Source organism: Angustibacter aerolatus (genome assembly GCF_054776675.1).
On sequence record NZ_BAAHBM010000004.1, the window covers coordinates 1 to 57,505 of the forward strand.

Annotated in this window: 49 protein-coding genes and 3 tRNA genes (1 of these 52 cut by a window edge); 33 read left to right on the forward strand and 19 right to left on the reverse strand. The window is 73.2% G+C overall.

Going from position 1 to position 57,505, the window contains the following annotated elements:
- From ACYVI6_RS01805 to ACYVI6_RS01840, 8 genes are all read left to right on the forward strand, one after another.
- On the forward strand, window positions 1-426 hold a 426-nt coding region (locus tag ACYVI6_RS01805), incomplete at its 5' end, for a DciA family protein (RefSeq protein ID WP_460444729.1).
- 250 nt (window positions 427-676) lie between these two features.
- Window positions 677-2,794, forward strand: coding sequence for a DNA topoisomerase (ATP-hydrolyzing) subunit B (gene gyrB / locus ACYVI6_RS01810; RefSeq protein ID WP_460444730.1), 2,118 nt, complete (start codon window positions 677-679; stop codon window positions 2,792-2,794).
- 52 nt (window positions 2,795-2,846) lie between these two features.
- Window positions 2,847-5,546 (forward strand): DNA gyrase subunit A, encoded by a 2,700-nt coding sequence (gene gyrA, locus ACYVI6_RS01815; protein WP_460444731.1) that lies wholly within the window; start codon window positions 2,847-2,849, stop codon window positions 5,544-5,546.
- The gene (locus ACYVI6_RS01820) at window positions 5,543-6,061 is read left to right on the forward strand and encodes a DUF3566 domain-containing protein (RefSeq protein WP_460444732.1); all 519 of its coding nucleotides are present in this window, start codon (window positions 5,543-5,545) and stop codon (window positions 6,059-6,061) included. The genes gyrA and ACYVI6_RS01820 overlap by 4 nt, the downstream gene beginning before the upstream one ends.
- A 69-nt stretch (window positions 6,062-6,130) precedes the next feature.
- Window positions 6,131-6,204 (forward strand) — tRNA-Ile (locus tag ACYVI6_RS01825).
- 98 nt (window positions 6,205-6,302) lie between these two features.
- Window positions 6,303-7,751 (forward strand): sialidase family protein, encoded by a 1,449-nt coding sequence (locus tag ACYVI6_RS01830; protein WP_460444733.1) that lies wholly within the window; start codon window positions 6,303-6,305, stop codon window positions 7,749-7,751.
- A gap of 57 nt (window positions 7,752-7,808) precedes the next feature.
- The gene (locus ACYVI6_RS01835) at window positions 7,809-7,925 is read left to right on the forward strand and encodes a DLW-39 family protein (RefSeq protein ID WP_460444734.1); all 117 of its coding nucleotides are present in this window, start codon (window positions 7,809-7,811) and stop codon (window positions 7,923-7,925) included.
- Window positions 7,926-7,932: 7 nt separating this feature from the next.
- Window positions 7,933-8,005 (forward strand) — tRNA-Ala (locus tag ACYVI6_RS01840).
- Window positions 8,006-8,018: 13 nt separating this feature from the next.
- Here the strand turns inward: ACYVI6_RS01840 and ACYVI6_RS01845 are convergent.
- From ACYVI6_RS01845 to ACYVI6_RS01855, 3 genes are all read right to left on the reverse strand, one after another.
- Window positions 8,019-8,906: a hypothetical protein gene (locus tag ACYVI6_RS01845; RefSeq protein ID WP_460444735.1), complete on the reverse strand. Its 888-nt coding sequence runs from the start codon at window positions 8,904-8,906 to the stop codon at window positions 8,019-8,021.
- Between the two features lies 1 nt (window position 8,907).
- Window positions 8,908-9,363, reverse strand: a complete 456-nt coding sequence (locus tag ACYVI6_RS01850) for a FecR family protein (protein WP_284288933.1) — start codon at window positions 9,361-9,363, stop codon at window positions 8,908-8,910.
- Between the two features lie 125 nt (window positions 9,364-9,488).
- Window positions 9,489-10,406: a hypothetical protein gene (locus ACYVI6_RS01855; RefSeq protein WP_460444736.1), complete on the reverse strand. Its 918-nt coding sequence runs from the start codon at window positions 10,404-10,406 to the stop codon at window positions 9,489-9,491.
- Between the two features lie 91 nt (window positions 10,407-10,497).
- On the opposite strand from ACYVI6_RS01855, the gene ACYVI6_RS01860 reads away from it, so the two are divergent.
- On the forward strand, window positions 10,498-11,019 hold the full coding sequence (locus tag ACYVI6_RS01860) for a peptidylprolyl isomerase (RefSeq protein WP_460444737.1): 522 nt from the start codon (window positions 10,498-10,500) through the stop codon (window positions 11,017-11,019).
- Between the two features lie 22 nt (window positions 11,020-11,041).
- A complete protein-coding gene (locus ACYVI6_RS01865) occupies window positions 11,042-11,911 on the forward strand; it encodes a rhomboid family intramembrane serine protease (RefSeq protein ID WP_460444738.1) in 870 nt (289 codons plus the stop codon).
- A 67-nt stretch (window positions 11,912-11,978) separates the two neighbouring features.
- On the opposite strand, the gene ACYVI6_RS01870 is transcribed toward ACYVI6_RS01865, so the two are convergent.
- Complete coding sequence (locus tag ACYVI6_RS01870; protein ID WP_284288929.1) at window positions 11,979-12,227, reverse strand: cell division protein CrgA; 249 nt, start codon at window positions 12,225-12,227, stop codon at window positions 11,979-11,981.
- A gap of 39 nt (window positions 12,228-12,266) precedes the next feature.
- Here ACYVI6_RS01870 and ACYVI6_RS01875 point away from each other — a divergent pair, with 39 nt between their 5' ends.
- The 4 genes from ACYVI6_RS01875 to ACYVI6_RS01890 are packed head-to-tail and all read left to right on the forward strand — an operon-like array spanning window position 12,267 to window position 14,538.
- The gene (locus ACYVI6_RS01875) at window positions 12,267-13,073 is read left to right on the forward strand and encodes a DUF881 domain-containing protein (protein ID WP_460444739.1); all 807 of its coding nucleotides are present in this window, start codon (window positions 12,267-12,269) and stop codon (window positions 13,071-13,073) included.
- Window positions 13,070-13,747: a class E sortase gene (locus tag ACYVI6_RS01880; RefSeq protein WP_460444740.1), complete on the forward strand. Its 678-nt coding sequence runs from the start codon at window positions 13,070-13,072 to the stop codon at window positions 13,745-13,747. Before ACYVI6_RS01875 ends, ACYVI6_RS01880 begins: the two co-directional genes overlap by 4 nt.
- 9 nt (window positions 13,748-13,756) lie before the next feature.
- On the forward strand, window positions 13,757-13,915 hold the full coding sequence (locus tag ACYVI6_RS01885; RefSeq protein WP_460444741.1) for a hypothetical protein: 159 nt from the start codon (window positions 13,757-13,759) through the stop codon (window positions 13,913-13,915).
- Window positions 13,912-14,538 (forward strand): aminodeoxychorismate/anthranilate synthase component II, encoded by a 627-nt coding sequence (locus ACYVI6_RS01890; RefSeq protein ID WP_460444742.1) that lies wholly within the window; start codon window positions 13,912-13,914, stop codon window positions 14,536-14,538. The genes ACYVI6_RS01885 and ACYVI6_RS01890 overlap by 4 nt, the downstream gene beginning before the upstream one ends.
- Window positions 14,539-14,562: 24 nt before the next feature.
- Here ACYVI6_RS01890 and pknB read toward each other — a convergent pair whose 3' ends face one another.
- The 7 genes from pknB to ACYVI6_RS01925 are packed head-to-tail and all read right to left on the reverse strand — an operon-like array spanning window position 14,563 to window position 23,392.
- Window positions 14,563-16,365, reverse strand: a complete 1,803-nt coding sequence (gene pknB, locus ACYVI6_RS01895) for a Stk1 family PASTA domain-containing Ser/Thr kinase (RefSeq protein WP_460444743.1) — start codon at window positions 16,363-16,365, stop codon at window positions 14,563-14,565.
- Window positions 16,362-17,957 (reverse strand): serine/threonine-protein kinase, encoded by a 1,596-nt coding sequence (locus ACYVI6_RS01900; protein WP_460444744.1) that lies wholly within the window; start codon window positions 17,955-17,957, stop codon window positions 16,362-16,364. The genes pknB and ACYVI6_RS01900 overlap by 4 nt, the downstream gene beginning before the upstream one ends.
- Complete coding sequence (locus ACYVI6_RS01905; protein WP_460444745.1) at window positions 17,954-19,414, reverse strand: peptidoglycan D,D-transpeptidase FtsI family protein; 1,461 nt, start codon at window positions 19,412-19,414, stop codon at window positions 17,954-17,956. Before ACYVI6_RS01905 ends, ACYVI6_RS01900 begins: the two co-directional genes overlap by 4 nt.
- Entirely contained in the window at window positions 19,411-20,796 is a 1,386-nt protein-coding gene (locus ACYVI6_RS01910) for an FtsW/RodA/SpoVE family cell cycle protein (RefSeq protein ID WP_460444746.1), read from the reverse strand. Before ACYVI6_RS01910 ends, ACYVI6_RS01905 begins: the two co-directional genes overlap by 4 nt.
- A complete protein-coding gene (locus tag ACYVI6_RS01915) occupies window positions 20,796-22,127 on the reverse strand; it encodes a protein phosphatase 2C domain-containing protein (protein ID WP_460444747.1) in 1,332 nt (443 codons plus the stop codon). The genes ACYVI6_RS01910 and ACYVI6_RS01915 overlap by 1 nt, the downstream gene beginning before the upstream one ends.
- A gap of 3 nt (window positions 22,128-22,130) precedes the next feature.
- Window positions 22,131-22,619 carry an FHA domain-containing protein FhaB/FipA gene (locus ACYVI6_RS01920; protein WP_460444748.1) on the reverse strand — a complete coding sequence of 163 codons (489 nt, stop codon included), beginning with the start codon at window positions 22,617-22,619 and terminating at the stop codon, window positions 22,131-22,133.
- The gene (locus ACYVI6_RS01925) at window positions 22,616-23,392 is read right to left on the reverse strand and encodes an FhaA domain-containing protein (protein WP_460444749.1); all 777 of its coding nucleotides are present in this window, start codon (window positions 23,390-23,392) and stop codon (window positions 22,616-22,618) included. The genes ACYVI6_RS01920 and ACYVI6_RS01925 overlap by 4 nt, the downstream gene beginning before the upstream one ends.
- 177 nt (window positions 23,393-23,569) lie before the next feature.
- Between ACYVI6_RS01925 and ACYVI6_RS01930 the strand changes: the two genes are divergently transcribed.
- Window positions 23,570-23,652, forward strand: a tRNA-Leu gene (locus ACYVI6_RS01930).
- A 56-nt stretch (window positions 23,653-23,708) separates the two neighbouring features.
- On the opposite strand, the gene ACYVI6_RS01935 is transcribed toward ACYVI6_RS01930, so the two are convergent.
- Window positions 23,709-24,605: an alpha/beta hydrolase family protein gene (locus ACYVI6_RS01935; RefSeq protein ID WP_460444750.1), complete on the reverse strand. Its 897-nt coding sequence runs from the start codon at window positions 24,603-24,605 to the stop codon at window positions 23,709-23,711.
- A 134-nt stretch (window positions 24,606-24,739) separates the two neighbouring features.
- Here ACYVI6_RS01935 and ACYVI6_RS01940 point away from each other — a divergent pair, with 134 nt between their 5' ends.
- Window positions 24,740-27,607, forward strand: coding sequence for an AfsR/SARP family transcriptional regulator (locus ACYVI6_RS01940; protein ID WP_460444751.1), 2,868 nt, complete (start codon window positions 24,740-24,742; stop codon window positions 27,605-27,607).
- Between the two features lie 112 nt (window positions 27,608-27,719).
- Entirely contained in the window at window positions 27,720-29,240 is a 1,521-nt protein-coding gene (locus ACYVI6_RS01945) for an aldehyde dehydrogenase family protein (protein WP_460444752.1), read from the forward strand.
- Here the strand turns inward: ACYVI6_RS01945 and ACYVI6_RS01950 are convergent.
- From ACYVI6_RS01950 to ACYVI6_RS01960, 3 genes are read right to left on the reverse strand one after another with little or no spacing between them, the layout of a single operon-like run.
- Complete coding sequence (locus ACYVI6_RS01950; protein ID WP_460444753.1) at window positions 29,208-30,260, reverse strand: LacI family DNA-binding transcriptional regulator; 1,053 nt, start codon at window positions 30,258-30,260, stop codon at window positions 29,208-29,210. The genes ACYVI6_RS01945 and ACYVI6_RS01950 overlap by 33 nt on opposite strands.
- 10 nt (window positions 30,261-30,270) lie before the next feature.
- Complete coding sequence (locus ACYVI6_RS01955; RefSeq protein ID WP_460444754.1) at window positions 30,271-31,443, reverse strand: MFS transporter; 1,173 nt, start codon at window positions 31,441-31,443, stop codon at window positions 30,271-30,273.
- 4 nt (window positions 31,444-31,447) lie between these two features.
- On the reverse strand, window positions 31,448-32,353 hold the full coding sequence (locus ACYVI6_RS01960) for an ABC transporter substrate-binding protein (protein WP_460444755.1): 906 nt from the start codon (window positions 32,351-32,353) through the stop codon (window positions 31,448-31,450).
- A gap of 222 nt (window positions 32,354-32,575) precedes the next feature.
- Between ACYVI6_RS01960 and ACYVI6_RS01965 the strand changes: the two genes are divergently transcribed.
- Genes ACYVI6_RS01965 through ACYVI6_RS01980 form a run of 4 tightly spaced genes read left to right on the forward strand, consistent with a single transcriptional unit; the run spans window position 32,576 to window position 37,347 of the window.
- Window positions 32,576-33,823, forward strand: a complete 1,248-nt coding sequence (locus ACYVI6_RS01965; protein ID WP_460444756.1) for an amino acid ABC transporter substrate-binding protein — start codon at window positions 32,576-32,578, stop codon at window positions 33,821-33,823.
- A gap of 4 nt (window positions 33,824-33,827) precedes the next feature.
- Window positions 33,828-34,706, forward strand: coding sequence for a branched-chain amino acid ABC transporter permease (locus ACYVI6_RS01970; RefSeq protein ID WP_460444757.1), 879 nt, complete (start codon window positions 33,828-33,830; stop codon window positions 34,704-34,706).
- Window positions 34,703-36,580 (forward strand): branched-chain amino acid ABC transporter ATP-binding protein/permease, encoded by a 1,878-nt coding sequence (locus ACYVI6_RS01975; RefSeq protein WP_460444758.1) that lies wholly within the window; start codon window positions 34,703-34,705, stop codon window positions 36,578-36,580. The genes ACYVI6_RS01970 and ACYVI6_RS01975 overlap by 4 nt, the downstream gene beginning before the upstream one ends.
- On the forward strand, window positions 36,580-37,347 hold the full coding sequence (locus ACYVI6_RS01980) for an ABC transporter ATP-binding protein (RefSeq protein WP_460444759.1): 768 nt from the start codon (window positions 36,580-36,582) through the stop codon (window positions 37,345-37,347). The genes ACYVI6_RS01975 and ACYVI6_RS01980 overlap by 1 nt, the downstream gene beginning before the upstream one ends.
- 102 nt (window positions 37,348-37,449) lie before the next feature.
- On the opposite strand, the gene ACYVI6_RS01985 is transcribed toward ACYVI6_RS01980, so the two are convergent.
- Window positions 37,450-39,009: a phytoene desaturase family protein gene (locus ACYVI6_RS01985; protein WP_460444760.1), complete on the reverse strand. Its 1,560-nt coding sequence runs from the start codon at window positions 39,007-39,009 to the stop codon at window positions 37,450-37,452.
- Between the two features lie 137 nt (window positions 39,010-39,146).
- Here ACYVI6_RS01985 and ACYVI6_RS01990 point away from each other — a divergent pair, with 137 nt between their 5' ends.
- The 8 genes from ACYVI6_RS01990 to ACYVI6_RS02025 all read left to right on the forward strand — a co-directional run bounded on the left by ACYVI6_RS01990 (window position 39,147) and on the right by ACYVI6_RS02025 (window position 49,872).
- Complete coding sequence (locus ACYVI6_RS01990; protein WP_460444761.1) at window positions 39,147-40,265, forward strand: alpha/beta hydrolase family protein; 1,119 nt, start codon at window positions 39,147-39,149, stop codon at window positions 40,263-40,265.
- A 68-nt stretch (window positions 40,266-40,333) separates the two neighbouring features.
- On the forward strand, window positions 40,334-41,287 hold the full coding sequence (locus ACYVI6_RS01995; protein ID WP_460444762.1) for an NAD(P)-dependent oxidoreductase: 954 nt from the start codon (window positions 40,334-40,336) through the stop codon (window positions 41,285-41,287).
- Between the two features lie 11 nt (window positions 41,288-41,298).
- Window positions 41,299-42,537 (forward strand): M24 family metallopeptidase, encoded by a 1,239-nt coding sequence (locus ACYVI6_RS02000; protein ID WP_460444801.1) that lies wholly within the window; start codon window positions 41,299-41,301, stop codon window positions 42,535-42,537.
- Window positions 42,538-42,550: 13 nt separating this feature from the next.
- Window positions 42,551-44,005, forward strand: coding sequence for an NAD-dependent succinate-semialdehyde dehydrogenase (locus ACYVI6_RS02005; RefSeq protein WP_460444763.1), 1,455 nt, complete (start codon window positions 42,551-42,553; stop codon window positions 44,003-44,005).
- Window positions 44,002-44,535 (forward strand): VOC family protein, encoded by a 534-nt coding sequence (locus ACYVI6_RS02010; RefSeq protein WP_460444764.1) that lies wholly within the window; start codon window positions 44,002-44,004, stop codon window positions 44,533-44,535. Before ACYVI6_RS02005 ends, ACYVI6_RS02010 begins: the two co-directional genes overlap by 4 nt.
- Window positions 44,532-46,709, forward strand: coding sequence for an alpha-ketoacid dehydrogenase subunit alpha/beta (locus ACYVI6_RS02015; RefSeq protein ID WP_460444765.1), 2,178 nt, complete (start codon window positions 44,532-44,534; stop codon window positions 46,707-46,709). Before ACYVI6_RS02010 ends, ACYVI6_RS02015 begins: the two co-directional genes overlap by 4 nt.
- A 1-nt stretch (window position 46,710) precedes the next feature.
- The gene (locus ACYVI6_RS02020) at window positions 46,711-48,036 is read left to right on the forward strand and encodes a dihydrolipoamide acetyltransferase family protein (RefSeq protein ID WP_460444766.1); all 1,326 of its coding nucleotides are present in this window, start codon (window positions 46,711-46,713) and stop codon (window positions 48,034-48,036) included.
- A 294-nt stretch (window positions 48,037-48,330) separates the two neighbouring features.
- On the forward strand, window positions 48,331-49,872 hold the full coding sequence (locus tag ACYVI6_RS02025; protein ID WP_460444767.1) for a glycosyl hydrolase family 18 protein: 1,542 nt from the start codon (window positions 48,331-48,333) through the stop codon (window positions 49,870-49,872).
- 74 nt (window positions 49,873-49,946) lie between these two features.
- Here ACYVI6_RS02025 and ACYVI6_RS02030 read toward each other — a convergent pair whose 3' ends face one another.
- Both ACYVI6_RS02030 and ACYVI6_RS02035 read right to left on the reverse strand, forming a co-directional pair.
- Entirely contained in the window at window positions 49,947-50,504 is a 558-nt protein-coding gene (locus tag ACYVI6_RS02030; RefSeq protein ID WP_460444768.1) for a carboxymuconolactone decarboxylase family protein, read from the reverse strand.
- A 13-nt stretch (window positions 50,505-50,517) separates the two neighbouring features.
- Window positions 50,518-51,930 (reverse strand): amidohydrolase family protein, encoded by a 1,413-nt coding sequence (locus ACYVI6_RS02035; RefSeq protein WP_460444769.1) that lies wholly within the window; start codon window positions 51,928-51,930, stop codon window positions 50,518-50,520.
- Window positions 51,931-52,131: 201 nt separating this feature from the next.
- Between ACYVI6_RS02035 and ACYVI6_RS02040 the strand changes: the two genes are divergently transcribed.
- Entirely contained in the window at window positions 52,132-53,235 is a 1,104-nt protein-coding gene (locus tag ACYVI6_RS02040; RefSeq protein WP_460444770.1) for an endo-1,4-beta-xylanase, read from the forward strand.
- Between the two features lie 29 nt (window positions 53,236-53,264).
- Here ACYVI6_RS02040 and ACYVI6_RS02045 read toward each other — a convergent pair whose 3' ends face one another.
- The gene (locus ACYVI6_RS02045) at window positions 53,265-54,317 is read right to left on the reverse strand and encodes a LacI family DNA-binding transcriptional regulator (protein ID WP_460444771.1); all 1,053 of its coding nucleotides are present in this window, start codon (window positions 54,315-54,317) and stop codon (window positions 53,265-53,267) included.
- 116 nt (window positions 54,318-54,433) lie between these two features.
- Here ACYVI6_RS02045 and ACYVI6_RS02050 point away from each other — a divergent pair, with 116 nt between their 5' ends.
- The 3 genes in view from ACYVI6_RS02050 to ACYVI6_RS02060 are tightly spaced (each overlapping or abutting the next) and all read left to right on the forward strand, a layout consistent with a single transcriptional unit that may run on beyond the window.
- Window positions 54,434-55,747, forward strand: a complete 1,314-nt coding sequence (locus ACYVI6_RS02050) for an ABC transporter substrate-binding protein (RefSeq protein ID WP_460444772.1) — start codon at window positions 54,434-54,436, stop codon at window positions 55,745-55,747.
- Entirely contained in the window at window positions 55,744-56,700 is a 957-nt protein-coding gene (locus ACYVI6_RS02055; RefSeq protein ID WP_460444773.1) for a carbohydrate ABC transporter permease, read from the forward strand. Before ACYVI6_RS02050 ends, ACYVI6_RS02055 begins: the two co-directional genes overlap by 4 nt.
- Window positions 56,697-57,505 carry the 5' portion of a carbohydrate ABC transporter permease gene (locus ACYVI6_RS02060; protein WP_460444774.1) on the forward strand. 10 nt of this gene lie beyond the right edge of the window, so only the first 809 of its 819 coding nucleotides appear in the window; the start codon lies at window positions 56,697-56,699; its stop codon lies off the right edge, out of view. Before ACYVI6_RS02055 ends, ACYVI6_RS02060 begins: the two co-directional genes overlap by 4 nt.

Consider the following 57,505-nt stretch of genomic DNA (forward strand, 5'->3'; position numbering starts at 1 on the left):
CCGGTGCGGCGCCGGCGCATCGCCGGGGAGCGCGCGGGCGGGGCGAGCGGCGCAGCGGCCCGGGACGACGACCGCGAGCCGGCGGCGTTCGGCGCCGGGCTCGACCGGCTGGTCGCCGAACGTGGCTGGGGGGTCGACCTGGCCGTGGGCGGCGTGATCGGGCGCTGGGCGCAGGTGGTCGGCATCGAGGTCGCCGCGCACAGCACGCCCGAGTCGTTCGAGGAGGGCGTGCTCGTGGTGCGGGCGGACTCGACGGCGTGGGCGACCCAGCTGCGGCTGCTCGCGCCGACCCTGCTGCGCCGGCTGGCGGAGGAGCTCGGCGAGGGCGTGGTCGACCGGTTGCAGGTGCTCGGGCCGTCGGCGCCGTCCTGGCGGCGGGGTGCCCGGACCGTGCGCGGGCGGGGTCCGCGCGACACGTACGGGTAGCCGACGCATCCCGTCCGGCGGTTTCGCGTCAGGGGTTGTCCACCTGGTTGTCCCCAGCCTGTGGACAGAGACCGGGTGCTCGTGCGATGCCGTCCTGGCCGTCTGGCGACCCGTGCGACGTGTGGGGACACGTCCGGCACCCCGGCAGCGCGTGTGGCCCACCGTCCCGGGCCGTCTACGGGTAGACTGGACGCATCTCGCGGCCGTCGACGGACGGCCGCGCTTCGTGCCCAGCGAGGAGCCTGACCACGTGCCCGACCTGAACCCGGACGACACCACCGCGCCGACGCCCGACGAGACCCCGACGGGCCCGGTCGTCGACCGCGACGAGCTGGTGCCGCTCGACCCGGAGCGCGAGGCGCCGAGCCTCGCGTCCAACGACGTGACGTACGACGCGAGCGCCATCACGGTGCTCGAGGGGCTCGAGGCGGTGCGCAAGCGCCCCGGCATGTACATCGGCTCGACCGGGCCGCGCGGCCTGCACCACCTGGTCTACGAGGTGGTTGACAACTCGATCGACGAGGCGATGGCCGGGCACGCGACCCGGGTCGACGTCACGCTGCAGGCCGACGGCGGCGTGCGCGTCGTCGACGACGGTCGCGGCATCCCCACCGACCTCATGCCGGGCGAGAACCGCCCCGCCGTCGAGGTGGTGCTCACGGTGCTGCACGCTGGCGGCAAGTTCGGCGGCGGCGGCTACGCGGTGTCGGGCGGTCTGCACGGCGTGGGCATCTCCGTGGTCAACGCGCTGTCGCACCGGCTCGACGTCGCGGTGGCGCAGCGCGGTCACGTCTTCCGCCAGTCCTACGCCGACGGCGTGCCCCAGGCGCCGCTCGAGCAGGGCGAGGAGACCGACCGCACCGGCACCACGGTGACGTTCTGGGCCAACCCCGAGATCTTCGAGACCGTCGAGTACGACTTCGAGACGCTGCGGGCGCGCTTCCAGCAGATGGCGTTCCTCAACAAGGGCCTGACCATCACGTTCACCGACGAGCGCCTCGGGCACGGCGAGGACGAGGACGGCGACCCGACCGAGGTCGGTGACGCCGGCGAGGCGGGTGGTCCGCACCGCATCGAGTACCGGTACGAGAACGGCCTGGTCGACTACGTGCACTACCTGAACTCGGCGAAGCGCACCGAGCTGGTGCACCCCGAGGTCATCGCGTTCGAGAGCGAGGACCGCAACCGGATGCTGTCGCTCGAGATCGCGATGCAGTGGACCGGCGCGTACTCCGACTCGGTGCACACCTACGCGAACGCGATCAACACCCACGAGGGCGGCACCCACGAGGAGGGTTTCCGTGCGGCGCTGACCGGGCTGATCAACCGCTACGCGCGGGAGAAGGGCCACCTCAAGGAGCGGGACGACAACCTCAGCGGCGAGGACATCCGCGAGGGCCTCACCGCTGTCGTCTCGATCAAGCTCGGCGAGCCGCAGTTCGAGGGCCAGACGAAGACGAAGCTCGGCAACACCGAGGCCAAGGGCTTCGTGCAGCGCGTGGTCACCGACGGGCTCGGCGACTGGCTCGAGCGGCACCCGAACGAGGCGCGCGAGATCATCCGCAAGTCGGTGCAGGCGGCGGCCGCCCGCGTGGCCGCCCGCAAGGCGCGCGACGCGACCCGCCGCAAGGGCCTGCTCGAGTCGTCGTCGCTGCCCGGCAAGCTCAGCGACTGCCAGTCGAACGACCCGGCGCGGTGCGAGATCTTCATCGTCGAGGGCGACAGCGCCGGCGGGTCGGCCAAGGGCGGCCGCGACCCGATGACCCAGGCGATCCTGCCCATCCGCGGCAAGATCCTGAACGTCGAGAAGGCCCGCATCGACCGGGTGATGGCCAACACCGAGGTGCAGGCGCTGATCTCGGCGTTCGGCAGCGGCATCGGCGAGGACTTCGACGAGAACAAGCTCAGGTACCACAAGATCGTGCTGATGGCCGACGCCGACGTCGACGGCCAGCACATCCGCACGCTGCTGCTGACGCTGCTGTTCCGGTTCATGCGGCCGCTCATCGACGGCGGGTTCGTCTACCTCGCGCAGCCGCCGCTGTACCGGCTGAAGTGGAGCCAGGGCGAGCACGACTTCGTGTACTCCGACCGCGAGCGCGACGCCGTCATGGCCGCCGGTCTCGCCGCCGGGCGCAAGCTGCCCAAGGACAACGGCGTGCAGCGCTACAAGGGCCTCGGCGAGATGAACGCCAAGGAGCTGTGGGAGACCACGATGGACCCCGACCAGCGGGTGCTGCTCCAGGTGACGATGGAGAACGCGGTCGAGGCCGAGCGCACCTTCTCCGAGCTGATGGGCGAGGACGTCGAGCCGCGCCGCGCGTTCATCCAGCGCAACGCCAAGGACGTCCGCTTCCTCGACATCTGACCGCGCCAGGCGCGGTCCCGGTCACCCCGACGGTTCGATCAGAAGGACACCAGTGAGCGAGCAGCCCCCCACCCCCACGGTCGGCCCGGACCACGAGATCGACCTGCGGGTCGAGATGCAGCGCTCGTACCTCGACTACGCGATGAGCGTCATCGTGAGCCGGGCGCTGCCCGACGTCCGCGACGGCCTGAAGCCGGTGCACCGCCGGGTGCTCTACGCGATGTACGACGGTGGCTACCGGCCCGACCGCGGCTACAACAAGTGCAGCCGCGTCGTCGGCGACGTGATGGGGCAGTACCACCCGCACGGTGACAGCTCGATCTACGACACCCTCGTGCGGCTCGCGCAGCCGTGGTCGCTGCGGTACCCGCTGGTCGACGGCCAGGGCAACTTCGGCTCGCCGGGCAACGACCCCGCCGCCGCCATGCGCTACACCGAGTGCCGGATGGCGCCGCTGGCCATGGAGATGGTGCGCGACATCGACGAGGAGACCGTCGACTTCGCGCCGAACTACGACGGCAAGACGCAGGAGCCGGCGCTGCTGCCGTCGCGCTTCCCGAACCTGCTGGTCAACGGCAGCAACGGCATCGCGGTCGGCATGGCCACGAACATCCCGCCGCACAACCTGCGCGAGGTCGCCGACGGCGTCCAGTGGTACCTGCAGCACCCCGAGGCCGATCGCGAGCAGCTGCTCGACGCGCTGCTGGCCCGGGTGCACGGGCCCGACTTCCCCACCGGCGCCTACATCATGGGACGCCGCGGCATCGAGGACGCCTACCGCACCGGCCGCGGGTCGGTCACGATGCGGGCGATCGTCGAGGTCGAGGAGATCCAGAACCGGCAGTGCCTGGTGGTCACCGACCTGCCGTACCAGGTGAACCCCGACAACCTGGCGCTGAAGATCGCCGAGCTGGTCAAGGACGGCAAGATCGGCGGCATCGCCGACGTCCGCGACGAGTCGAGCTCGCGCACCGGCCAGCGGCTGGTCATCGTGCTGAAGCGCGACGCCGTCGCGAAGGTCGTGCTGAACAACCTCTACAAGCACACCCAGCTGCAGGACAACTTCAGCGCGAACATGCTCGCGCTGGTCGACGGCGTGCCCCGCACCCTGTCGCTCGACGGGTTCGTGCACCACTGGGTCGAGCACCAGATCGAGGTCATCCAGCGGCGCACCCGCTACCGCCTCCGCAAGGCCGAGGAGGAGGCGCACATCCTGCGCGGCCTGCTGAAGGCGCTCGACGCGCTCGACGAGGTCATCGCGCTCATCCGCGCGTCCGCCACGGTCGAGGACGCGCGCGAGGGCCTGATGGGGCTGCTCGACATCGACGAGCTGCAGGCCCGCGCGATCCTCGACATGCAGCTCCGCCGCCTCGCCGCCCTCGAGCGGCAGCGGCTCACCGACCGGTTCGACGAGCTGCAGCGGCTCATCACCGAGTACCAGGCGATCCTCGACTCGCCGGCCCGCCAGCGCGAGATCATCGGCGAGGAGCTCGCCGGGATCGTCGACAAGTACGGCGACGCGCGACGCACGGAGATCCGGCCCTTCGACGGCGACATGTCGATGGAGGATCTGATCCCGGAGGAGGACGTCGTCGTCACCATCACCCGCGGCGGCTACGCCAAGCGCACCCGGGTGAACGAGTACCGCTCGCAGCGGCGCGGCGGCAAGGGCGTGCGCGGGGCGCAGCTGCGCGGCGACGACCTGGTCGAGCACTTCTTCACCACGACGACCCACCACTGGCTGCTGTTCTTCACCAACCTCGGGCGGGTCTACCGGGCGAAGGCGTACGAGCTGCCGGAGGGCGGCCGCGACGCCAAGGGCCAGCACGTGGCCAACCTGCTCGCGTTCCAGCCCGGCGAGCAGATCGCCCAGGTGCTCGACCTGCGCGACTACGAGCAGGAGCCGTTCCTCGTGCTGGCCACGAAGGCCGGCCTGGTGAAGAAGACCCGGCTCACCGAGTACGACTCGAACCGCAGCGGCGGGCTCATCGCGATCAACCTGCGCGCCGACGGCGAGGGCCTGAGCGACGAGCTGGTCTCGGCTCGCCTCGCCTCGGGCGACGACGACCTGCTGCTCGTCTCGCGCAAGGGCCAGTCGGTGCGGTTCACCGCGAACGACGACGCGCTGCGCCCGATGGGCCGGGCGACGTCCGGCGTCACCGGCATGAAGTTCCGCGGCGGCGACCACCTGCTGGCGCTCGACGTGGTGCACGACGACGAGACCCCCGACGTGTTCGTGGTGTTCGAGAACGGCCTCGCCAAGCGGACGCCGGTCGAGCAGTACCGCGTGCAGGGTCGCGGCGGGCTCGGCATCAAGGTCGCGAAGCTCAGCGACAAGGGCGGCGACCTGGTCGGCGCGCTGCTGGTGGGCGACGAGGACGAGGTGCTCGTCGTCATGGAGAAGGGCAAGATCGTCCGCTCGCGCGTCGACGAGGTGCGCCGCACCGGCCGCGACACCTCCGGTGTGAGCTTCGCCCGGGTCGACCGCGGCGACGCCATCATCGGCATCGCCCGCAGCACCGAGCGGCTGGTCGAGGAGGCCGCCGACGAGATCGCCGAGGAGCAGGCCCGCGAGGAGGTCGCCGAGGTGGGCGCTCGCGTCGAGGGCGCGGTCGACACGGTGGCCGACCAGCCGGTCGACGACACGGTGGCAGACGACCCGATGCGCGATGGCGTACCGTCGTCGGTTGACGACCTGCCCGCCGGCACGGCGGACGAGGGCGACGTCGAGCCCGGAGGTGAGGAAGGGTGAGCACACCCGACCAGGCGTACGGAGGCGGTGCCCGGCAGTACGCGACGGGCGGCCAGACCACGACGGCGCCGTCCGCCGGGTACGCGCAGGCCGGTCAGCAGGCCGGCGTGCAGCAGGCCGAGACCACGGCCCGTGCCGTCCGCGGCGGTCCCCGCAAGGTGCGCCTCACGCTGTCGCGGGTCGACCCCTGGTCGGTCGCCAAGATCGGCTTCCTGCTCTCGGTGGCCATCGGCATCGCGTTCGTGATCATGATCGGCGTGCTGTGGACCATCCTCGACGGGATGGGCGTCTTCGCCGACATCGACCGCACGGTGCGCACGGTGCTCGGCGAGAACGGTGGCAGCACCTTCGACCTCATGCAGTACGTCGGGTTCGGCCGGGTGCTGTCGCTGGCGACGGTGATCGGCGTCATCGACGTCTTCCTGCTCACCGCCCTGACCACGCTCGGGGCCTTCCTCTACAACATCTGCTCCGCGCTGGTCGGCGGCGTGCAGCTCACCCTCACCGACGACTGATCCGGTTCGCGTGGCGTCCGGCCGCTGGGGTAGTCTCGTGCGTCGGACCGAGCGCCACGGCGGTCCTCCGGGCCTATAGCTCAGTCGGTTAGAGCGCTTCCCTGATAAGGAAGAGGTCACAGGTTCGAGTCCTGTTAGGCCCACCGCACCCGAGAGCCCCGACCGATGACGGTCGGGGCTCTCCGCATCTGTTCATCTTCGTCGGGCTCATCCCGCCGGCCAGGTGGCCGATGCTCAGTGAGTGCCGCGTCTGCCTCGTCTCCTGACCGCCGCCCTCGCCGGGGCGCTCACCGCCGCCGGCCTGGTCGCCGTGGCGCCGTCGCCTGCGCAGGCGGCGACGTCCTGCACGTGGACGCCGTTCCGCAGCAGCCCGGCCGCGAAGCGCTGGTACCGCATCCCCTCGGTGGTGCGCACCGGCAGCGGGGCCCTCGTCGCGTTCGCCGAGCGCCGCGACCGGGTGCTCGGCGACGACGGCGACTTCGACGTCGTCACCGCGCGCTCGACCGACGGCGGCTGCACCTGGAGCGGCGCGCGCGCCATCGGCGACGACGGCCCGAACCGGGTGTCGAACCCGGTGCCCGTGGTCGACGCCGCCACCGGCCGGGTGCTCGTGCTGTCGGTCGTGACGCCGCGCGCCGGCGGGCGGGCCGCGCACAAGGGCCTGCACGTGCAGACCAGCCGCGACGACGGGCGGACCTTCTCGGCGCTCGGCGCCCCGGTGCGGCCCAGCGGCACCTACCGCGGCGGGCTGACCGGCCCCGGGCACGCCGTCCAGCTCACTCGCTCGCACGTCGGGCGCATCGTCGTCCCGCTCGGGTACCGCACGTCGGCCGGTCGGTACGGCGCGTACGGCATCTACTCCGACGATCACGGTGCGACGTGGCGCACCGGGTACGACCAGCAGGACACCACCGGCCGGGCGCGCTTCATGGAGGGCACCGTCGCCGAGCAGTCCGACGGGTCGCTGTTCATCAGCTACCGGTTGCAGGGCGACGGCGCGGCGGCCGGGACGGCACGCCAGCACGCGCTGTCGACGGACGGCGGCCAGACGCTGCGCCGGCGCTTCACCCGCTCATCGCTGCCGATCGTGACGGTGCAGGGCAGCGCGCTCGCCCTGCCGTCCGGGCAGCTGCTCTTCTCCGCACCCGCCGACCGGACGCCGACGCTGCGGCGGGACATGACCGTCTTCAGCAGCAGCACCCGGGGTTCCACGTGGAACCGGGGCTACCAGGTCGAGCTCGAGAGCACGCCCGGCTCGTACTCGGACCTCGTCCTGCTCGACGCGCGCACCGTCGGCATCCTCTACGAGACCGGGACGAGCACCTGGAAGGAGCGCATCCGCTTCCGCCGCCTCGCGATCGCGCAGCTCACGAAGCCGACGAAGGTCCCGTCCACCACCAGGGTCAGCCGCTCCACCCGGCCGACCCGGGCGACGTCGCGTGCCCGCGTGAAGGTGACCGTCACCGTCCGCGGCATCCACTCCCCGCCCGGCCGCGTCACGGTGACGGCGAAGCGCGGCTCCGTCACCCGGACGACGTCGGTGCGACTGACGTACAGCAACCGCGGCCTGCGGGTGCTCACCCTGCCCCGGCTGCAGGCCGGGAGCTGGAGGCTGTCGGTGCGGTACGGCGGCACCGGTCGCATCGCCGCCTCGACCCGGGCGGCAGGCACCCTGAAGGTCGTGCGCTGACCGGCGACCGGCTGGCGGTACGATCAGCTGTCCGTCCACGACCTGCGGAGGTACCCCGTGAAGAAGCTGCTGCTCGCGGCCGCCGCCGGCGTGAGCGCCTTCGCCGTGTGGCGCCGGCTCGAGGCCGACAAGGCCGAGCAGGCCCTGTGGGCGGAGGCCACCGACTCGATCTGAGTCACCCGGGGGCGTGGCGCAATTGGTAGCGCACCTGCTTTGCAAGCAGGGGGTTAGGGGTTCGAGTCCCCTCGCCTCCACCCGGAGCGTCGGTCAGTCCCGGCGGATGGTCACCGGCTGACCGTCGTCGTAGCGGTTGTCGTCGGCCACGAGCGGCGTCGACGTCGGCACGGTGGCGGCACAACCCGGCACCGACGAGCGGCGGCCGAACAGGTTGTCGCTCACCACGAGACCCTCGATCGGCCCGCGGCCCTTCTCCGCGACGTTCACCGTGCAGGCGCCGCCGTCGAGCCAGTTGCCCGTGAGCTCGAGGTCGCTGGTCACCCCGACGTCCTGCGTCACCTGCAGCGCGGAGTTCGCCCCGCCGTCGATGACGTTGCCGATCAGCCGGATGCCGGTCCCCGCCTGCACCTGCACGCCGTCGTCGTGGCTCGGCCCGCCGCCCTGCCCGGGGTCGACGGCGTAGTGCCGCAGGTCGTGCAGCCAGCTGGCCGTCACCGTGGTGCCCGGCCCGTGCACCACGACGGCGTCGACCACGCCGTGCACGTCGAGGCGCGTGGCGGTGAAGCCGTACCCCTTCAACCCGTCCACGTGCACCGACGGGTGGTCGGGTACCAGGTCGAGGTCGGTCAGCTGCACGCCCGGCGCGGTCGACGACACCAGCGCCCGGTTGGCCCCGAGGTCGTCCGTCAGCCCGCCGCGGACGCGGGAGCGCTGCAGCGTCACGCCGGCGGCGTCGATCCGCACGAAGCCGTGCACGTCGAGGCCGTCGACGACCTGGCCCGGCGTGCTCAGGTTCAGGTCGCCCTCGTGCACGCGCAGCGGGGTCCCCGCCGGTACGCCCGTGGTCCCCGGGCCGGGCCGCCCGCTCGTGACGGGCGGGGGCGCGGCTGAGCGGACCGGTGCCGGGTCGACCGCGGTGCAGGCGCTGAGGGCGAGCAGCACCAGGCCGAGCGCGACGACCCCGCGGGGCAGGCGCACCTCAGCCCATCCCCTGGTCGACGACCTGCCACGCGCCGTCCGGCCCGACGGGCTGCAGCGTGTAGCCCCACGAGGTGTCGCCCGGGGCCATCGACCCGTCGTCGTGCAGCCGCCGCCAGGTCAGGTCGAACGACACCCCGACGCCGACGCGCGTCCCCTCGAAGCTCGTGCCCAGCACCCTCGGGTGCCGCGCACTGGCGACGTCCCGGCACCAGCGCCGCGTCCACGAGCGCTCCTCGGGCACGGTGAGTCGGCGCACGGTGTCGCAGTCGTGGGCGTCGAGCGCGTCGAGATAGGCGAGCACCACCTGCTCCGGCGTGGCGCCCGCGGGCGGGACGGCGACCGTCCTGGTGCGGGGGGACGGCGCGAGGTACCAGACGAGCGCGCCGCCCAGCGCGATGACGACCGAGGCCAGCAGGCAGCGCGGCACCCACCAGCCGAGTCGACGTCGCCGCACCGCGCGAACGTATCCCGCGGCGGCGACGGGCGTCCGGCGCTCGACCGGGCCTGCGCAGGTTCATCACACACGGGCCGGCACGACGAAGGCCCCCACCGGATCGGCGGGGGCCCTCGTCGAGGCGCTCAGCTGCGGTCGGAGCGCTCGACCTCGTCGATCGGGTCGGTCAGCGGGTCGGGCTTGGTCTCGGTGATCGATCCGGCCGCGGCCGAGTCGACGGTCAGGCCCGGGACGTCGGGGTCGGCGGTGCTGTTGCCCGCGCCGCCGAGCGCGTCGCTGGCGTCGCCGTCGGTGAGCTCGACGGGTGCCGCCGCCGTCTCGGGGCCGGTCTCGATCGTGTCCACGGCGGCACCGGCCGCCGTGGTGTCGGTCGGGATGCCGACCGGGCTGCCCACGGGGGCCGAGGTGTCGTACGCCGGGGGCACCGCCCACGGGTCGTCCTGCGGGCCGCGGCGGCGCAGCACCGCGAAGCCGGCGGCACCGGCGGCCGTGATGGCGGTGAGCACCAGCAGGGTGCGGCGGGCACGCCCCTTCTTCTTCGCGACCTTCTCGCCCTTGAGCACGGCCACGGCGTCGCCGCCGCGGCTCTTCGCGGCACCACCGGCGGCGGCAGCCGCACCGGCACCGGCGACACCGGCGGTCGCGGCGGCGTTGACCGCCTCGACCAGGCGGGGCAGGAGGTCCTCGACGAGCTTGTCGCGCGCGGTGTCGACGACCGGGGCGACCCGCTCGACGGCGGCCTCGACCTTCGGCGCGGCGGCCTCGAGGGCGTGGTCGACCTTGGGCGCCGCCCAGTCACGCGCGTCCTTGGCCTTCGGCGCGGCCCAGGCGGCGGCGGTCGTCGCGGCGGCGGTTGCGGCCGGCACGGCCCACTCGCGCGCGGTGCTGGCAGCGTCGCGGGCCGACGAGGCGGCCGTGGTGGCGGCGTCGGTCACGGCGGGCGCGACCTTCGTCCGCAGCTGCTGCGAGACGGCGCTCGTGGCCCCGGCCGCCTGGGCCTTCGCGCGGTCGGCTCGGCTGGTCTTGAACACGTGCCCTCCCATGGGTCGCTCGGATGGCCTCTGGCCACGGCAAGCACCCATCCTGCCCCCATCCGCCTCGGCGTGCCCACCCGGGCCGTGGGAGGATGTGGGGATGGACGCGACGCTGCACACCAACCACGGCGACATCGCCATCGAGCTCTTCCCGAACCAGGCCCCGAAGACGGTGGCCAACTTCACCGGTCTCGCCGACGGGTCCAAGGAGTGGAAGGACGAGCGCACGGGTGAGCAGAAGTCCGAGCCGTTCTACGACGGCAAGACCTTCCACCGCATCATCCCCGGCTTCATGATCCAAGGCGGCTGCCCGCTGGGCACCGGCACCGGCGGCCCGGGCTACACCTTCGACGACGAGATCCACCCCGACCTGTCCTTCGACCGCCCGTACCTGCTCGCCATGGCCAACGCCGGCAAGCGCATGGGCAAGGGCACCAACGGCTCGCAGTTCTTCGTCACCGTCGCCCCGACCGCCTGGCTGACCGGCAAGCACACCATCTTCGGCGAGGTCACCGACCCGGCCAGCCGCGCCGTCGTCGACGAGATCGTCGCCGTGCGCACCGGTGCCGGCGACCGTCCGACCGAGCCCGTGGTGATCGAGTCCGTCACGATCAACCAGTAGTCCCCGGCACCGACGGCGCACCGTGACGCAGCCCGCGGCGCAGCAGACCGAGCCGGTCTGCCCGCGTCACCCCGACCGGGTCACCTACGTCCGCTGTCAGCGGTGCGAGCGGCCGGCCTGCCCCGAGTGCCAGCGGCAGGCGGCCGTCGGCGTCCAGTGCGTCGACTGCGTGCGCGAGCAGGCGCGGGCCAGCCAGCAGGTGCGGACGGTGCTGGGCGGACGCGCGGTGCGGGGGCGACCGGTCGTCACGCTGACGATCATCGGCCTGTGCGCCGCCGCCTTCCTGGCGCAGCTCGGGCTCGGCGTCACCGACCGGTTCGACCTGTGGATCGTCGCCGTGCGGTCGGAGCCGTACCGGCTGCTGACCTCGGCGTTCCTGCACAGCACGAGCTTCGTGCCGCACATCCTCTTCAACATGTGGGCGCTGTACCAGGTCGGGCCGGCGCTCGAGCAGGTGCTCGGTCGCGCCCGCTTCGCCGCCCTCTACCTGGTGTGCGCCCTGGGCGGGTCGGCGGGCTACCTGCTGATGGTCGCCCGCGGCGCCGACCCCGAGTCGCTGAACCAGAGCGCGGTCGGTGCCTCCGGCGCGGTCTTCGGGCTGTTCGGGGCGCTGCTCGTGGTGCAGCGCCGCCTGGGCCGGGCCGACACCGGCCTGCTCAGCATCATCGGGATCAACCTGGTCATCGGCTTCGTCGTGCCCGGCATCGCCTGGCAGGCGCACCTCGGCGGTCTGGCGACGGGTGCCGCACTCGGCGCCGTGCTGGCCTACGCGCCGGCCAGCCGGCGGGCCGTCGTCCAGTGGTCGGGCACCGCGCTGGTGCTGCTCGTCGTGCTCGCGGTGACCTGGGCGAAGGTGCTGAGCCTGCCGCAGTTCCCGTTCAGCATCGGCTGACCCCCGTCGTCCACAGGGTTCTGCACACCCTGGGGACGAATGACAGCCGTGTAACCAGGCCGCCGGCCTAGCGCCAGCGGGTGGCCATGATGAAGCCGGCCATGATCACGCCGAAGCCGATGACGACGTTCCAGGCGCCGATGCCCGGCACCGGGTACTCCTGGTTCGAGGCGTAGAACACCACGATGTAGGCGAGCCCCAGCACGAGCAGGGTGACCATCACGGGGGCGTACCAGGGCGGGCTGGACGGCGCCGCCTTCGCCTTGCGCGGGGGCGGCGTGAAGTCGCCCTGCTTGCGGGTCCTGGATTCGGGCACGCTCACTCCTCGTCGGTGGTCCGCCTTAGGATAGGGGGTGTGACGACGGTCGTGGCACGGCTGCGCGCGGGGGCGCGGCGGCTGCGGCCCCGGCGGCCGTCGGCGTGGGGTGCGCTCGTGCCGGTGGTGTTCGCCGCCGCGGGGCTGCTGGCCACCGCGAGCGCGCAGACCGCGCGCGGCACCGACCTGCGGTCGGTCGGCCGCACCGACACCGTCGACCTCATCCGCGAGCAGCAGCACCGGGCGGACGTCGAGGAGGCGCAGGTCGGCAGGTTGCGCCGCGACGTGCAGGCGCTCACCGAGCGGGCGGCGCCGGCCGGCTCCGAGCTCGAGCGGCTGGGCGCCCAGGGCACCGCGGCCGCGCGAGCCGCCGGCACCACGCCCGTGCGCGGGCCGGGGGTCACCGTCACCCTCGACGACGCCCCGCACGACGGCGGCGTGCCCGACGGCTTCACCGCCGACGACCTGCTCGTGCACCAGCAGGACGTGCAGGCGGTGGTGAACACGCTGTGGGCCAGCGGCGCCGAGGCGATGATGCTGATGGACCAGCGCGTGGTGTCGACCAGCGCGGTGCGGTGCGTCGGCAACGTGCTCATCCTGCAGGGCCGCGTCTACTCGCCGCCGTACGTCGTGCGCGCCGTCGGCGACCAGGCCGCCATGCTGCGCGGGCTGCAGTCGGCGCCCTCGCTGCAGGTGTACCGGCAGTACGTCGACGCCGTCGGGCTCGGCTACCGGGTCGCCGCGCCCCGCTCGGTCACCGTGCCGGCGTTCGACGGCTCGTTGCAGCTGCAGCACGCCGAGGTGCCGTCCGCGGCCGGCTCGGCGTCGTCGGCGGTCACCTCGTGAGGGTGGTGCGCGGCGCCGTCCACGGCATCGGCGAGCTCTGCATCACGCTCGGCGTCGTGCTGCTGCTGTTCGTGGTCTGGCAGCTGTGGTGGACCGACATCGCCGCCGGCCGGTCGTCGAACCGCAGCGTGCAGTCGCTCGAGCAGCAGTGGCAGGCCCCGCCGAAGCCCGGCGTCACCACGGCCCCGGTGAAGGTGCGCGAGCTGCCGCTGGGCGACGCCTTCGCGCTGATCCGGGTGCCGCGGTTCGGCAAGGACTACGTGCGCCCGATCATCCAGGGCGTCGAGCTGTCGGTGCTCGACCGCGGCGTCGGGCACTACCCCGACAGCGCCGATCCCGGTCAGGTGGGCAACTTCGCCGTCGCCGGGCACCGGGTCACCTACGCCAAGCCGTTCAACCAGATCGCCGAGCTGCGCGACGGCGACGCGGTCGTCGTCGAGACCGCGAGGACCTGGTACGTCTACAAGGTCTACGGCCACCGGGTCGTGACGCCCGACCGCGTCGACGTCGTCGCGCCGGTGCCCGAGCACCCCGGCCGCAAGCCCACCGAGCGCATCATGACCATGACCGCCTGCCACCCGAAGTACTCGGCGCAGGAGCGCTACGTGGTGTGGTCGCGCCTCGACCACACCATCGACCGGTCGACCGGCGGCGTGCCGGACGAGCTGCGCTAGGAGCGACGCGTGTACCCCTGGATCTGGCGGCACCTGCCCGGCCCCGCGCCGGTGCGGGCGCTGCTCGTCGTGGTCGTGCTCGCGGCCGCCGTGCTCGCGCTCTTCCAGTACGGCTTCCCCGTGCTGGCTCCGCTCATGCCCTTCAACGACGGGACGGTGTCGCAGTGACCGCACGGGTGCTGGTCGTCGACAACTACGACAGCTTCGTCTTCACCATCGTGGGCTACCTGCGCCAGCTCGGCGCCGAGTGCGAGGTGGTGCGCAACGACGCGATCACGCCCGCCGACGGCGCCGGGTACGACGGGGTGCTGCTCTCCCCCGGGCCGGGCACCCCCGAGGACGCCGGGGTGTGCGTCGACATGGTGCACGCCTGCGCCGAGCGCGGGCAGCCCATGCTCGGCGTCTGCCTCGGGCACCAGGCGCTCGGCGTCGCGTACGGCGGCGTCGTCGACCGAGCGCCCGAGCTGCTGCACGGCAAGACCAGCCAGGTCGAGCACGACGGCGCCGGGGTGCTGCGCGGCCTGCCGACGCCGTTCACCGCGACCCGCTACCACTCGCTGACCATCGAGCCGGCGACCGTGCCCGACGAGCTCGAGGTGACCAGCCGCACCGCCAGCGGCGTCGTCATGTCGGTGCGGCACCGCGACCTGCCGCTCGAGGGCGTGCAGTTCCACCCCGAGTCGGTGCTCACCGAGGGCGGCCACCGGCTGCTCGCGAACTGGCTCGAGCAGTGCGGTGACGCCGAGGCGGTCGAGCGGTCGGTGGGCATGGCCCCCCTCGTGCGCCGGTAGCGCCGGGCTCGCGCGGCCTCGGCGCTACGGCGTCGCCGAGGGCGTGTCGCTCGGGGTGTCGCTCGGCGTCGCCGAGGGCGTGTCGCTCGGGGTCTCGGTCGGCGTCACCGGGGCCTTGGCCAGCACCAGGGTGATCTTCGTGCCCCGGTCGACCGTCTTGCCCTGGTCGCTCTGCTCGATCACGGTGTTCTCGGGCTGCGTGCTCTCGCGGTACTCGGTGGCGTCGACCGCGAGCCCCGCCTGGGTCAGGGCCGCAGTGGCCTCGACCAGGGTGAGGCCGTTGACGTTCGGCACCATCACCTTGCCGTTCGAGACCTGCAGGTCGACCTCGCTGCCCGAGTCCACCTGCGCGTCCTGGCCGGGCGTGCTCGACACGACCTGACCCTTGACGTGCTCGGCCGACTCGACGCGCTCGACGTCGCCCACCTTCAGCCCCGCGTCCGTGAGCGCCTGCTCCGCGTCGTCCTGGCTGAGGCCCTCGAGCGGTGGCACCGTCACCTGCGCCCGGCCGGTGCTGACGACGAGGTTCACGGTGGAGCCGCGGGCCAGCATGGTCTGGGCCGACGGGTTCGACGACACCACCGAGCCCTCGTCGACGCTGTCGCTGGCGGTCTGGGTGCGCTCGCCGATCACGAAGCCGTCCTGGCGCAGCTCGGCCTCGGCGTCGGCCTGGGCGTGCCCGACGACGTCGGGGACGGCGACCCGCGGCACCTCCGGCGTGCCCCCGAGCAGGCCGGGCAGCACGAGCACGGCGACCGCGACGAGGGCGGCGACGATCAGCCCGAGCAGCACCCACAGCCCGGTGCGCCGCGGTCGCTCCGGCTCGGACGACGGCAGCACCGGCTCGTCGGCGGGGGCGGTGGCCGGCAGCCGGGTGGTGGCCGGCGCCGGCGCGGGAGCCGCCGCGAGCGCCACCGTGGGCTCGGCGGCGGCCGACCCCCCGGCGGGTGCGCTGCCGAGCGCCGCCGAGCTGATCCGGCGACCGGCCAGCGCCGCCTCGACGTCGTCGCGGAAGTCGCCGGCCGTCTGGTAGCGGCCCTCTCGGGTCTTGACCAGCGCGTGCAGCACGATGGCGTCGACGGTGGGCGGCACGTCGGGGGCGAAGGTGCTCGGGGGCTGCGGCGCCTCGCCGACGTGCTGGTACGCCACCGCGACCGGCGAGTCGCCGACGAACGGCGGCCGTCCGGTGAGCAGCTCGAACAGCAGGCAGCCGGCCGAGTACACGTCGCTGCGGGCGTCGACCGTCTCGCCCTTGGCCTGCTCGGGCGACAGGTACTGCGCCGTGCCGATGACGGCCTGCGTCTGCGTCATCGTCGCCGAGGTGTCGGCCACGGCGCGCGCGATGCCGAAGTCCATGACCTTCACGTCGCCGGCCTCGTTGACCATGACGTTCGCGGGCTTGATGTCGCGGTGCACGATGCCGGCGCGGTGGCTGTAGGCCAGGGCCGCGAGCACGCTCGACGTGATCTGCAGCGCCTGCCGCCAGCCCATCGGCCGGCCGCCGTCGAGCAGCTCGCGCAGGGTGCGGCCGTCGACGTGCTCCATGACGATGTACGGCGTGGGCGCCCCGTCGCCGTCGGCCGCTTCCTCGCCGCTGTCGTAGACCGCGACCACCGACGGGTGGTTCAGCGCAGCCGCCGACTGGGCCTCGCGCCGGAACCTGGCCTGGAACGAGGGGTCGCGAGCCAGGTCGGACCGCAGCATCTTCACCGCGACGGTGCGCCCGAGCCGGGCGTCGCGGCCGAGGCGCACCTCGGCCATGCCGCCCCGGCCGAGCAGCTCGCCGATCTCGTAGCGTCCGCCGAGCAGGCGTGCGACGGGGCTCACGAACCGCCTCCGCCGTCGTCAGCCAGCGCCACCGCCGTCGGCTCGGCCTTCTTGGTGGGCTTGGCCTTCTTCGTCGGCTTCGCCTTCTGCGCCGGCTGGGTGGCACCCGCCGGGTCGGCGTCACCGGTGGGCGTCTCGGTCGGCGTCTTCGGTGGCGTCGTGGTGGCCGGCTCCGTGGTGGTGGGCTGCGTCGGGGTGTCGCTCGGCGTGGTGGTCGTCGTGGTGGTCGTGGTGGTCGTCGTCGTGGTGCGCGGCGCCTTGGCCACCCGGATCGTCACGGTGTCGCCGGCCTGCAGGCGGGCGGTCGGGGTCAGGCTGACCACGTTCCCCTCCTCCTGGTCGGTCGTGGTGACCACGTCGCGCTTCACCGTGAGGTCGAGCCGGCGCAGGTCGTCCTCGACGTCGTCGGCCGGGCGGCCCACGTAGGCGGCGCGGTCGAGGTCGAAGGTGTCGTCGCTCGTCGGGCTCTCGCTCGTCGACGAGGTCTCGCTGGTCGACGACGTGGTGCTCACCGAGGGGGTGCTCGCCGGGTCGGGGGTGCCGCTGGTGCCGTCGTCGCGGCTCAGCGCGTAGGCCACCGCCGCGGCGATCAGCAGGGCCAGCAGCACGAGGGCGACCCACAGGCCGGCCCGGCTGCGGCGCTCGGGCTCGGGCACCGTCGTCACGGTGGTCATCGGCGCCGGCGGCGTCACCGGGTCGATCGGCAGGGCGAGGGGAGGCACCGGCACGGCCGCGGTGCGCACGGTCGCCGGCCCGGTCGGCCAGCCGCCGGCCAGCGCGTCACCCAGCAGGTCGGCGAACGCCGCAGCGCTCGCCGGCCGCTCTGCGGGGTCCTTGGCGAGCGCCTGCATGACGACGGCGGCGACCGGCCCGGGCACGTTCGCGGGCAGCGGCGGCGGCGCGGTGTTGACCTGGGCCAGCGCGACGGCGACGGCGGTGTCGGCCTCGAACGGACGCCGGCCGGCGAGCATCTCGTAGGCGACGACCCCGAGGGAGTACACGTCGCTCTCGGGCGTGGCGGTGCGGCCCATCGCCTGCTCGGGCGAGAGGTACTGCGCGGTGCCCATGACCTCACCCGTGCGGGTCATCGGCGCCTGGTCGCCGGCCCGGGCGATGCCGAAGTCGGTGATCTTCACCCGGTGGTCGGGCGTCACGATGAGGTTGCCGGGCTTGACGTCGCGGTGGATGAGGCCGGTGGCGTGGGCGGCGTGCAGCGCGTCGGCGGCCTGCTGCAGCAGCGGCACGGCGGCCGCGGCCGGCATCGCGCCGTCGCGGGCCAGCAGCGCCGAGAGCGGCTCGCCGGGCACGAGCTCCATGACGAGGTAGGCGGTGCCGTCGTCCTCGCCGTAGTCGTAGACCTGCGCGATGCCCGGGTGGCCGAGCGACGCCGCGTGCCGGGCCTCGGCGCGGAACCGGCCGAGGAACCCCTCGTCGGTGGCGTACTCGCGGCGCAGCAGCTTGACCGCCACCACGCGGCCGAGCACGTCGTCCTCCGCGCGCCAGACCTCGCCCATGCCGCCGCCCGCGATCGGCGAGGTCAGCACGTAGCGACCGCCGACACGGGTGCCGGACTCGGGGTGCAGGGGACTCATGACTTCAGCACCGCTTCCATGACAGCCTTCGCGATCGGCGCGGCGACCTTGCCGCCGAACGCCTCGTTGCCGGCCTTGCCGCCGTCCTCGACGACGACCGCGACCGCGACCTTCGGGTCCTCCGCGGGTGCGAAGGCCGTGAACCACGCGTGCGGCGGCTCGCCCTTGCCCTGCTGGGCGGTGCCGGTCTTGCCGGCGACGCTGACGCCGGGGATCTGCGCCAGGGTGCCGGTGCCGTTGCTGACCACGGCCTGCATCATCCGGGTCAGCTGCGCGGCGACGTCCGGGGTGACCGCCTGGCTCAGCTGCTGCGGCCGGGCCTGGTCGATGACGTCGAGGTCGGGGCTGCGCACGGTCTTCACGACGTACGGCGACATGACGCGCCCGCCGTCGGCGATCGCCGCGCTGACCATCGCCATCTGCAGCGGCGTGACCCGCACGTCGAACTGGCCGATGGCGGCCTGGGCGCTCTGCGGCGGGTTCATGCCCTCGGGCACGCTGCTCGGCGTCACCGACATGGGGATGCGCAGCCGGTCGCCGAACCCGAACTTCTGGGCCTGCTCGCGCAGCGCGTCGCCGCCCAGCTTCAGCCCGAGCCAGCCGTACGCCGTGTTGCACGAGATCTCGAGCGCCCGGGTCAGGTCGACCTCGTCGTTCGCCCCGCAGGCGCCGGCGAAGTCGTTCGGCAGGTCGGCGCTGGTCTGCGGCAGGTCGAGGCTGGCGCCGCCGAACACCTTGCTGTGCTCGTCGTAGTCGCCCGACGACAGCGCGGCCGCGGAGGTGACGATCTTGAACGTCGAGCCCGGCGGGTACAGGTCGCCGGCGATCGCGCGGTCGACCAGCGGGTCGTCCTCGTCGGCGTTCAGCTCCTTGTACGCCTTCGCGACCTTCGACAGGTCGTGGCCCGCCAGGTCGTTCGGGTCGTACGTCGGGTGGCTCACGAGCGCCAGGATCGCGCCGGTCGACGGGTCGAGCGCGACGACGGCGCCCTTCTGGTCGCCGAGCGCCTCGTCCGCAGCCTTCTGGGCCGCGGGGTCGACGGTCAGCTCGACGCTCGCGCCCTGCGGCTCGCGGCCCGTCACCAGGTCGACCATGCGGCGGTAGAAGAGCTGGTCGCTCGAGCCGGCCAGCAGGGAGTTCTCGCCGCGCTCGACGCCGTCGCCGGCCCCGTAGACGAACGAGTAGTACCCGGTGAGGTGGCTGTAGAGCTCGGGGTCGCCGGTGTACTCCCGCACGTACCGCAGCTGGTCGTCGGTCGCCTTCGAGCGGGCGATCGGGGTGCCGGCCACGATGATCGGCCCGCGCTCGCGGGCGTAGTTCTCCAGCAGGGTGCGCCGGTTCTGCGGCTTGTCGCGGTAGCTCGACGCCTGCACGAACTGGATGTACGTCGACGACAGCAGCAGCGTGCCGAACAGCACCAGCACGACCGCGGCGACCCGGCGGATGGGGGTGTTCACGGCACCCTCACCACCTGGGTCTCGGCACCGGCGGCGGGGTCGACGACCGGGCCGGGCGGCGGCGCCGGACGGCGGGCCTGGTCGCTGATCCGCAGCAGCAGCCCGAGGATCGCCCAGTTCGCGACCAGCGACGAGCCGCCGTACGAGAGGAACGGGATCGTCAGGCCGGTCAGCGGGATCACCCGGGTGACGCCGCCGATGACCACGAAGCACTGCAGCGCGAAGGTGAACGACAGCCCGGTGGCCAGCAGCTTGCCGAAGCCGTCGCGCACGCCGAGCCCGGTGCGCAGGCCGCGCTCGACGAGCAGCAGGTAGAGCAGCAGCAGCGCGAAGACGCCGATGAGGCCGATCTCCTCGCCGAACGAGGGGAAGATCAGGTCGCTCTCGGCGTAGTAGTTCAGGTCCGGGCGGCCCTGGCCGAGCCCGGTGCCGAGCAGGCCGCCGTTGGCCATGCCGAACAGCCCGCGCACGATCTGGTCGCTGGTCTCGAGGGCCTTCTGCGAGAACGGGTGCAGCCACAGCAGCACACGGGTCTGCACGTGCCCGAACAGCAGGTAGGCCACGTAGCTGCCGCCGACGAACAGCAGCAGGCCGATCGCGATCCAGCTGGTGCGCTCGGTCGCCACGTAGAGCAGCGCGACGAACAGCCCGAAGAACAGCAGCGACGACCCGAGGTCGCGCTCGAACACCAGCACGCCCAGGCTCGCCAGCCAGGCGACGAGGATCGGGCCCAGGTCGCGGGCGCGGGGCAGCGAGAAGCCGACGAACCGGCGTCCGACGAGCGAGAGGGCGTCGCGGGTCTGCACCAGGTAGCCGGCGAAGAACACCGCGAGCAGGATCTTGGCCAGCTCGCCGGGCTGGAACGACAGCGGCCCGAGGCCGATCCAGATGCGCGAGCCGTTGATGTTCTTGCCGATGCCGGGCGCGAGCGGCAGCAGCAGCAGCACCAGGCCGCCGGCCATCGCGATGTAGGTGAAGCGCTGCAGCCGCCGGTGGTCGCCGAGCAGCCACAGGATGAGCAGGCACAGCGCGACGCCGATGGTCATCCAGATCAGCTGCCGGAACGCGAACGCGCCGCCCCCGCTGCGCTCGTGGGCGCGGTCGAGCCGGTGGATCATCACCAGGCCGAGCCCGTTGAGCACGGTGGCGATCGGCAGCATGACGGGGTCGGCGTACTTCGCTCGCAGCCGCAGCGTCACGTGCACGGCGCCGACCAGCACGATCAGCCCCACGCCGTACGACACCAGACTCGGCGGCAGCTCGTCGTCCATCGCGATGCCGACGCTGGCGTAGGCCAGCAGCACGATGAGCACGGCGAAGACCAGCAGCACCAGCTCGACGTTGCGCCGGGTGCGGGGCGCCAGGGTGGTGACGGTCGCCATCAGCCCGCCCCTCCGCAGCCCGGGTTGGTGGGTGTGGCCGACGGCGTCGGCGCGGTGGTCGGGCTCGCGGTCGGGGCCACGGACGGCGGGGCGCTGGCGTTCGGGGTCGGCACCGGTGCGGCGCAGTCGAGGGCCTGCGACCGCAGCTCGCCGACCTTGGTGCGGGCGTCCTGCAGGTCGTCGGCGGTCAGCGACGAGCCGACCTGCTCGCGGCTGTACTCGGGCAGGTCGGCCAGTGCGATGCCGGGCCGCTCGGCGACGTGCGACATGCGGATCGGGCCGATGTCCTGCGGCAGGCCCTTGAAGATCGCGACCTGGTCGCCGTCGGCGCCCACGTAGTACTGCTGCTGGCTCCAGCCGTACGCCGCCCAGCCACCGGCGACGAGCACGGCGAGCACGGCGACGAGCACGAGGGCCCGCACCACCCAGCGCCCCGCCGACGCGGGCGGCCGCACCGGCATCGCGTCGTCGACGTCGTCGTCCGCCGGCTGGGGACGGGTCAGCGCAGCGGCCTTCGCGGCCGGGCTGGTGGGAGCGGACGGCGTCACGGTGCCGTGCGTCGCGGCGGCCCCCACCACCTCCGGCACGGTGGTCGCGGTGCCCGAGCTCGGGTGGACGACGTCGGCCACGATGCAGGTGACGTTGTCGGGGGCGCCCCCGCGCAGCGCCATCTGCAGCAGCTGGTCGGCGGCGGCGTCCGGGTCGGCGGCCTCGGTGAGCGTCTCGCGCAGCGTCTCCTCGCGGATCACGCCGGTGAGCCCGTCGGAGCACAGCAGGTAGCGGTCGCCCACGCGCGCCTCGCGCACCGACAGGTCGGGGTCGTCGTCGCGGTGGCCCGACAGCACGCGGGTCACGATGTTGCGCTGCGGGTGCGTCTCGGCCTCGTCGGCGGTGATCCGGCCGTCGTCGACGAGCGTCTGCACGAAGGTGTGGTCGCGGGTGATGCGGGTCAGCTCGCCGTCGCGCAGCAGGTAGCCGCGCGAGTCGCCGATGTGCGCCAGCGCCAGCTTGGAGTCGTACCGCACGAGCACGGTGGCCGTGGTGCCCATGCCGGCGAGCACCGGCTCGTCCTCGGCGCGCGCGGCGATCTGCTGGTTGGCCTCGCGCAGCGCCTGCGCCAGCTCGGTGACCGCCTCGCCGCCCAGGGTGTCGCCGTCGAGCGCCACCAGGCGGCCCACGGCGACCGAGCTGGCGACGTCGCCGCCGGCGTGCCCGCCCATGCCGTCGCAGACCGCGAGCAGGTGCGGCCCGGCGTACCCGGAGTCCTGGTTGTTCGTGTAGCGGCCGAGCCCCACGTCGGACCGGGCGGCGTAGCGCAGCGCGAGGGCCACCGGCTACCTGCGCAGCTCGAGGACGGTGGTGCCGATGCGCAGCGTCGACCCGACCTCGAGCCGCACCGGCTCGCCGGTGATGCGCTGCTGGCCGGAGAAGGTGCCGTTGGTGCTGCCGAGGTCCTCGACGAACCACTCGTCGCCCTGCGGGTAGATCCGCGCGTGCCGGCCCGAGGCGTAGTCGTCGTCGAGCACGAGCGTCGACTCGGGGCTGCGGCCGATGAGCACCGACTGCGAGCCGAGCGCGATGGTGGTGCCGCGCAGCGGGCCCTCGGTGACCAGCACCGAGCTCGGCGTCCGCTTGTCGCGCTTCGGGGCCTTCGACTCGCGGGCGACGGCGGGCTGCGGCTCGGGCGGCGTGCACGGCCCGGCCTTCTGCGTCACCCGGGTGCCGAAGAGGTCGCCGCGCAGCACGCCGACGACCGAGAACACGAACACCCAGAGGACGACGAGCAGACCCAGCCGGACGACGGTGACGGTGAGCTCGTTCATCGCTCCCCGCTGCGGTAGACGGCACGCGTGCGGCCGATCGTGATGGCGGCGTGCTCGCCGAGGTCGGTGGCGCGCACCCGCTCGCCGTCGACGAAGGTGCCGTTCGTCGAGCCCAGGTCGCGCAGCGTCGCGGTGAGGTGCGGGCCGTCGGTGGTGACCCGGATCTCGGCGTGCCGGCGCGAGACGCCCGGGTCGTCGAGCACGACGTCGGCCTCCTCGCCGCGGCCGATGACCGTGGTGGCCCCGACCAGGGGGTAGGCGTGCCCGTCGATGTCGAGCCACGGACGGCCGGTGCTCTGCGCGGACGGCGCGGCGGCCCGGCGCGGCGGCGGCGTCGGGATGCCCGGGTCGGGGTCGCGCGGGATGGGCGGCGGCGCCGCCGGGCGGTGCTCGGCCTGGCGGCCGCGCACGGTCTGGCTGCGCACGTTGAACACCCCGGTGTCGAGCTCGGGGCGCTCCTCGATCGCGACGGTCACCGGGCCGACGAACGCGTAACCCTGCTGCTCGGCGTGCGCCCGCAGGTTCGCGGCGAGCTCCTCGGTGAGCGCGTCGGCCATGTCGTGCAGCCGGTCGTGGTCGGTGGCGCCGAGCTCGACGACGTACGTGTTCGGCACGAGGGTGCGGCCGCGGCCGATGACCGCGGCCTTCTCGTCGGCCGCCTTGCGCAGCGCGCTGGCGATCTCGACCGGCTGCACCTCCGACCGGAACACCTTGGCGAACGTGCCGTTCACGGCGCGCTCGATCCCCTTCTCGAAGCGGTCGAGAACACCCATCGCGGCACCTCCCGTGCTCGTTCCCAGTCGTGCGGCCGGCCGTGCGTCCTGATCGCGGGCAGCGCGGAGCGGTCCCTGCGCCGTCGGCGATCCTATCGGTGGTCGGGCGCTCTGCCCGCCCGTGCTAATCTCGACGCCGGTCTTGCACCGGGTCTTCACGACTCCTGCAGGGCCTGCGCGCGAGTGGCGGAACGGCAGACGCGCTGGCTTCAGGTGCCAGTGTCCGAAAGGGCGTGGGGGTTCAAATCCCCCCTCGCGCACCCCATGACGAAGGGCCTCGACCTCACCGGTCGGGGCCCTTCGTCGTCCGGTCGGCCTAGGCCAGGGTGCGCTGCAGGAACTCCACCACGGCCTCGACGGCCTCGTGCTGGACGTCGTCGAGCAGGGGCTCGCCGTCGGGGCCGAGCTCGACGAACAGCGGGTAGCCGTGCACGTCGTGCCCCCAGGAGCGCCACTCGGCGTCGGGGCGGTGCTCGGCGAGCAGCTCGTACGTCGCGCGGAACACGCCCTGCAGCTCGTCGCCCTCGCGGCCGACCACGAGCACCGGGAGGTCGACACTCGACAGCCGCGCCTCGGCGACGGGGCGGTCGACGCGGGCGAGCACGGCCTCGACGTCCTGCAGCTGCAGGCTCTCGATGTCGCGCAGGCCGGTGACCGGGTCGGGCGGGGTGAGGTCGCTGGTGTCGAGGTGCAGCAGCTCGTGGCTGGCCGGCTCGATCGCGACGCCGGCGCGCAGCAGGCCCGGGTACTGCGACACCAGCTTGAACAGCATCTCGCCGGCGTGGCTGACGCCGATGTGGCCCAGGCGCGCTGCGTCGACCTGCGGGTGCGCGGCGACGTCGCGCAGGATCGCGACCTCGTCCTCGTACTCCAGCGGCGCGCGGTTCAGCAGGTCCATGCCCTGCCGCCGCTCGATCACCAGCTCGCCGCCATCGTGGTACCCCAGCTCGACCTCGCTGCGGTAGCGCGCCCAGCCGCAGGCGAAGCCGGCAGCGAGCAGGCGGTCGGTGATCCACCGGTACCGGTGGGTGCGGTCGCGCAGCCACTCCATGCCGCCGCCGCCGTTGCCGTAGGCGACCAGCACGAAGGGGAAGGAGCCCGTGTCGGCCGGGGTGCGCACGGCGTACGGCGTGTAGACGCCGTCGAGCGTCTCGGCCAGGAAGTAGTCGACCGGCCGGTCGTGCCCGGGCAGGTCCTCGCGCTCGAGGTGCATCGTCGCCGTCCTCCGTGTGGTGTGCCGCGCACGCTAGGGCTGATCGCAAACGATTGCAAGAGCCCGAGCCGCCGGTACACGGGGCTGCACAGTTGCCGTTGCTTGAGTAGTGTCGTGTCGTCGGAGGAGGTGCGGTGGGCCCTGGGCTCTCGGGGGGCGAGCGGCCCACCACGACCGTCCTGCTGCTCGGCCCGGTCGAGGTCGAGGTCGCGGGTGCGCGCCGCCGCGCCGGTTCGCCCATGCAGCAGGCGCTCCTCGCCGTGCTGGCCTCGCAGCCGGGTCGCACCTGGACGCAGGCCGAGCTGGTCGAGGCCGTGTGGGGCAGCAGCGCGCCCGACCGCGCCGCCGCGAGCCTGCACACGCACGTCTGGGCGCTGCGCCGGCTGCTCGGGGCCGAGCACATCGTCCGGTCCGCCGGCGGGTACGCCCTGGTGCTGCCGGACGACGCGTGCGACGTCGACCAGGCGCAGGCCGCCCCGCTCGCGGCGTCGCGCGCGGTCGCGGACGGCGACCCGGAGCGCGCGGCCGCCGTGCTGGGTGACGCCCTGGGGCTGTGGCGCGGCAGCGCCCTCGCCGGCGTCCCGGGCCTGGCGGCCGACGCCCACCGCGCCGAGCTCGGGCAGCTGCGGGCGCGGATCGCCGAGCAGCTCGTGGAGCTGCTGCTGGGCCTCGGCCGGCCCGACGAGGCGGCGGCGCGGCTCGCCGAGGTGGTCGAGGCCGACCCGCTGCGCGAGCGCAGCTCGGCCCTGCTGGTCACCGCGCTGCTGGCCGCCGGACGCCGCACCGATGCCCAGCGCGAGCTGACGCGGGTGCGCCGGGCGCTGCGCGAGGAGCTGGGCCTGGCGCCGGGCGCGGGCCTGCAGCGGCTCGCCGCGCAGCTCGACGCCGACGGCGACGGCTCCCGCTCGGTGCCGCGGCAGCTGCCGGCCCGCACCGCAGGCTTCAGCGGCCGAGCCGCCGAGCTGCAGCAGGTGGTCGCCGCCGTCGTGCAGGGCTCCGACCCGGGGCAGGACGGCGCGCTGGTCGCCGTCACCGGGGCCGGCGGCCTGGGCAAGACGGCGCTCGCCGTGCAGGTCGCCCACCAGCTCGCGACGGCCTTCCCCGACGGGCAGCTGTTCGGGGCGTTCCACGCGCACGACCCGAGCGGGGTCGAGCGCACCGCCGCCGACGTGCTGCCCGGCTTCCTGCGGGCCCTGGGCACCGAGAGCGAGCAGCTGCCGTTCTCGCTCGACGAGCAGACCACGCTGCTGCGCTCGCTGCTGCACGGACGCCGCGTGCTGCTGCTGCTCGACGACGTGCCCGGTCCCGATGTCGTGCGGGCGCTGCTGCCGGCGTCCGGGGGGTGCGCCGTGCTGGTCACCAGCCGTCGCGCGGTGCCCGGGCTGGTGGCCCGCGAGGGCGCGCACGAGGTGGTGCTGCAGCCCTTCTCGACGGCCGCGGGCGTGGCGCTGCTGCACGGCGTGGTCGACCGCGACCGCGACGACGGGCCGGTGGCCAGCGCACCCCGGCAGGCGGCGCGGCTGGTCGGGTTGTGCGGGGGCTGGCCGCTCGGGCTGCGGCTCGTCGCCAGCCGCCTGGCCCGGGCGAGCACGGCCGACCTCGACCGGGCCGTCGCCGAGCTCGTCGACGTCCGCACGCGGCTGCACCGGCTGGGGGTGCCGGACGACCCGCAGTCCGACGTCCGGACGGTGCTGCAGTGGTCGGTCGACGAGCTGTCGCCGGGCGCGCGGCGGGCGTACGGCGCGGCCGGTCTGCTGCCGGAGGGCAGCGCGAGCGCGGCGGTGCTGGCCGCCGCGCTCGCCGTGCCGGAGCCGGACGCCGCAGCGGCCCTGGCCGAGCTCGCCGACCACCACCTGGCGACCGCGACACCGCGCGACGTCGGTGCGGGGTTCCTGGTGCTGCACGACCTGGTGCGGCTGCACGCCCAGCAGGAGGCGCGGACGTGGTCGGAGACCGTGCGCCGCGACGGGCTCGACGCGATGCTGTCGTGGTACGAGCGGGCCTGCGGTGCCGTGCTGCACGCCGCCTCGCCGACCACGGACGGCGACGACGCGGACGAGGGCCGGTCGGCCGTGCTCGCCGAGCTGGGGGTGCACGACGCCGGGGCTGCGGGGCGCTGGCTGGCCGAGCGCGACGGCGAGCTGCGCGCGGTGGTGCGGACCGCCGCCGCGGCCCGGCACCCGGCGGCGTACCGGCTCGTCGAGACCCTGCGGCTGCGGCTGTTCGACGCGCGGCCCCTCGACCCGCGCCAGTCGGTGGCCGAGCTCGTCGCCGGGTGGGAGCCGGTGGTCGAGCTGGCCCGCGCCGGCGCCGCCCGCGACGGCGAGACCGAGCTGCAGAGCCGGCTCTCGACGCTGCTCGCCACCTTCGCGGCGTACGGGTCGCGCTACGACGACGCCCTGCGGCTGCAGCGCGAGGCGGCCGAGCAGTCACCGGACGGCGCGCACACCGGCCGGCTGGGGTGGCGGCTGTACGAGGCCGGGCGCTACGCCGAGGCGGCGGAGCAGCTGGCGGTCGCCGTCGAGCGTCCGCAGGCGACCCTCACGGCCCGGTCCAGCCTGTCGACCTACCTGGCCGACGCCCTGCTCGCGGACGGTCGCCCCGAGGAGGCGCTGGCCGTCGCCGAGCGCACCGAGGCGCTGCTCGCCGAGCACGCGGACGACGGCGCGCTGGACGTCGTCGCCGTCGTGACGAACACCCGCCGGCTGGGGCGCCTGCACCGCCGGCTGGGCCGCCCGCGCCCGGCCCGCGCGCTGCTGACCAGGGCGGTCGAGCTGGGGCGGCGGGAGTCGCTGTGGGACGAGCTGGGCTGGGCGGCGCTGGAGCTGGCGGCGGTGGAGGACCGGCTGGGCGACGCCCCGGCCGCACGGCGCTGGCTGCACCGGGCGCTGCCGTACGCGCGCACCTTCCTGCCGTTCGCGCAGGACGAGCTGGCCCGCTTCCCCGAGCTGGACGCCGCGGTGCGCCCGTTCGTCGAGCAGCTGGCACGGCTGGACGACTGACCCGGCGTCCGGCAGACAATCGATTGCACTCGGCGGGCGTCGGCGCTGGACAGGCACCCTGGCACCGGCCTAGCGTGGCCCGGCAATCGTTTGCGAAGCCAGGAGGTCGACGATGACCGTCGAGGAGCAGGTGCAGCCCGTGGTGCCCGAGGCGCCGGGCAGCGACCGGGTGTGGGGCGCGTTCGTGGGCGGCGAGTGGGTGCTGCCCGAGGGCGGCGAGACCTTCACCGTGCACGAGCCGGCGACCGGGCGGGCCATGGGCGAGGTGCTGGTGGCCACCGACGAGCTCACCGACCGCGCCGTCCGCGACGCCCGCCGGGCGTACGTCGAGGGCTGGCGCGACCTCACCCCCCGCGAGCGCGGTGCGGTGCTGCGCAAGGTCGCCGCGCACATCCGCGCCCACGCCGACGAGCTCGGCGAGCTGGAGGCCCGCGAGGTCGGCAAGCCGCGCCGCGACGCCCTGCGCTTCGACGTCTCGTTCGCGTCCGCCGGCTTCGACTTCTACGCCGGCCTCACCGACACGCTGCACGGCGAGGTCATCGACCAGGGCCCGATCGAGGCCCGCGTGCACTACGAGCCGTACGGCGTCGTCGCCGCGATCCTGCCGTTCAACTGGCCGCCGATCCACTTCGCCAAGAAGCTCGCGCCGGCGCTCGCGGCGGGCAACACCGCGGTGATCAAGCCGGGCGAGCAGGCGCCGCTGACGGTGCTGCGGCTGGTCGAGATCGTCAACGAGGTGCTGCCGCCCGGCGTCGTGAACGCGGTGGCCGGTCGCCCGGCCGGTGCGGCGCTGGCCGCGCACCCGGTGGTCGAGCGGATCACCTTCACCGGCGCGACGTCGACCGGCCGCGCGGTGCTGCGGACGGCGGCCGAGAACCTCACCTACGCCACGATGGAGCTGGGCGGCAAGAACGCCGTCATGGTGCTCGACGACGCCGACCTCGACACCGCCGTCGACGTGGTGACCGAGGGGATGTTCTACAACCAGGGCGAGGCCTGCACCTCGACCGCGCGCATCCTGGTGCACCGCTCGCTGCACGACGCGTTCGTCGAGCGGTTCGCCGCGAAGGCGGTGTCGCTCAAGGTGGGTGACGGGCTCGACCTCACCACCGACATCGGTGCGATGGTCGACCGCACGCAGCAGCAGAAGGTGCTGGCCTACCTGCAGACGGCGATCGACGAGGGCGCGACGGTGGTGGCGCAGGGCGAGGTGCCGACCGACGAGCACCTGAAGGACGGCTACTGGGTGGCGCCCACGGTGCTCACCGGCGTGACCCCTGACATGACGGTCGCCCAGGAAGAGATCTTCGGGCCGATCGCCTGCGTCATGGTGTTCGACACGGACGACGAGGCCGTCGAGATCGCCAACGGCACGGCGTACGGCCTCACCGCCGCGATCGTCACGAGCGACCACTTCCGCGCCAGCCGCCTGGCCACGCGGCTCGAGGCCGGGATGATCTTCGTCAACAACTACATGCGGCGCTCGTTCCTCGGCTCGCCGTTCGGCGGCGTCAAGGGCAGCGGCTTCGGCCGCGAGAACTCGCTCGACACCCTCAAGGAGTTCGTGCGCGCCAAGAACGTCCGGTTCCCGTCGGGCCGGTCACCGATCCCGACGTGGCCGCCGGTCGACTGACCGCTTCGGCGCCGGGCCGGTCGACTGCCGGACGACGAGCGTCGGCGGCAGCAGCACCGACCGCGCGTGCCGGTCGGGGTCGTGGATCGACTCCAGCAGCAGGCGAGCGGCCTCGGTGCCGAGCTCGTAGTGCGGCACCCGCACCGTCGTGAGCGGGGGCCGCAGCTTGTCGAGGAACGGCATGTCGTTGAACCCCACCACCGACAGGTCGCGGGGGCAGTCGATGCCGCGCTCGGCGAACACGTCGTAGCAGCCGAGCGCCTGGAGGTCGTTGCCGGCGACCACGCCGGTGAAGCCGAGCCGGGCGTCGAGCAGCTCGCCGAGCGCGCGCGCCCCCTCGGCCTCGGACCACTGGCTGCAGCGCGCCACCAGCGCCGGGTCGTCGTCGACGCCCAGATCGCGCACCGCGTGCCGGAACGCCCGCGCGCGCGCCACGCCGGTCGACGTCGTCTCGGGCCCGGCGAGGTGCGCGATCCGGGTGTGGCCGAGCTCGACCAGGTGCCGCACCGCCAGCTCGATGCCGGCGGCGTCGTCGGCGGCCACGGCCGGCACGTCGAGGTCGTCGACCCGGCGGTTCACCTGCACCATCGGCTTGTGCTGCTCGTGCAGCCGCTCGAGCAGCGGGTGCTCGCGACGCGCGGTGGCGACGATCAGGCCCTCGACCTGCCGCGACACGAGCGACTCGATCTGCGCCTGCTCGCGCCGCGGGTCGTTGTCGGTGTTCACCAGCCAGGCGTTGTAGCCGGCCGCCGCGAGCCCGTCCTCGATGCCGCGCACGATCGGCGGGAACAGCGGGTTCGTGAGGTCGGGGATCACCACGCCGACCGTGGTGGAGCGCGCGGTCTTCAGGCTGCGGGCGATCGGGTTCGGCTGGTACCCCAGCGTCTCTGCGGCCTTCAGCACCCGCTTTGCCGTCTCCGAGTTCACCAGCCGACGGGTCGACGGGTTCAGCGCCCGCGAGGCCGTCGCGGCGTGGACGCCCGCCAGCTCCGCGACGTCCCGGAGCGTCGGCGGCTGCATCCGGCGGAGTCTAGGGCTCGGTGGGTGCGCGCCGCTCCCAGCCGCGCCGACCCCGGGTGGCGAGCAGCGCCAGCGGCACGGTGAGCACGGTGGCGACGACGAACACCGTGCGCCAGGCGCCGCGGTCGACGGCCGCTCCGGAGGCGAGCGCGGCGAGCGCGCTGCCGAGGAACAGCGACCCGGCGAACAGCGAGACGACGGTGGCGCGCGCGCCGGGCAGCACCTGCGTCGCCCAGGTCTGCAGCGACGAGTGCATGGATGCCCAGGCCAGGCCGAGCAGCACCGCGGCGACCAGGCCGGCGACCGGCGTCCGCGAGACGACGAGGACGCCGCAGCCGGCCAGCGCCGCCACCCCGCCGAGCGCGATGAGCTGCGAGCTGGGGCGGGTGCGCGACGCCCGGCCGGTCAGCTGCGCGAAGCCGAGCACCGCCACGCCGTACGCCGCGGTCACCCCGCCCGACAGCGCCGCCCCGGCACCGGTGGCCTCGACGGCGGGCGGCAGCAGCGTCAGCACGCCGAGGAGCACGCCGCCCTCGACCAGCGCGAGCAGCAGCACCAGGCGCGTGGGTCCGGAGCGGGCCGCGGTGACCAGCGGCGCGAGCAGCCCGTCGTCGCCACGGACGCGGGGCGGGTGCGGCAGCCGACGCAGCAGCACCACCAGCGCGAGCGAGATCACGCCGGTCGCCACGAACGCCCAGCGCCAGCTGGCCACCTGGGCCAGCACGCCGGCGCCGGCCGAGCCGAGCGCGGTGCCGATCGCGACGCCCACCATGAGGTCGGTGACGTCGCGCTGGCGCCGCTCTGCGGGCACGGTGTCGCCGAGGTAGATGAGCGTCGCGGGGAACGCCGCCGCGAAGCACGCGCCCGCGACGCCGCGGGTGACGCCGAGCGCCAGCACGCTGCCCACCGACGCCGACACGACGGTGGCGACCGCGGCCAGCAGCAGCGACAGGCGCATGGTGCGCACCAGGCCGAGCCGGTCGGACACCATGCCCCACACCGGTTGCATCAGCCCGTACGCGAGGAAGTACGCGCCCGCGGCGTGCACCACCTGCGTCAGCGGCACGTCGAGGTCGCGCGCGATCGCCACCAGCACCGGCGCCATCGCGAACCGGTCGAGGGTGGCGACGAACGCGGTGCCCTGCAGCAGCCGCAGCGTGCCGCGAGGCCCCTCGCTGCTCACCGGCTCACGCGGACGCACCCTCGACGACCAGGCCGGACGTCGGGTCGAGGGCGGCGTCGAGGTGCGGGCCGGGCAGGTGCGTGCGCCGCAGCTCGACCAGGGTGCGCAGGGCGGCCGGGTCGACCAGACCGTCGAGCACCAGGCCCTGCTCCGGATCGGCGAGCTGCGCGACGTACCGGTCGGCGAGCGCGGCCGGAAGCCCGAGCGCGTCGACGGCCTCGTCGACGGCGTCGTCGTGCAGCTCGCCCGACACGATCGCCCGCGCCGTCTCGGTCAGGACCCGCCCGAGCGCGGTCGCCGCGGTCAGGTGCGCCTCGCCGGCGACCGCGAGCACGGTGCCGAGGTAGGGCGACCGGACGTCGGTGAGCCGGCCGAGCCGGGGCGCGCCGCCCTGCTCGGCCAGCAGCTCGTTGCCCGCGTTGAGCATCGTGGCGTCGCAGCGGCCCTCGAGCAGCGCCTCGAGCCGGCGCGGCGTCGAGCCGAGCGCCACCACCTCGTACGAGCCGGGCTCGAGGCCGGCGTCCCGTGCCAGCTCGTACATCCCGAAGGCAAACCCCGACGTGGCGACGTCGACCCCGAACACCCTGCCGCGCAGCGACTCCGGGTCGGACGGGTCGAGACCGGGTCGCAGGTGCAGGGCGAGTCCGAGCCCGCGGTCGATCGCCGTCACGATGCGCACGTCGGCCCGCTCGCCGAGCGGGTTCGCCGGGTCGAACCGGTAGGCCACGACGTTGTCGGGGCTGGTCAGCGCGGCGTCGAGCTCGCCGGCGAGCAGCGAGCGGAACTGCCCCGGCGACGACGCGACGGGCGTCTCGGTGACTCGCAGGTCGTGCTGCTCGAGGCGACCGCTGCGACGCGCGACGCGCAGCAGCACCGACGGGCTGAACGAGCCGACGACCAGCTCGGGCACGGGCTGCCTCCTGGGCGGTGGGGCGTGGCGGCACCGGCTTCCGGGTGCCGACGTCCGGACGATACTCGCACTCGATTGCAGTCTGCCGGATCGTGATGCTCTCGTGCCACGGCAGCGACTCCGTGACCCTTGACACACCTCTCGGCACCCCGGCATGATCCGCAGCAGCAATCGATTGCGGTGCCTGCACCGCGGTCGCCTCAACGAGGAGGGCTCCCCATCATGGCTCGCTCCACCGCACCCCGTCGCAGCGGCCACGCGCTGCGCGCCGCGTCCCTCCTCGCCGTCGGCGCCCTCGCGCTCTCGGCCTGTGCGGGCACCCGCCCGTCGGAGGCCGCCAACGACACCAGCAAGCCGCTCGTCATCGGCATCTCCCTGCCGTTGACCGGTGACTTCAGCCAGCCGGGCAGCGAGGCGAAGCGCGGCTACGAGGTGTGGGCGAAGCAGGTCAACGGCGCCGGTGGGCTGCTCGGCCGCCAGGTGCAGCTGAAGATCGTCGACGACGCGAGCAGCCAGGACACGGTGGTCAGCGACTACACGAAGCTCATCACCCAGGACAAGGTCGACCTGGTGCTCGGCACCTTCTCGTCGCTGCTGAACTACCCGGCGTCCGCCGTCGCGGAGAAGAACGGCATGACGTTCGTCGAGCCGGCCGGCGGCGCGCCGAACATGTTCACCCGCGGCTTCAAGCACCTGTTCTTCGCGCAGCCCGCGACGGCCCCGCACCAGGCCGACGTGTTCGTCGACTACCTGAAGGCGCTGCCCGAGGCGGAGCGGCCGAAGACGGCGGCCTACCCGACGCAGGACGACCCGTTCGCGACGCCGGTCATCGAGTCGATGCAGAAGCAGCTCGAGGCGCTCGGGGTGAAGACCGTCTACACCTCGACCTACCCGGCCGACACCACGAACTTCCAGACCATCGCCAGCCGGCTCGCTGACAAGAAGCCCGACCTCATCGCGCAGGGCGCGGTGTTCGAGGACGGCGTCGGCCTGGTGCGCTCGCTGAAGCAGCTGAACTACTCCCCGAAGATGCTGTTCCAGACCTCGGCGCCCAGCAACGCCTCGCAGTACAGCGACGGCATCGGCAAGGACAACACCGAGGGCGTCTTCTACACGGTGAGCTGGAACCAGAACGCCAAGACGCCGAACAACCCCGAGTTCGTGGCCGCCTACAAGGCCGCCTACGAGGACGCCGACCCGGCCGAGGACGCCGCCGACGCGTACGCCGCCGCCGAGGTGCTGGCCGCCGCGACGAAGGCCGTGGGCAAGATCGACCAGACGAAGATCAGCGAGTGGCTGCACGCCAACGAGGTCAGCACGATCCTCGGGCCGCTCAGCTGGGAGCAGACCGGCGAGCCGAAGGGCAACTTCCTGCTCGCGCAGTGGCAGTCGGGCACGGTGCAGGTGGTGGCTCCCAAGGAGGCTGCCACCACCGACAAGACCGTGAACAGCAAGCCGGGGTGGAAGTGATCGCATGACGCAGCTGGCACAGGCGCTGATCCTCGGCCTGCTCATCGGCGGGGTGTACGCGCTGATGGCCTCCGGGCTGACGCTGATCTTCGGCGTCATGCGCATCATCAACATCGCCCAGGGCGCGTTCCTCATCCTGGTCGCCATGTTCACCTGGTGGCTCTGGACGCACACCGGCATCGACCCGATCCTCGCGTCGGTGATCACCACCCCGCTGATGTTCGGGTTCGGCTGGATCGTCTACCGGGTGGTCATCTCCCGGATCCGCGACTCCGGACCGTCGATGTCGGTGCTGCTCACCTTCGGCTTCGCGCTGGTGGTCGAGGGCGTGCTGAACCTGGTGGCGGGCAACAAGTTCAAGTCGGTGACGCCCTCGTACTTCGAGGAGTCGTTCCGCATCGGCTCGCTCTCGCTGCCCAAGACGCAGGTCTACGGGTTCGTCGCCGCGGTCGTCGTGCTGGTCGCGCTGTACGTGGTGCTGAGCCGGACGTGGACCGGCCGGGCGATCCGGGCGACGTCGCAGAACCCGTCGGGTGCCGCGCTGGTCGGCGTCGGCGCGGCGGGGACGGCGGCGCTGGCCTTCGCGCTCGGCAGCGCCACGACCGGCGTGGGCGGCTCGATCCTGTCGGTGCTGTACCCGTTCTTCCCCGCGTCGCACTACGACTGGATCTCGCGGCTGCTCGGCATCGTCGTCCTCGGCGGGCTGGGCAGCCTGCCCGGCGCGATGGTCGGCGCGCTGGTGCTGGGGCTGGCCGAGACGATGACCGCGACGTACTGGTCGCTGCAGTGGTCCTCGCTGGTGTTCTACCTGGTGATCCTCGTCGTCCTGCTGTTCCGGCCCCAGGGCGTGTTCGGCGCCCGGTTGCGTGAGGACGCCGCATGACCTCGTTGGTGCAGCGTGCGAAGGGCTGGCCGCGGCAGCACGTCGTGGCGGCCGTGGCGTTCCTGCTGTTCGCGCTCTACCCCGTGCTCAACCCGTGGCAGCCGTACCCGCAGGGCGTGCTGCTGCTGGCGTTCCTGCTCGCCATCCAGTCGTCGAGCTGGAACATCATCTCGGGCTACGGCGGCTACACCTCGCTCGGCCACAGCATGTTCCTCGGCCTCGGGTCGTACACCGTGGCGATCCTCGCGCTGCACCTCGGCGTGAACCCGTTCCTGCTGGCGCCGCTCGGCGGCATCACCGCGGTCGTCGTCGCGGTGCTCATCGGCTCGGTGGTGCTGCGCACCAGGGGGCACGCGTTCGTCATCATCACGATCGCGATGCTGCTGGCCCTGCAGGTGCTCGCCACGAACCTGCGCTCGCTGACCAAGGGCTCCGACGGCATCACGCTCGACCTGCCGTTCTGGAGCCGCGACTTCCAGAACATCCCGTTCTACTACGCGCTGCTCGCGCTGCTGCTGCTCACGGTGCTGTTCAGCGCCTGGATCCGCCGCACCAAGTTCGGCACCGGCCTGGTCGCCATCCGCGAGGACGAGGGCAAGGCGGCGTCGATCGGCGTCAACACCACCCGCTTCAAGATCGTCGGGTACGGCGCGAGCGCGTTCTTCATCGGCGTCGCCGGCGGGGTCTACGCCTACTACCTGACGTTCCTCAACCCGGTGGGGTCGTTCGCGATCCTCGGCAGCGTCACGATCGTGCTGGCGGCGCTGGCCGGCGGTCGCGGCACCCTCTACGGCCCGGTGGTCGGCGCGTTCCTGGTGCAGCTGGTCAGCGAGGGCGCCACGGTCTACGGCGGCGGCAGCGGGTCGAAGGTGCTGGTGTTCGGCGCCGCGCTCGTGCTGGTCGTGCTGTTCATGCCGAACGGCCTGCTGCCCACGATCGAGAAGGCGTGGCGCAAGCGGCACCCGATCGAGACCGAGTACACCGACCAGGCGGGCGCGCTGTCGCGGGCACCGTTGTCGGTGCGCGAACGTGCGCTCGACGAGGCAGGTGCCGCGGCGCAGGACGAGCTCGCGGCGGGCGAGGTGCTGCTCGACGTCCGCGGCGTCAGCAAGCGCTTCGGCGGCCTGGTCGCCGTCGACCACGCCGACCTGCAGGTGCGCAAGGGCAGCATCACCGCGCTCATCGGTCCGAACGGCTCGGGCAAGACGACGCTGTTCAACCTGATCACCGGCGGCATGTCGGCCGACTCGGGTGAGATCTGGTTCGAGGGGCAGCGCATCGACGGCATGCCGCCGTGGCAGCGCGGGCACCTCGGGCTGGGCCGCACGTTCCAGGTGACGCGGCTGTTCAAGGACATGACGGTGCAGCAGAACGTCGTGGCGCCGCTGCCCGACTCGCGCTGGCGCACGATGTTCGCCGACGCCGTCGGCGGCCACGAGGCGCAGCGGGCCCGCGAGCTGCTGGACGTCGTCGGGCTCGGCCGCTTCGCGAACAGCCCTGCCGGGTCGCTGTCGTACGGGCAGCAGAAGCTCGTCGAGCTGGCCCAGGTGCTGATGCTCGAGCCGCGGCTGGTGCTGCTCGACGAGCCGGCCGGCGGCGTGAACCCCTCGCTGCTCGGGCGGCTGACCGAGGTGATCCGCGAGCTGAACGCGCGCGGCGTCAGCTTCCTGGTCGTCGAGCACAACATCCCGCTGGTGCTCGACCTGTGCGACCCCGTCGTCGTGTTCTCGCGCGGCACGCCGATCGCCGAGGGCCCTCCGGGGCAGATCCGCGAGGACCCGGTCGTGCTCGACGCCTACCTCGGCGACGACTGGCGTCCCTCGCAGGCCAGTGGCGCCGCCGAGACCGTCGTCGCACAGGGTGGAGGTCGCTAGTGCTCAACCTCAGCGGGGTGGTCGCCGGGTACGGCGGCGGCAACGTGCTGCAGGGCGTCGACCTGCACTGCGCCGACGCCACCATCACCTGCATCGTGGGACCGAACGGCGCCGGCAAGTCGACGGTGCTGCGCGTCATCAGCGGGCTGCTGCGCCCGTCGTCCGGCGAGATCGTCATGGACGGCCACGAGGTGCACCGGATGGGGCCCGACGAGGTGCTGCGCCGCGGCATCACGCAGGTGCCGCAGTCGCACGCGCTGTTCCCCTCGATGTCGGTCGAGGAGAACGTGCTCATGGGCGGGTACCTGATCCGCCGCGACCGCAAGCTGCTGGCCGAGCGGCTCGACCAGGTGCGCACCCGCATCCCGATCGTCGCCGACCGGTCGCACGACAACGCCGGCAACCTCTCGGGCGGTCAGCGCCGCATGGTCGAGATCGCCCGCTGCCTGATGCTCGACCCGAAGGTGATGCTGCTCGACGAGCCGTCGCTCGGCCTCGATCCCCGCAGCCTCGCCGGCGTGGCCGACCTGGTGCACGAGCTGCACGAGGCCGGCACCACGGTGCTGCTGGTCGAGCAGAACGTGCGGCTCGGCCTCGGCCTGGCCACGCACGGCGTCGTCATGGAGGGTGGCAGGGTGCGCCTCACCGGCACGGCGGCCGAGGTGCGCGACCACCCCGAGATCGCCGCGCTGTACCTCGGCGGCGGCACCCCCAGCGCCCCGGCGTCCGCCCCCGCGCCCACGCAGCCCTCCGTCACCACCCCCTGACCCTTTCCGCGCGTCAGCCCGGTCTGCGCACGTCAGCCCGCTCCCCGGACCCCGTGGAGCGGGCTGAGCCGCGCAGAGCGGGCTGACGCGCGCAAAGGGGGTTCAGGTGGGGCCCATGACGGACGCCGGGTCGAGGCCGAGGTGCTGCAGGACGGCGCGGGCGGTGTTGCGGCCGGGGCGGCCGCTCACGGAGCCGCCGGGGTGGCTGGTCGAGCCGGTGAGGAACAGGCCGTCGACGGACGTCATGTAGTCGGGCCAGCCGGGGAGCACCTGGCCGTCGGACAGCAGGAACTCGCCGCCGTGGCACGAGCCGCCGAGGTTGTGCACGTTGTGGGCGGCGACGTCGACCGGCGACTCGGCGCGGACGGCGAGGACGTCGGCGTCGTCGACCCCGTGCAGGCGCTCGGCGACGCGGGCGACGAGCTGCTCGGCGTACGCGTCCTTGGTGTCGCTCCACGGCCGGCCGTCGGCGCGGTCCCACGGGGCGATGGTCAGGATCTTGAACGTGCCGCAACCGTCGGGCGCGCGGCCGGGGTCGACGACGGTCTGGTTCACCACGAGCAGCCACGGGTCGCGGGCGTCGGGTTCGCCGCGCCAGAAGGCCTCGAGCTGCGCCGCCACGCCGTCGGCGCCGCCCAGCCCGTACGCCGCCGACCGCGTGCCGCCGGGGGTCGAGAGGTCGCCGCGCAGGGCGGCGTGCACCGCGAACACGCTCAGCCCCGGCCGCCAGGCGTCGCGCGCGGCCTCGGCGTCCGGAACGGGTGCGTCGAGCAGCTCGGGCAGCCGAGCGAGGTGGCTGCTGGTCACCACCGCGCGGCGGGCCGTCACCCGGCGTCCGTCGTGGGTGCGGACGGCGACGGCGCGACCGTCCTCGACGTCGATGCCGGCGACGGCCGCGTCGACCGCCACCGAGCCGCCGTGGGCGGCGAGCTGGCGCAGCAGGGCCTCGGGCAGCGCGACCGACCCGCCGATCGGCGTCGACCAGCCGAACCGCAGCCGGCCGGCCGTGATGGACGACGGCAGCACCCCGGTGCCGGGCCGTCGCACGTCCTGGATGGTGGCCATCGACAGCCACAGCACGAGCGACCGGACGACGGGGTGCTCGAAGCGCTCGTGCACGACGTCCCAGGCGCTGCGGGCCTTGAGCCGCAGGTACTCCGCATCCTGCGGCGTCCCGCCGAGCGGGAGCCCGGAGCTCCAGCGGCCGTGCACCGCGGCGAGCCCACCGGTCCACTCGGTGACGAGCGCGCGGAACGCGTCGGCGTCGCGCGGCGACCAGCGCGCCAGCTCGGCGCACGTGCGGTCGAGGTCGCGGTGCACGACGAGCTCGTCGCCGTCGGCCTGCGGCAGCACCACGGCCGGGTCGGTGTGCACGTACCGCAGGCCGTGGGTCGACAGCAGGCCCAGCTCGTCGTCGAGGAGCAGCGGGTTCGACTGCACCAGGACGTGTGCCGACGAGCACGAGTCGTGCCGGAACCCGGGCAGCGTGAGCTCCTCGGTCACGGTGTTGCCGCCCACGACCGGACGCGCCTCGAGCACCAGCACCTGCAGGCCGGCGGCCGCCAGGTAGCCGGCGCAGACCAACCCGTTGTGCCCGGCTCCTAGCAGCACGACGTCGACCTCGTCGGGCAGCACCGCACCGGGCTGGAGGGGCTGCGGCACGGGCACTTCAGCGGTCTCGACCACTGCGACCTCCAGGCTCGTCGTCCTTGACAGCGTGCCCACCATGCAGCAGGCTGCACTCGATTGCAATAGCCGTGCAGCGCGGCACGGACGAGCCCCGGACGGAGGGTCCTGCGATGGAGCAGGTGGACGAGCGGGTCGCCTCGGCGGTGGCCCACTGGGCACCGAGGTTCACCACCAACGGGGTCACCGTGGCCGACTTCGAGCGCATCACGAGCGGCCTGACGTCGTGGGACGACTGGTGCGCCGCGTGGTCCGCCGTGGGGGCCGAGCACCGCGCGCTGGGCGAGGCCGCGCTCGAGCAGGGCCGCACCGTCTCGGCCGGCGAGCACCTGCGCCAGGCCGCGCTCTACTTCCACTTCGCGAAGTTCCTCTTCGTCGACGACCTCGACCAGATGCACGCCGCGCACCGCAGCGCCGTCGAGTGCCTCGACGCGTCGCTGCCGCTGCTGTCGCCACCCGGCCGCCGGCTCGACATCCCGTTCGAGGGGACCCGCCTCGCGGGCGTGCTGCGGCTGCCGGACGGCGCGGGTCCGCACCCTGTGGTGATCCTGCTGTCGGGTCTCGACTCGACGAAGGAGGAGCTGCGCACCACCGAGGACACGCTGCTCGCCCGCGGCCTCGCGACGTACGCCGTCGACGGCCCGGGGCAGGGCGAGGTCGAGGCTCACCTGCCGATCCGCGGCGACTGGTCGGCGCCGGCGGCCGCGATCGTCGACGCGCTGACGGCGGTGCCCGAGCTCGACGCCGAGCGCATCGGCGTCTGGGGCGTGAGCCTGGGCGGCTACTACTCGCCGCGGGTCGCGGCCGAGCTGGGCGACCGGGTGCGGGCGTGCGTCGCGCTGGCCGGGCCCTACGACTTCGGCGAGTGCTGGGACCAGCTGCCCGTCGTGACCCGCGAGGCGTTCCGCGTGCGGTCCGGCAGCGAGACCGACGCCGACGCCCGGCAGGTGGCGCACACGCTGAGCATGAAGGGTCAGGCCGAGCGCATCACCGCACCGCTGCTGGTGGTGTTCGGTCGCAAGGACCGGCTGATCCCGCCGGAGCACGCCGAGCGGCTGGTCGCCGAGGTGACCACCGACGTCGAGCTGCTGATGCTCGACGACGGCAACCACGGCTGCGCGAACGTCGCCCCGTGGCACCGGCCGCGCACCGCCGACTGGCTGGCCGAGCACCTCGGGGGTCGCGTCACCGCGCCCGCCGGCACCACCGAGACCGGGCCGAGCGCCGCCTAGCCACCCACCGCACGAGCCGGTCGTCCGACGGCCGCTTGAGCAAACGATTGCAGAAAGATGGGGAAGCCATGACCGACGAGAGCGTGACGACGGCACCGCGGGTGGGGTGGATCGGCTGCGGCCGGATGGGCTTCGCGATGGCCCGCCGGCTGGCCCGGGCCGGGGTCGACGTCTCCGCCTGGAACCGCACGCGCTCGAAGGCCGAGCCGCTCACGGCGGACGGCGCCACGGTCGTCGACGCGATCGCCGACCTGCGCGGGCACGACGTCGTGTTCACGATGGTCTCGACGTCGCAGGACCTGCTGCAGGTGCTGCTCGGCGACGACGGTCTGCTGGTCGACGCCGAACGGCTGCCGCGCGTCGTCGTCGACTGCTCGACGGTGTCGACCGAGGCGTCGGAGCAGGTGCGGGCAGCGTGCGTCGAGCGCGGCATCGCCTTCCTCGCCTCGCCGGTCAGCGGCAACGGCAAGGTCGTGAAGGCCGGCAAGCTGAGCCTCGTCGCGTCCGGACCGGAGGAGACGTTCGAGCAGGTCGCGCCCCTGCTGCGGCACATCGGCCGGCACGTCACGTACGTCGGCGAGGGCGACCTGGCGCGGCTGGTGAAGATCTGCCACAACCTGTTCCTCGGCGTGGTGACCCAGTCGATGGCCGAGATCACCGTGCTCGCGGAGAAGGGCGGCGTGCCGCGCGCGGCCTTCCTCGACTTCCTGAACAACAGCGTCATGGGTTCTGTGTTCACCAGGTACAAGTCACCGGCGTTCGTGCACCTCGACTACACCCCCACCTTCACCCCGCTGCTGCTGCGCAAGGACTTCGACCTCGGGCTCGCGGCCGCTCGGGCGCACGACGTCCCCATGCCGATCGCCGCGGCCACCGCGCAGCTGGTGCAGTCCAGCGTGGGGAGCGGCCGCGTCACCGAGGACTTCGCGATCCTGCTCGACCTGCAGGCGCAGGCCTCCGGCCTCGAGCTGAAGCCCGAGGACGCCCAGGTCGACGACGGCCTCGCCGAGGAGCAGCCGTGACGCCGCGCCCCATGTCGGCGCCCGGCCACATGGGCGTCGACTACGAGGAGCGGGTCGACTTCGCGCGGCTGCGCGAGTACCGGCTGGGCCGGGCGAAGGACGCGCTCGCGGCCTCGGAGTGCGCGGCGTTCCTGCTGTTCGACTTCTACAACATCCGCTACACGACGCAGACGTGGATCGGCGGTGCGCTCGGCGACAAGATGACGCGCTACGCGCTGCTGACCCGCTCGGGCGAGGGCTCAGAGGCGCCGTACCTGTGGGACTTCGGGTCCGCCGTCCGGCACCACCAGCTGTACTCGAACTGGCTGCCCGACGAGCACTGCCTGCCCGGCATGCTCGGGATGCGCGGTGCGGTGGCGCCGTCGGCCGGGCTGATGGAGTCGGCCGTGCGGCAGATCGTCGGCATGCTGGCGGACGCCGGGCTGACCGGTCAGCCGGTGGGCGTCGACATCGTGGAGCCGGCGTTCATGCTGGAGATGCAGCGACAGGGCATCACCGTCGTCGACTGCCAGCAGTCGATGCTCGACGCGCGGGTCGTCAAGAACGCCGACGAGATCATGCTGCTGACCCAGGCCGCGGCGATGGTCGACGGCGTGTACGTCGACATCGTCGAGAAGCTGCGGCCGGGCGTGCGCGAGAACGAGATCGTGGCGCTGGCGAACAAGCGGCTGTACGAGATGGGCAGCGACCAGGTCGAGGCGGTCAACGCGATCAGCGGCGAGCGCTGCAACCCGCACCCGCACAACTTCACCGACCGCATCATCCGGCCGGGCGACCAGGCGTTCTTCGACATCATCCACTCGTTCAACGGGTACCGGACCTGCTACTACCGCACGTTCGCCGTCGGGTCGTCGACGCCGGCCCAGCGCGACGCCTACACGAAGGCCCGCGAGTGGATGGACGTCGCGATCCAGGCGGTGCGCCCGGGCGTCGGCACCGACGAGATCGCCGCCCTGTGGCCGAAGGCGACCGACTTCGGCTTTGCCGACGAGCTCGCGGCGTTCGGCCTGCAGTTCGGGCACGGCCTCGGGCTCGGGTTGCACGAGCGGCCGATCATCTCGCGGCTGAACAGCATGCGGGAGCCCGTCGAGCTGGTCGAGGGCATGGTCTTCGCGCTGGAGACCTACTGCCCCGCCGCGGACGGCTTCTCGGCCGCCCGCATCGAGGAGGAGGTCGTGGTGACCGCGGACGGTCCGCAGGTCCTCACCCTCTACCCCGCGCAGGACCTCGTCGTCACCAACCCCTTCTGAGAGCAGCGGAACCGTGTCGCAGAGCATCGACGTCAGCACCGTCCAAACCGACCTGTTCGTGGGCGGCAAGTGGGTCCCCGCCGCTGCGGGCGACCGCTTCGACGTGCTCGACCCCGCCACCGGCGACCTGATCGCCACGGTGGCCGACGGTCGGGTCGACGACGCGATGGCCGCGGTGGACGCCGCGGCCGCCGCCGCCGAGGACTGGGCCGCCACCGCACCGCGGCAGCGGGCCGAGATCCTGCGGCGCGCGTTCGAGCTGATGACCGAGCAGTCGGAGCAGCTGGCCCGACTGGTGTCGCTGGAGAACGGCAAGGCGCTGGTCGACGCGCGCGGCGAGGTGGCCTACGCGGCCGAGTTCTTCCGCTGGTACTCCGAGGAGGCGGTGCGCTCGATCGGGTCGGTGCAGACCGCGCCGTCCGGGGCGAACCGCATCGTCGTCGTCCGGCAGCCGGTGGGCATCTGCGTGCTGGTGACGCCGTGGAACTTCCCGGCCGCCATGGCCACCCGCAAGATCGGTCCCGCGCTGGCCGCCGGGTGCACGGTGGTGCTGAAGCCGGCCAGCGACACCCCGCTGACCGCGCTCGCCATGGCCCAGGTGCTCGCGGACGCCGGGGTGCCGCCGGGCGTGGTGAACGTCGTCCCGTCGCGCAAGAGCGGGCAGGTCGTCTCGGCGATGCTGCACGACGACCGCGTGCGCAAGCTGTCGTTCACCGGCTCGACCGAGGTGGGTCGGGTGCTGCTCGCGCAGGCCGCCGACCAGGTCGTGAACTGCTCGATGGAGCTCGGCGGCAACGCGCCGTTCGTGGTGTTCGCCGACGCCGACCTGGACGCCGCGATCGAGGGCGCCATGATCGCGAAGATGCGCAACGCCGGTGAGGCGTGCACCGCCGCGAACCGGTTCTACGTCGAGCGGTCGGTGGCCGACGAGTTCAGCCGACGGCTGGCCGAGCGGATGTCCGCCCTCGTGGTCGGCCCCGGCCTCGACGACGGCACGCAGGTCGGGCCGCTGGTCAACGAGGAGACCGTCGGCAAGGTCGACGACCTCGTGCAGGCCGCGGTGGCGGACGGCGCCCGCGCCCTGGCCGGCGGGTCGCGCGCCGACCGCACCGGCTGGTACTTCGAGCCCACCGTGCTGGTCGACGTCGCGCCCACCTCGACGATCCTGCGCGAGGAGATCTTCGGGCCCGTGGCGCCCGTGGTGGCGTTCGACACCGAGGACGAGGCGGTGCGGCTGGCGAACGACACCGAGTTCGGGCTGGTGAGCTACGTCTACACCGGCGACCTCGGCCGCGGCATGCGGGTCAGCGAGCGGCTGGACTCCGGCATGGTCGGGCTGAACCGCGGGCTGGTGAGCGACCCGGCCGCGCCGTTCGGCGGCACCAAGCAGAGCGGCGTCGGGCGCGAGGGCGGGCACGAGGGGATGCTCGACTACCTGGAGTCCAAGTACATCGCGGTCACCTGGTGACGGGTCCGCTGCCCGGGGTGCGGCGGCTCGACCACGTCGGGCTGACCGTGCCCGACCTCGACCAGGCGCAGCGGTTCCTGGTCGAGGTGCTCGGCTGCGAGTTCCTCTACGCGCTCGGGCCGTTCGGCGACGACGACGGCGAGTGGATGCAGGAGCACCTCGGGGTGCACCCGCGCGCCCGGGTACCGCAGAACCGGTTCTTCCGGCTGCCCGACGGCACCGTGCTCGAGGTCTTCGCGTACGAGGCTCCGGACCAGCGACGTGAACCACCGCGCAACAGCGACGTCGGCGGCCACCACCTGGCGCTGTACGTCGACGACCTGGACGCCGCCGTGGCCGCGCTGCACGAGCACGGCGTCGAGGTGCTCGGCGAGCCCACGGCCAGCAGCAGCCACCACGAGGGGCAGCGCTGGGTGTACTTCCGGGCGCCCTGGGGGCTGCAGCTCGAGCTGGTGTCGTACCCGCACGGCAAGGCGTGGAACCGCCTGCACGAGAACGCATCCGGCACACCGCAGGGGAGCACCGCATGACCACCGACGACCAGCTGACGCCGTCCGTGCCGTGGGTCGGGGTGGTGGCGACCGACGAGGACTGGGACGCCGCGGAACCGGCGCTGCTCACCGCGATGCTGCACCAGCTGCTGCTCGTGCGGACCTTCGAGGAGCAGGTGCTCGAGCTCGCCAACGCGGGCCTGGTGCACGGCCCGGCGCACTCGAGCATCGGCCAGGAGGGCGGTGCGGTCGGGTCGGTGCTGGCGCTCGCGGACGGTGACACCGTCAACGGCTCGCACCGCGGCCACCACCAGTTCCTGGCGAAGGCGCTGGCGCACGTCGCCCCCAAGGGGCTCGACCTCACCGAGGACGTGTCGGACGACGTGCGCACCGTCGTGCTCCGGACCCTCGCCGAGATCTGCGGGCTCGACCGCGGCTGGAGCCACGGCCGCGGCGGCTCGATGCACCTGCAGTGGAAGGCCGCAGGTGCCATGGGCACCAACGCGATCGTCGGCGGCGGGGTGCCGCAGGCCGCGGGCTTCGCCTTCTCGCACCGGCTGGCCGGCACCGACGCGGTGTCGGTGTCGTACTTCGGCGACGGCGCGGTCAACATCGGCTCGACGCTCGAGACGATGAACCTGGCCGCCGCGTGGAAGCTGCCGGTCTGCTTCTTCATCGAGAACAACCAGTACGCCGTCTCGACGACCGTCGAGGAGGCCACCGGCGAGCCGCGGCTGTCGGCGCGCGGGCCGGGCTTCGGCATCGCGAGCTGGCGGGTCGACGGCATGGACCCGCTCGCGACGTACCTGGCGATGCAGCGGGCGGTGCAGCACATGCGCTCCGGAGCCGGCCCCGCCGTCGTCGAGGCCGTGACGTACCGCTTCTTCCACCAGAACGGTGCGTTCCCCGGCAGCGCGTTCGGCTACCGCAGCAAGGAGGAGGAGCGGCTCTGGCGCGACCGCGACCCGCTGCTGCAGACGGCCGGGCACGTCGTTCGGCGCGGTCTGCTCACGCAGGAGCAGGTGGACGCCGCCCGCGACCGGGCACGCGACCTGGTGCGCGAGGCCGCCGACGCGCTGCTCGAGCCGGTCGAGGGCGGCAAGCCCGGGCAGCGCCGCATCAAGCCGTCGGAATGGCCCGACCCGGCCTTCGCCGACGTCGGGGTGCGAGGCGACACCAGCGAGCTGGTGGGGCAGCGGTTCGCCGACCGCGACTCGTTCACCGGCGAGCTGGCCGAGCGCAAGCTGGTCGACGTGGTGGCCGAGGTGATGGGCCGCCGCATGGAGACCGACGACCGCGTCGTCGTCATGGGCGAGGACGTGCACAAGCTGAACGGCGGCACCAACGGCGCCACCCGCGGTCTGCCCGACCGGTTCCCCGGCCGGGTGCTCGGCACGCCGATCAGCGAGAACGCCTTCGCCGGGCTCGCCGGCGGCATGGCGATCGACGGTCGCTTCCGGCCGGTCGTCGAGTTCATGTACGCCGACTTCATGTGGGTCGCCGCCGACCAGCTGTTCAACCAGGTGGCGAAGGCCCGGCACATGTTCGGTGGTGACGGTGCGGTGCCGTTCGTGCTGCGCAGCAAGGTCGCCATGGGGACGGGGTACGGCTCGCAGCACTCGATGGACCCGGCAGGCGTGCTGACCACCGCCCCCGGGTTGCGCGTCGTGGCGCCGTCGACGCCGTTCGACTACGTGGGCCTCCTGAACACCGCGCTCGCGCTCGACGACCCGGTCGTGGTGCTCGAGCACGTCGACCTCTACACCTCGACGGGCGAGGGGCCGGTCGACGACCTCGACTACTGCCTGCCGGTCGGCCGGGCGGCGGTGCGGCGCAACGGTTCCGACGTCACGCTCATCACCTACCTGGGCATGGTGCGACCGGCGCTGCAGGCCGTCGAGCAGACCGGCGTCGACGCCGAGGTGATCGACCTGCGCTGGCTCGACCGCGCGAGCCTCGACTGGGAGACCGTCGAGGCCAGCGTGCAGAAGACCGGCGTGGTGCTGATCGCCGAGCAGGGCCCGGTCGGCACGTCGTACGGCGCGTGGCTGGCCGACGAGATCCAGCGCCGCTGCTTCGACCACCTCGACCAGCCGGTGCAGCGCGTCACCGGTCGCGAGGCGTCGCCCAGCATCAGCAAGGTGCTCGAGGCCGCGGCCGTCGCCGGCGTCGACGAGGTCGCCGCCGCCCTCACCCAGATCTCGGAGGCCTGACGTGGCGCGGCTGCTGAAGATGCCCGAGGTCGCGGCCGGCACGACGGAGGCCGTCGTGGCCGAGTGGCCGGTGACCGAGCAGGGTTCGTTCGCCGCCGGCGACCCCGTGGTGACCGTCGAGACCGAGAAGGCCGTGGTCGACGTGCCCGCCGACGCCGACGGCGTGCTGCTGCGCGTGCTGGTCGCCGCCGGCAGCACCGTCGAGGTGGGCGAGGTCATCGCGCTGGTGGGCGAGCCGGGCGAGCAGGTCGACGACGTCGACGCCCTGCTGGCGCAGCTCGGTGCCGGCGCGCCCGACAGCGGTGCCGACGCGCCCCTGGCCGGGGCCGAGGACGGCGTGGACGGCGGGCTCACCGACCGGGCGGACGACGGGGCCCCGCAGCCCGAGCCCGTGACGCCGCAGGTGCTCTCGAACGGCGCGGCGACGGGAGGTGGCCGGGTCTTCTCCAGCCCGCTGGCCCGCCGGCTGGCGCGCGAGGCCGGGCTCGACGTCGAGTCGCTGCACGGCACCGGCCCGAACGGGCGCATCGTGCGACGCGACGTCCAGGGTGCGGTCGCTGCCCGGGCCGCAGAGCCTGCTGCACCCGTTGCGGCACAGGCCCCGCAGCCCGAGCCGAGCCCGGTGGCGCAGGCACCGCATCCGGCGACGGGGTACGAGGACGTGCCGCACACGCGGCTGCGCCGCACGGTGGCCGCTCGGCTCACCCAGAGCGTCACCCAGGCGCCGCACTTCTTCGTCGAGGGCAGCGCCCGGGTCGACGCGCTGCTGGCGCTGCGGGCCGAGCTGAACGCCGGCGGCGGCACCAAGGTGTCGGTGAACGACCTCGTGGTGGCCGCGGTCGCGCGTGCGCACGTCGCGGTGCCCGACCTGAACGTCACCTGGGGCGATGACGCCGTCCGCCGGTTCACGTCCGTCGACGTCGCCGTCGCGGTGGCCACAGACCGCGGCCTGGTGACACCCGTGCTGCGAGGCGTCGACCAGCGCACCATCGGCTCGATCGCCGCCGCGAACGCCGACCTGGTGACCCGGGCGCGCGCCGGCCGGCTGCGCCAGGACGAGCTCGAGGGCGGCACCGTCACCGTCTCGAACCTCGGCGGCTACGGCGTCGAGCGGTTCAGCGCGATCATCAACCCGCCGCACGCGTCGATCCTCGCCGTCGGCGCCGCTCGCCAGGAGCCCGTCGTCGTCGACGGGCAGCTCGACGTCGCCACCGTGCTGCACGTGACCCTGTCGGTCGACCACCGCCCGGTCGACGGCGCCACCGCGGCGCAGTGGGTGCAGGTGTTCACCGACCTGCTCGAGCACCCCCTGCGCGTCCTCGCCTGACCCCCGGCCTTCGCGCGCCACGTGAAGTCGGCTCGCGCACCGTCCGAGGGGTGTGCACGCCCAGCGAACGGTGCCGCAGCCGCAGGGAGTGAACCGTCGGCGGCACACCAGCAGGCTGCACCGAGCACGGCGGTCGACGACCCCTGCGCGCACGCCGTCTCGTCCGAACGGCCGAGGGCCTCTTCACAAACCGGGCATTCCGTAGCTATGTTTGACTCTGGCAATAAGTTAAGAGTCCGAACATATCCATCTCACGGAGGCAGCTCGCGTCCGTGCGTCCCCACTGGAGTGCCGATGTCGTCACGACGCCAGTTGCTGTCAGCCGGAGGTGTCGCGGCCGTCACCGCGGCGCTGCTCGCCGGTGCGGTCGCCGGGGCCCCCGCCGCGTCCGCGATCGCGTGTCCCGGATCCACCTGGTCCCGCACCACCGCGTACACCGGCGGTCAGGAGGTCACCTACGCCGCGCACGGCTGGCGGGCGAAGTGGTGGACCTACGGCGACGTCCCGGGCGCGAACGCCCAGGACGTCTGGGTGGACGTCGGGTCCTGCAGCACGACCCCGACCACGCCGCCGACGACCTCGACCCCGACGTCGACCCAGACGCCCACCACGCCGCCCACGACGACGCCGCCCACGACGCCGCCCACCACGAGGCCGCCCACCACGACCCCGCCCACCACGACCCCGCCCACCACGACCCCGCCCACCACGACCCCGCCGGCGAGCGGCAAGAAGGTCGTCGGGTACTTCACCGACTGGGGCGTCTACGGCCGCGGTTACAAGGTGAAGAACATCGAGACGAGCGGGTCGGCCGCCAAGCTCACGCACCTCGTGTACGCCTTCGGCAACGTGACCAACGGCCAGTGCGCTGTCGGCGACTCCTACGCCGACCACGACATGGCCTACACGGCGGCCGACTCGGTCGACGGCGTCGCCGACACCTGGGACCAGCCGCTGCGCGGCAGCTTCAACCAGCTGCGCAAGCTCAAGAAGCAGCACCCCGGTCTCAAGATCGTCTGGTCGTTCGGCGGCTGGACCTGGTCCGGCGGCTTCACCCAGGCGGCGGCGAACCCGGCCGCGTTCGCGGACTCCTGTCGCAAGCTGGTGGAGGACCCCCGCTGGGCGGACGTCTTCGACGGGATCGACATCGACTGGGAGTACCCGAACGCCTGCGGTCTGTCGTGCGACAGCAGCGGGGCGGCGGCGTACAAGAACCTGATGCGCGCGCTGCGCGACCGGTTCGGCAGCGACCTGGTCACGTCGGCCATCACCGCGGACGGCACCTCCGGCGGCAGGCTGGAGAAGGCGGACTACGGGGGCGCGGCCCAGTACGTCGACTTCTACATGCCGATGACCTACGACTACTTCGGTGCCTTCGCGCCGCAGGGCCCGACCGCCCCGCACTCGCCGCTGACGTCGTACCCCGGCATCCCCACCCAGGGCTTCGACTCGGCCACGGCGATCGCGAAGCTGCAGAGCCTCGGCGTCCCGGCGAGCAAGATCCTGCTCGGCGTCGGGTTCTACGGCCGCGGCTGGACCGGCGTCACGCAGTCGGCGCCGGGCGGTTCGGCCACCGGCCCGGCGCCCGGCACGTACGAGCAGGGCATCGAGGACTACAAGGTGCTCAAGACCAGGTGCCCGGCGAACGGCACGGTGGGCGGCACCGCCTACTCCACCGCCTGCGCGGGTGAGTGGTGGGGCTACGACACCCCCGCCACCCTCGCCGGCAAGATGCGCTGGGCCACGCAGCAGGGCCTGGCCGGGTCGTTCTTCTGGGAGCTGAGCGGCGACACCGCGGACGGCGAGCTGATCAGCGCCGTGCGCAGCAACCTGTAGCGCACCAGCACCTCCGCCCCCGAGCCGTCGTGCACGGCTCGGGGGCGGACTCGTGCGACGTCAGGACGACGGGGCTACCGGGCGGTGGCGAGCCCGGCGTCGGTGCCGGGCAGGTACTGCTGGTGGCCGATGTCGAGCATGCGGATCCAGCTCTGCTGCCCGAACGTGAGCGCCACGAAGCAGCCGAGCTCGACCAGCTCGGGCTCGGTGAAGTGCGACCGCACCCGGTCCCAGAAGTCGTCGCCGACGTCGAGGCGCCAGGCGATGGCCTCGGTGTAGGCGAGGGCCGCCTTCTGCCGCTCGTCGTAGCGGTCGGAGGACTCGAAGTCGATGAGGTCGTCGTACTCCCGCTCGGCCAGCGCCGCCTGGCCCGAGCGCTGGTTGCCGCAGAACTGGCAGTTCACCGTGCGCGACACGTAGACCCGGCACAGCTCCTTCAGCGCGTGGTCGACCACGCCCTCGCGGAACAGCGCCTGCCACGAGTCGGCGAACGCCCAGAACGCGTTCGGGGCGTGCGCGCGCACCGCCGAGCTCTCGGGGCGCGGGGTGCCCTCGGCGGCGCACCGTCGCAGCTCGGCCTGCATCCGCTCGTCGAGCTGCTCCATCGGCACGTACGAGATGCGTCCGGTCATCGTGGTGCCCCCCTCAGCGGGCCAGCAGGGCGGCGAGCGCGCGCGAGGTGTCGCGGGCGATGCGGTCGGCGTCGAGCGTCGTGAGCCGCCCGTGCCGCTTGAGGATGCGGCCGTCGACGACGACGGTGTCGACGTCCTCGGCGCCGGCGGCCAGCGCCATGGTGCTGGCCGGGTCGGTGAGCGGTGCGGTGTGCACCGAGTCGGCGCGCACCATCACCAGGTCGGCGCGCTTGCCCGGGGTGAGCGAGCCGGTGACGGCGCCGAGGCCGAGGGCCCGGGCACCGTCGATGGTCGCCATCTGCAGCACCCGCCGGGCGCTGACCGCGAACTCGTCCAGCGCCTCGCCACGGGCCAGGCCGACGGCGAGCCGGATGACCGACCACATGTCGGCGGTGCCGGTCAGCGGCAGGGTGTCGATCGAGAGCGTGAAGAGCGCGCCGCTGTCGAGCAGCTGCTTCACCGGCGGGACGCCGTACCCGATGAGCAGCTCCGACCACGGGCTCGAGCTGATCGAGGCGCCGCTGTCGCGCACCGCGGCGCGCTCGTCGGCCGTCGTGTACAGGGCGTGGATCAGCTGCGTGGCCGGTGTCAGCATCCGCTGCTCGGACAGCTGCCGGATCATCTGCAGCGCGCCCTGCGCCACCGTGGAGTTGGCGTGGTAGCTGACCGGCAGCCCCAGCCCGCGGGCGGTGTCGTACTCGGGGCGGAAGACGCTCTCGGGCGACTGACCCGGCGGCCGGCCGGCGAGCCCGAGGTGCATCAGCGGCAACCGTCCGGCGTCGAACCACTCGCGCTTGACGCGTGCCAGGTCGGCGAGGTCGATCCGCTCGGTGACCGGCAGGCCCTGCGGCGAGCCGTACGAGAAGCGGCCGCGCAGCCCGACCTCGGCGTGCGCGCGCAGGTTGGCGTCGGCGTGCGCGGGCGAGCGCAGGTTGTGCGACCAGTCGTGCACCGTCGTGATGCCGGTGCTGACGGCGTCGGCGAGGCCCATCCGGGCGCCGGCGTACAGGTCGGACGGCAGGCACTTGGCGCCGTTGCGCAGGTTCAGCGCGAAGTAGGCGTTGGCCGGCGAGGTGCTCGACAGCGAGCGGTACAGCGACGTCCACAGGTGCCAGTGCGTGTCGACGAGGCCGGGCATCACGACGGTGCCGCGGCCGTCGATGCGCTCGCCGCGGGCGCGCAGGCCGCGCCCGACGGCGACGATGCGCCCGTCGCGCACGTGCACGTCACCGCGGGTCAGGTCGCCGACCGCGGGGTCCATCGACAGCACGGTCGCGTCGTGCACGACGAACTCGTGCCTGGATGCCGGGTGGTGCCCGTGCCCGCCGGTGGCCGCGGCGGTCTCGCCCGAGCCGACCGCGCCGGCGGTGACCGTGGTGGCGGCCGCTGCACCGAGCAGACCCCGTCTGGTGAGCGTGCCGCTCATGCCTGGACCTCCGCGTCCGCCCGAGCGCCGTCGCTCAGGACCCCCGCACCGTAGAGCCGCTTGCAATCGTTTGTCGAGGGGTTGCGGTCACCGACCTGCCGAACCGCGCCGGGGCGTTCCGTCCCGTTGACGGGGCTTCGTCCGGTCACCTAGCGTCCACCGGTGTCGGGGATCTGCCCGAAACTTTCAGACGGAGGAACCATGAGACGACGAGGTCTCCAGGGGACGGCGGCACGCGTGGTCGCGGTGGGTGCCGTGGTGGGCGCGGTGCTGGCCGGCGGTGCGGTCACCAGCGCCGAGGGCGCCGCCAAGGTGCCCGACCCGACGACGTCGACGCTGCGCCAGCTGGCGAAGCACACCGGCGTCCGGATCGGCACGGCGGTCGACACCAGCGCGCTGGCCGCCGACGCGACGTACCGCTCGGCGGTGTCGGCCCAGTTCGACTCGGTGACGCCGGAGAACGTCATGAAGTGGGAGGTCGTCGAGCCCGAGCGGGGCAGGTACGACTTCACGCAGGCCGACGCGCTGGTCGCCGCCGCGAAGGCGAACCACCAGAAGGTGCGTGGCCACACCCTGGTGTGGCACAACCAGCTGCCGTCGTGGCTGACGTCGCGCACGTGGACCAAGCGCGAGCTGAAGGCGGTGCTGAAGCAGCACATCCGGGCCGAGGCCGGCCGCTACCGCGGGCAGGTCTGGGCGTGGGACGTCGTCAACGAGGCCTTCGACGAGGACGGGTCGCTGCGCGACTCCCTCTGGCTGCAGGTGATCGGCCCGGAGTACATCGAGGACGCGTTCCGCTGGGCGCACCAGGCCGACCCGAAGGCGTTGCTGTTCTACAACGACTACAACCTCGAGTCGATCGGGCCGAAGAGCGACGCGGCGTACGCGCTGGTGAAGAAGCTCCGCGCGAAGGGCGTGCCGGTGCAGGGCGTGGGCTTCCAGGCGCACCTCAGCACCCAGTACCCCTTCCCCGAGGACCTCGCCGCGAACCTGCGGCGCTTCGGGCGGCTCGGGGTGAAGACGGCCATGACCGAGGCCGACGTGCGCATCACGCTGCCCGCCGACCCGGCCGAGGTGAACGCGCAGAGCGCCGGCTACACCCTGCTGCTGCAGGACTGCCTGCTCGAGCCCAGCTGCGTCTCGTTCACCGTCTGGGGATTCACCGACAGGTACCAGTGGGTGCCGCAGACGTTCCCCGGTGAGGGCTCCGCCGCCGTCTACGACGAGAGCTACCGGCCGAAGCCGGCGTACGACGCGCTGCGCCGCACGCTCGCCCTGGCGCCGCGGCACGCGCCGCGCGCCTAGTCGCGCAGGCGCTGTCGGCGTCCGTCCGCTCAGGCAGGGGCGGACGCCGGCGGCGCCGTGCTGTCGCGCACCACCAGGTCGACCGCGAGGTCCATCCGGGTCGCGCTGACGTCGCCGTCGCGCAGCCGCAGCACCAGCCGCGCGGCCTCCTGGCCCATGCGCTGCAGCGGCTGGTGCACGGTGGTGAGCGCCGGGCTCGACCAGCGCGCCACCGGGATGTCGTCGTACCCGACCACCGACAGGTCCTCGGGGATGCGCAGGCCGCGCATGCGCGCCGCCTCGATGGCCCCGAGCGCCTGCAGGTCGCTGCCGGCGAAGATCGCCGTCGGCGGGTGCCGCAGGTCGAGCAGCTCGGCCGCGTGCTTGTGACCGCCCTCGACGTGGAAGTCGCCGAAGCGCACCAGCTCGGGGTCGACGTCGAGACCGGCCATCCCCATCGCCGACCGGAACCCGGCCAGCCGCGCCACGGAGCACATCATGTCCTGCGGCCCGGTGACGATCGCGATGCGCTGGTGCCCGTGGTCGATCAGGTGCTGGGTGGCCGCGACGCCGCCCTGCCAGTTGGCCGAGCCGACCGAGGGGACGTCGGGGGCCGGGTCGCCGGCCGGGTCGACGATCACGAACGGGATGGCGCGCGACGAGAGCTTCTCGCGCAGCTCGGCGGGCAACGCGGAGAACACCAGCACCACGCCCAGCGGACGCCGGCGCAGCACGCCGTCGACCCACTCGGGCCCGGGCGCGTGCCGGGTGCCGCTGCGGGTGAGCACCACGCTGGCGCCGGCCTCGACCGCGACCTCCTCGACGCCGCGGATGAGCTCCATCGACCAGGCGCTGTCGAGCTCGTGGAAGACCAGCTCGATGAGCGGCGCCTCCGGCGTGCCCGCGGCCCGGCGGCGGTACCCGTAGCGCACCAGCAGCGACTCGACGCGGCTGCGGGTGGCGGCGGCGACGTCGCCGCGCCCGTTCAGCACCTTGGAGGCGGTCGAGAGCGAGACGCCGGCCTCCTCGGCCACGTGGGCGAGCGTCACCCGGGCGCCCGCGGGCCGGTCCGGCGGGGCCGGCTCCGGCGCGCTGTCTGCCACGTCGCGCAGCCTACGGCAACGCGTCATGGCCTTGACCCCCTCGGACGCCGTCCGTATGGTCGCCATGCACAACTGCTTTCGGCAATGCAGCCGAAACTTTCGAGAGGCGTTCGACGATGAACCTACGCTCACGGCTCCTCCGCCCCGCAGCAGCGGGTGTCGCGGCGGTGGCCGCCCTCACCCTCGCGGCGTGCGGCGGCGGCAGCGCACCGGCGGCGTCCAGCCGGCCGGCGAACGAGATCCACGTGCTCGTCTACGGCGACGCGGCCAACAAGGTCGAGAAGCAGCTGATCGCGACGTACAACAAGACGGCGAAGGTCAAGGCGGTGCTCGACACCATCCCCGGCGCCGACTACCAGACCAAGCTGCAGACGATCATCAACACCAAGCAGGCGCCGGACGTCTTCTTCAACTGGGGCGGCGGCTCCATCCAGCCGTTCGTCAAGGCCAACCTGCTGCTGCCGCTGGACGAGATGATCAAGCAGGACCCGCAGCTCAAGGCGGCGTTCCTGCCCTCGGTGTTCGACACCGCTGTCGTCGACGGCAAGGCGTACGGCGTGCCGATGCGCGGCACCCAGCCGGTGCTGATGTTCAGCAACCAGAAGGTGCTGCAGGAGAACGGCATCAGCGCGCCCAAGACGTGGGACGAGCTGCTGAGCGCCGTGCAGACGCTCAAGGGCAAGGGCATCACGCCGATCGCCCTCGGTGGCGGCGACCAGTGGCCGACCCTCATGTGGTTCGAGTACGTCTACGACCGGGTCGCCGGCCCCGACCTGTTCAAGAAGGCGCTGGGCGGTGACAAGGAGGCGTGGGCGAGCGACGACAGCAAGAAGGCGCTCGCGATGCTGAAGCAGCTCATCGACGCCGGCGCGTTCGGCAAGAACTACGACTCGGTGAAGTTCACCGACGGCGGTTCAGCGGCGCTGCTCGCCAAGGGCAAGGCCGCGTTCGAGCTCATGGGCTCGTGGGAGTACTCGACGCAGCAGGACGCCAGCCCGGCCTTCGCCAAGAAGGACCTCGGCTACTCCTCGTTCCCGACGATCGCCGGCGGCAAGGGCGACCCGGCGAACCTGGTCGGCAACACGAACAACTTCTACTCGGTGCTGAAGAACACCAGGTACCCGGACGCCGTCCGCGACTTCCTGAAGATCCAGTACTCGGACGAGTTCGTGAAGGCGCAGCTCGGCGTGGGCAACCTGCCCACGACCACCAACACCGAGAAGTTCCTCGACGCCTCGGCCAGCCCCGAGTACTCGAAGTACCAGTACGACCTGGTGAAGGCGGCCCCCGCGTTCCAGCTCAGCTGGGACCAGGCGTACCCGCCGGCTGCGATCACCCCCATCCACCAGGCCGTGCAGCAGTTCTTCAACGGCGGCCTGGACGCCGACGGGTTCGTGCAGGCCATGCAGGCGCTGCCGCCCGCGGCATGACGTCGCTCGCCACGCCGACCGGGACGGGCGCCACGGCGTCCGCCCCGGTCCGGCGGGGCCGCCCGGCGCGCTCGAGCGGTCCGGACGTCGGCCGGCCCAGCGTGGTCTGGGCGCTGCCGGCCACCCTGTTCTTCACCGTCTTCGCGATCGTGCCGCTCGTGCTGGTGGCGGTGCTGTCGTTCGTCAGCTGGGGCGGGCTCGGCCCGCCGCAGTGGGTGGGCCTGCAGAACTGGCAGGCGCTCGTGCACGACCCGGTGATGGTCAAGAGCCTGTGGCTGTCGCTGCTGCTCACCGGTCTCGGGCTGGTGATCCAGACGCCGCTCAGCATCCTGATCGGCACCTGGGCCGCCGGGCCGCAGCGCAATCGCGCGATCCTGTCGGCGATCTACTTCGTGCCGCTGCTGCTGTCGGCCGCCGCGATCTCGGTGCTGTGGCGGGCGCTGCTCGACCCGAACTTCGGGGTGCCGGCGCAGGCCACCTGGCTGTTCGGTGACGGCAACCTGTTCGGCAGCCGCTCCGGCGCCATCGCGGTGCTGGCGTTCGTCGGCACCTGGCAGTTCACGCCGTTCCACACGCTGATCTACCAGGGTGCGGCGCGTGCCGTGCCGCAGGTGCTGTACCAGGCGGCGCAGATCGACGGCGCCGGCCGGGTGCGGCAGTTCTTCGCGATCACGTTGCCGCAGCTGAGGAACGCGGCGATCACCTCGATGATCCTGATGGTCGTCGGCGGGCTCACGACGTTCGACACCGTGCTGATCCTGACCCAGGGCGGCCCGGGCACCGACACCACGATCACCGCGTACTACATGTATCAGAAGGCCTTCAAGGCGTTCGACTACGGCACGGGCAGCGCGATCGCCCTGGTGCTCGTGGTCGTCGCCACCCTCGTGTCGACGATCGTCGTGCGGGTGTCGGGGTACGACAAGATGCGCAGCGACCTGGAGGGTGTGTGATGCAGCGCCCCAACTACGCGGCCGGGATCGCCGCCACGCTGTGGCTGCTGGTCGTCGCGATCCCCGTCTACGTGCTGGTGAACGCCACCCTCAAGACGCGCACCGACTACACGGCGTCCGGCCCGCTCTCGCCGGCCTCGCACGTCACCTTCGACAACTACGTGACGGCGGTGACCGGCGGGTTCGGTCGCTACCTGCTGAACACGCTCGTCGTCACCGTCGCGGTGGTCGCGATCGTGCTGCTGCTGGTGCCGCCGCTCGCCTACTCGGTGGTGCGCAGCCGCAACCGCGCGGCGACGGTGGTGTTCCGGGTGTTCCTGCTCGGCCTGGCCATCCCCGCGCAGGCCGTCGTGGTGCCGGTGTTCTACGTGATCAGCTCGGCCGGCCTGTACGACAACCTGCTCGGCGTCATCCTGCCGACGGCGGCGTTCGCGCTGCCGGTGTGCACGCTGGTGCTGGCGGGCACCATGCGCGACATCACCTCCGAGCTGTACGAGGCGATGGCGATGGACGGCGCGTCGTCCACCCGCACGTTCCTGCGGCTGGTGCTGCCGCTGTCGCGCGGTGGCATCTCGACCATCGTGGTGTTCTCGGCCCTGCAGGCCTGGAACGGCTTCCTCTTCCCGCTCATCCTGACCCAGAGCGAGTCGACGAAGGTCGCCACGCTCGGCCTCTACAACTTCCAGACCCAGTACGGCATCAACGTGCCCGGCCTGCTCGCGGCCGTGGTGCTCTCGATGGTGCCGGTCCTCCTCGTGTACCTGTTCGCACGCCGGGCCCTCGTGCAGGGCCTCATGGGCGTCGG

What these genes read in the sequence shown, in the direction of transcription:
- ACYVI6_RS01860 (WP_460444737.1), top strand. Translation starts at nt 10,498, where the DNA reads ATGGACGCGACGCTGCACACCAACCACGGCGACATCGCCATCGAGCTC.
- ACYVI6_RS01975 (WP_460444758.1), top strand. Translation starts at nt 34,703, where the DNA reads ATGACCTCGTTGGTGCAGCGTGCGAAGGGCTGGCCGCGGCAGCACGTC.
- ACYVI6_RS02040 (WP_460444770.1), top strand. Translation starts at nt 52,132, where the DNA reads ATGAGACGACGAGGTCTCCAGGGGACGGCGGCACGCGTGGTCGCGGTG.
- ACYVI6_RS02050 (WP_460444772.1), top strand. Translation starts at nt 54,434, where the DNA reads ATGAACCTACGCTCACGGCTCCTCCGCCCCGCAGCAGCGGGTGTCGCG.
- ACYVI6_RS01965 (WP_460444756.1), top strand. Translation starts at nt 32,576, where the DNA reads ATGGCTCGCTCCACCGCACCCCGTCGCAGCGGCCACGCGCTGCGCGCC.
- ACYVI6_RS02025 (WP_460444767.1), top strand. Translation starts at nt 48,331, where the DNA reads ATGTCGTCACGACGCCAGTTGCTGTCAGCCGGAGGTGTCGCGGCCGTC.
- ACYVI6_RS02015 (WP_460444765.1), top strand. Translation starts at nt 44,532, where the DNA reads ATGACCACCGACGACCAGCTGACGCCGTCCGTGCCGTGGGTCGGGGTG.
- ACYVI6_RS01995 (WP_460444762.1), top strand. Translation starts at nt 40,334, where the DNA reads ATGACCGACGAGAGCGTGACGACGGCACCGCGGGTGGGGTGGATCGGC.
- ACYVI6_RS02030 (WP_460444768.1), bottom strand. Translation starts at nt 50,504, where the DNA reads ATGACCGGACGCATCTCGTACGTGCCGATGGAGCAGCTCGACGAGCGG.
- ACYVI6_RS01855 (WP_460444736.1), bottom strand. Translation starts at nt 10,406, where the DNA reads ATGGGAGGGCACGTGTTCAAGACCAGCCGAGCCGACCGCGCGAAGGCC.
- ACYVI6_RS01935 (WP_460444750.1), bottom strand. Translation starts at nt 24,605, where the DNA reads ATGCACCTCGAGCGCGAGGACCTGCCCGGGCACGACCGGCCGGTCGAC.
- ACYVI6_RS01950 (WP_460444753.1), bottom strand. Translation starts at nt 30,260, where the DNA reads ATGCAGCCGCCGACGCTCCGGGACGTCGCGGAGCTGGCGGGCGTCCAC.
- ACYVI6_RS01900 (WP_460444744.1), bottom strand. Translation starts at nt 17,957, where the DNA reads ATGAGTCCCCTGCACCCCGAGTCCGGCACCCGTGTCGGCGGTCGCTAC.
- ACYVI6_RS02055 (WP_460444773.1), top strand. Translation starts at nt 55,744, where the DNA reads ATGACGTCGCTCGCCACGCCGACCGGGACGGGCGCCACGGCGTCCGCC.
- ACYVI6_RS01910 (WP_460444746.1), bottom strand. Translation starts at nt 20,796, where the DNA reads ATGGCGACCGTCACCACCCTGGCGCCCCGCACCCGGCGCAACGTCGAG.
- ACYVI6_RS01920 (WP_460444748.1), bottom strand. Translation starts at nt 22,619, where the DNA reads ATGAACGAGCTCACCGTCACCGTCGTCCGGCTGGGTCTGCTCGTCGTC.
- ACYVI6_RS01945 (WP_460444752.1), top strand. Translation starts at nt 27,720, where the DNA reads ATGACCGTCGAGGAGCAGGTGCAGCCCGTGGTGCCCGAGGCGCCGGGC.
- ACYVI6_RS01990 (WP_460444761.1), top strand. Translation starts at nt 39,147, where the DNA reads ATGGAGCAGGTGGACGAGCGGGTCGCCTCGGCGGTGGCCCACTGGGCA.
- ACYVI6_RS02035 (WP_460444769.1), bottom strand. Translation starts at nt 51,930, where the DNA reads ATGAGCGGCACGCTCACCAGACGGGGTCTGCTCGGTGCAGCGGCCGCC.
- ACYVI6_RS01925 (WP_460444749.1), bottom strand. Translation starts at nt 23,392, where the DNA reads ATGGGTGTTCTCGACCGCTTCGAGAAGGGGATCGAGCGCGCCGTGAAC.
- ACYVI6_RS02000 (WP_460444801.1), top strand. Translation starts at nt 41,299, where the DNA reads ATGTCGGCGCCCGGCCACATGGGCGTCGACTACGAGGAGCGGGTCGAC.
- ACYVI6_RS01970 (WP_460444757.1), top strand. Translation starts at nt 33,828, where the DNA reads ATGACGCAGCTGGCACAGGCGCTGATCCTCGGCCTGCTCATCGGCGGG.